Source organism: Lichenicoccus roseus, from assembly GCF_005844085.1.
GTDB lineage: Bacteria > Pseudomonadota > Alphaproteobacteria > Acetobacterales > Acetobacteraceae > Lichenicoccus > Lichenicoccus roseus.
On the sequence record NZ_VCDI01000005.1, the window covers coordinates 168755 to 226425 of the forward strand.

Here is a 57671-nt window from a genome sequence, read left to right on the forward strand (position 1 = left end):
CCACCAGCAGCTCCTGCGCGCTGTTCGCGGTCAGGTTGGCGTGGGTGAGCGACGCCCCCTTCGGCGTTCCGGTGGTTCCGCCGGTATATTGCAGCAGCGCCACGTCTTGCGGGTCGGACGTCACCGCCAGCGGCTGGCCAGCATTGGCGATCAGGCGCGCAAACGGCACGTGCAGGCTGTTCGAGCCGGCTCGCACCAGGTCGCGCCGCCTGGCGACGCGGAACAGCCGTCCCTTCAGCCACGGCATGGCGTCCGCCAGCGAGCACAGGATCACCCGGCGCAGGTCGGTGCGCGCCGCCACCGCGACCACCTTGTCGTGGATTGCGGCGACGTCCGGGACGACCATCATGACGGTGCCGGAGTCCAGCATCTGCCGGCACAGTTCCGGGTCGGAATAGAGCGGGTTGTAGTTCACCACGACGCCGCCCGCCTTCATCACCGCAAAATAGAAGATGACGAAGTAGGGCGAGTTCGGCAGGCACAGGCCGACCCGCTCGCCCGGCTTGAGGCCGAGTTCCTGCAGGCCGAGCGCCGCGCGGTCGACCAGCGCGGCCAACGTGCGGTACGTGATCCGGCGACCGAGGAACTCGACGGCGCTGCGCTGCGGATGCGCCCGGGCGGTTTCCTCGAGCATGTCCGGCACCAGCCGCACGGGCAGCGGCGCCCCGGGTGGTCGCGCCGCCAGTTCGTCCAGAAGCACCATGCCGTCCCGCCCGGAAATTTTTTTGATCGCAGTTCCGGGCGAGCCTAGCGGAGCAGGTTTCAGAAGAACATACGGGTGCCGAGACCGATGACCCAGGCGCTGGCGGTCAGTTCGCCCTGCAGATCGACCGGCGTCGCGACCGGTGTCCCCGCATAGGCGCCGGCGTCGCGGCTGATGCGGGAATTCTGGAAGTCGATATAGTTCACGCTCGCATCGATGGTGAGGCTGGAGGTCGCCTTCACCGAGGTTCCGAGTGCGAATACCCAGCGATTGCCGTCCGGCACGCGCGGATCGCGGTTGTCGCCCGAGGTCGGTGTCGGGTCGTACTGGATGCCGCCGCGCATGGTCCAGCGCGGCGTCACCGCGAAATCCGCCCCGAAGGCACCATTCAGCGTGTCGTGGTAGTTCTCGGCGGTCTGCGTGACGGTCGGGCTGGTGACATACACCGCATCGAACACGCTCCAACCCTGCCGTACCGCCTGAGCGTTCAGCGCCAGCCGGTCGGTCGCCTGCCAGCGCAGGCCGAAGGTGGCGGCCCAGGGCGTGGTGAAGTGGGCGCCGGCGTCGGACCGGCCGTTCTCCGCCGCCAGCGGTCCGCCAAGCCCCTCGATATCCAGCTTGCCGCTGAGGTTGTGCTGGATCTTGGAACGGTAGGCAGCACCGAAGGTCAGCCGGTCGGTGATGTGCAGCTGGACGCCGACATTGTACCCGACATCCCAGCTGTTGCCGTGCAGGGTCTGCTGGCCGTCCGGCGAGCCCGGAACCAGGTTCGGCAGCGCGTTGCTGAGTGCCGCGAGGGTGTATTCGACGTTCGGGCCGATGCCGATGCCGAGCCAGCGGAACGGCCGCCAGCCGATGGTCGGCTGCAGGTCGATGGTGGTGAGCCGCGACGTCTGCGCGGCGTAGCGGGTCCAGCTCTGGGTCGGATACTGGGTGACGAAGTTGAACGGTGCGGTGGAGTCGATGCCGAGCGACCACTGGTCGCTGAAGCGCCAGGCGAATGCGCCGCTCGGCAGCACGCCGTTCTGCACCGGGTTGCTCACATGGTTGTCGCCGCCGGCCGGCAGGGTGCCGGCGAACGGGTTGGTGAGGGTGGAGCCGTGGTTGTAGGCATCCGAGTTCACGATGATGCCGGCGACACCGGCATAGGATTGCGACTGCGCGATGCCGGCGATGCTGGCCGGGTTGTACCACATGGATTGCGCGCCCATGTCGGCGGCCTCGCCGGAGTAGGCGCGCCCGCCGCCGAGGATCGACTGGTCCTGCAGGTAGAAGCCGGCCGCCGTGGCGCTGCCGCCGGCGGTGAGGAGGCACGCCAGGCTGACGCCCCCGGCAAGGAGATACGGTTTCATCGACGCTGCCTCATTACGGGTCCAACATGAGAGAAAATGATGAAAACGATATTAAGATGCAAATACTTCCTGTTGTGACAGGGTGTCGGCGGCCTGACGCATAGGTCAGGCAGCTCCCTGTTGAGTGCGCCGCACAAATCGGGCCTATCCAGGTTCGAGGGTCGCCCGAAGGTTGCCTCGATCGGCACCCGGTGGTAGATCCAGGACTTATACTTGACGTATACGGAAGGCACCGCCGTGCGCGTGCCAGGCTCGGTCGCGGCAGGCCGGGACGCTCAGCCAGGAGAGGCAACCTTGATGCAGCCCATCGTCATTGCAGGCTATGCGCGTTCACCGTTCCACTTCGCCGGCAAGGGCGCCCTCGCCCGGGTACGGCCGGACGATCTCGCGGCCCAGGTGGTGCGCGGCCTGGTCGAGCGGACCGGGGTCAAGCCGGAAGATATCGAGGACCTGATCGTCGGTTGCGCCTTCCCGGAGGGTGAGCAGGGCATGAATGTCGCGCGCCTGATCGGGCTGCTCGCCGACCTGCCGCAGTCGGTCGGCGGCGTCACCGTCAACCGCTTCTGCGGCTCCTCGATGCAGTCGGTGCACATGGCGGCGGGCGCGATCGCCCTCGGCGCCGGCGAGGTGTTCATCGCAGCCGGCGTCGAGAGCATGAGCCGGGTGCCGATGCAGGGCTTCAACCCGCTGCCGAACCCGGAGCTCGCCGCCAAGGCGCCGGCCTATATCGGCATGGGCGACACCGCCGAGAACGTGGCCAGGCGCTACGAGATCAGCCGCGAGATGCAGGAGAAGTTCGCCCTCGCCTCGCAGCGCAAGGCCGCGGAGGCGCGCTCGAACGGCCGCCTTGCGGACGAGATCGTGCCGATCGTCAGCAAGGGGGGCACTGTCGATACCGATGGCTGCCTGCGTCCGGAGAGCACCGCCGAGGGACTGGCCGGTCTCAAGCCGTCATTCCAGGTCAACGGCACCGTCACCGCCGGCACCGCCTCGCCGCTGACCGACGGCGCCAGCGCCGTGCTGGTCTGCACCGAGCAGTATGCGGTGCGGAACAACCTGCGCATGATGGCGCGGCTGCGCAGCATCGCGATCTCCGGCTGTGCGCCGGAAGTCATGGGCCTCGGTCCGATCCTGGCAAGCCGCAAGGCTCTGGAGCGCGGCGGCGTAAAGGCATCCGAGCTGGACGTGGTCGAGCTGAACGAGGCCTTTGCCAGCCAGGCGATCGCCTGCGCCGGCGAGATCGGCGTGCGTGACGAGGCGCTCAACATCGATGGCGGCGCGATCGCGCTCGGCCACCCGCTGGGGGCGACCGGCGCGCGCATCGTCGGCAAGGCGGCGCAGCTGCTGGCACGCGACGGCGGCCGCTATGCACTGGCGACGCAGTGCATCGGCGGTGGCCAGGGGATCGCGACGCTGCTGGAGCGCGTGTGATGGCGAGTGCCACGATGAAGCGCGTCTGCGTCATCGGCGCCGGCGTCATGGGGGCCGCGATCGCGGCCCAGGTTGCGAATGCCGGCGTGCGCGTGCTGCTGCTCGATATCCTGCCGAAGGACGAGGGTGCGGACCGCAGCGGCGTCGCCCGCGCGGCAATCGCGCGCATGCTGAAGACCGACCCGGCGCCGTTCATGTCACCTGCTGCCGCGAAGCTGGTCGAGGCCGGCAACATCGAGGACGATCTCGGCCGCGTCGTTGAATGCGACTGGGTGATCGAGGCCATCGTCGAACGGCTCGATGCCAAGCAGGCGCTGTATCGCCGCCTCGACGCGGTGCGCCGGCCGGGCACCGCGATCAGCTCGAACACCTCGACGATCCCGTTGGCGCAGCTGATCGAGGGCCTGCCCGAAGCGCTGCGACGCGACTTCATGATCACGCATTTCTTCAACCCACCGCGCTACATGCGGCTGCTGGAGATCGTGGCCAGCCCGCACACCGATGCGGATCTCGTGGAGCGCATCGCGCAATTCTCCGACCACCGGCTCGGCAAGACGGTGGTGCGCGCCAAGGACACGCCGGGCTTCATCGCCAACCGCATCGGCACCTTCTGGCTGCAGCACGGCGTCAATGCGGCGGTCGATCTCGGCCTCACCGTCGAGGAGGCCGACGCGGTCATGGGCCGGCCATTCGGCATCCCCAAGACCGGGGTATTCGGGCTGCTCGACTTGGTCGGGCTCGACCTGATGCCGCACATCAATGCCAGCATGAAGGCGTCGCTGCCGGCGGACGATGCGTTCCTCGCCGCGCTGCGCGAATCTCCGCTGCTCAGCAGGATGATTGCCGACGGCTACACCGGCCGGAAGGGTCGCGGCGGCTTCTACCGGATCAACAAGACCGCCGGCCGGGTGAAGGAGTCGATCGGCCTGGTGACCGGCGACTACGGCGCCTCGTCCAAGGCGACCGTTCCCACCGAGCTGTCGCGCAGCCCGAAGGCGCTGATCGCTTCGACGGACAAGCTCGGCCGATATGCCTGGACGGTGATGGGCGCGACGCTTGCCTATGCCGCGAGCCTGGTGCCGGCAATCGCCGACGACATCGTGGCGGTGGATGCCGCCATGCGCCTCGGCTTCAACTGGAAGCAGGGTCCGTTCGAGCTGCTCGACGCGCTCGGGCCGAAGGCGGTCGCCGCCCGGCTGGAGCAGGACGGACAGAAAGTACCCGCCCTGCTGAGGCAGGCCGGCGAGGGCACCTTCTACAGGGTGGTGGACGGCGAGACGCAGTTCCTTGGCACGGACGGGGCATATCGCGCGGTGCCGCGCGAGCCCGGCGTGCTGCTGCTGGCCGACATCAAGCGTACCCGCGAACCGGAGCTGCGCAACGGCTCGGCGGCGCTGTGGGACATCGGTGACGGCATCGCGTGCTTCGAGTTCAGCTCGAAGATGAACGCGATCGACGAGCCGATCCTCAAGCTGCTCGAAAAGAGCCTGGACGTCGTGAAGCAGCGGTTCCGCGCGCTGGTGATCTACAGCGACGCCACCAACTTCTCCGCCGGCGCCAATCTCGGACTCGCGCTGTTCGCCTGCAACATCGCGGCCTGGGGCGAGATCGAGAAGCTGGTCAGCACCGGCCAGCGCACCCTGAAGGCGATGAAATACGCGCCCTTCCCGGTGGTCGCCGCGACCGCCGGCCTCGCACTCGGCGGCGGCTGCGAGGTCACGCTGCACGCCGACGCGGTGCAGGCGCATGCCGAAAGCTATATCGGCCTGGTCGAGTGCGGCGTCGGACTTGTGCCGGGATGGGGCGGTTGCGGCGAGATGCTGCAGCGCTGGCGCGATGCTCCGGGCGCGCCGCACGGGCCGATGCCGGCACCGGGCAAGGTGTTCGAGACCGTCAGCGTCGCCACCGTGTCGAAATCGGCGGCGGAAGCGAAATCGCTGCGGTTCCTGCGCGAGACCGACGGCATCACGATGAATCGAGACCGGCTGCTGTTCGACGCACGCACCCGTGCGCTCGCGCTGGCCGAGGACTACACCCCGCCGAAGCCGCCGGAGTTCAGGCTGCCCGGCGCCGGCGGACGGCTCGCCATGAGCCTCGCGGCCCAGGGGTACCATCGCCAGGGCATCGCCTCGGCGCACGACCTGGTGGTGGCGGATGGCCTCGCCGAGGTGCTGACCGGCGGCAATGCCGATTACGTGGATACGGTCACCGAGAAGGACCTGCTGGCGCTGGAGCGAAAAGCCTTCATGCGCCTGATCCGCACCGGCCCGACGCTGGACCGCATCCAGCACACGCTGGAAACCGGCAAGCCGCTGCGCAACTGAATATTTCTTCCGGTCAAACGGAGCGACCCGATGCAGACCTATCAAGCCCCGCTACGCGACATGCGCTTCAATCTCTACGAACTGCATGGCCTGGACGCCCTCACGGCGCTGCCTGCGTTTGCCGACCTCAATGCCGACACGATCGACAGCGTCCTCGAGGAAGCGGCGAAGATCGCCACCGAGGTCCTGCTGCCGCTGAACGCGTCCGGCGACATCGAGGGCTGTGTCGCCGAGAACGGCGTCGTGCGCACGCCCAGGGGATTTCGCGAGGCATACGCCACCTTCCGCGATGGCGGGTGGGCCTCGGTCGCCGGCGATCCCGACTACGGCGGCCAGGGGCTGCCGGAGAGCGTGAACACGCTGGTGCAGGAGATGATGTGCGCCGGCAACCTATCCTTCAGCCTGTATCCGGGCCTCACCTACGGGGCGGTCAAGGCGCTGGCCGCACACGGCTCGCCGGAGCTGCGCGATCTCTACCTGCCGAAGATGATCGAGGGCATCTGGTCCGGCACCATGTGCCTGACGGAGAGCCACTGCGGCACCGATCTCGGCCTGCTGCGCACCCGCGCCGTGCCGGAGGAGGATGGCAGCTACCGGCTGAACGGCGCCAAGATCTTCATCTCGGCCGGTGAGCACGACCTCACCGAGAACATCGTCCACCTGGTGCTGGCGCGGCTGCCGGATGCGCCGGCCGGCATCAAGGGCATCAGCCTGTTCCTGGTGCCGAAGTTCCTGCCACGCGAGGACGGCACGCCGGGCGAGCGCAACGGCGTCGCGTGCACCGGCATCGAGCACAAGATGGGCCTGAAGGCTTCGGCCACCTGCCAGATCGCCTTCGACGATGCGAAGGGTTGGCTGGTCGGCGCGCCCCACAAGGGCATGCAGGGCATGTTCACCATGATGAACGAGGAGCGGCTGGGCGTCGGCATCCAGGGACTGGGCATCGCCTCGGTCGCCTACCAGTCCGCGGCGGCGTATGCGAAGGACCGCCTGCAGGGCCGGTCGCTCGCGGGCGCCAGGCGTCCCGACCTCGCCGCCGACCCGATCATCGTGCATCCCGACGTGCGTCGCATGCTGATGACAATGCGCACCAGCGCCGAGGGCTGCCGCGCGGTCGGGCTGTGGGTGTCGCAGGCGGTCGACCTGTCGCGTCATGCCGAGACCGAGGCGGCGCGTACTGCGGCGGCGGATTTCGTGGCGCTGATGACGCCGGTGGTGAAGGCGCTGTTCACCGATCTCGGCTTCGAGGCGGCCAGCCTCGGCATCCAGGTCTATGGCGGCCATGGCTACATACGCGAGCATGGCGTCGAGCAGTTCGCCCGCGATGCCCGCATCGCCATGCTCTACGAGGGCACCAACGGCATCCAGGCGCTCGACCTGGTGGGCCGCAAGATGCCGGCGCACATGGGCCGCTCGCTGCGGTACTTCTTCCATCCGGTGTCGGAGTTCATCGAGGCCAATCGCAAGGACCCCGGCGTCGGCGGCATGGTCGAGCATCTGGAGCGGGCGTTCGGTGCGCTGCAGCTGGCTACCGGGCAGATCGCGCAGTCCGGGCTGAAGGATCCCGAGGAAGCCGGCGCCGCGGCCACCGACTACCTGCGCCTGCTCGGGCTGGTGGCGATGGGCTACATGTTCGTCCGCTCGGCCAAGGTCGCGCATGCGAAGGTCAGCGATGCTGGTCCCGATGCCGGCTTCTACAAGGCCAAGCTCGGTTCCGCGCAGTTCTTCATCGACCGCATCCTGCCGCAGGCGACTGCCTTGTTCCTGGCCATCAAGTCGGGCAAGCAGTCCACCATGGCGCTCGAGGACGCCGCTTTCTGAAGGAGCCAGCGCTTGCCCGATCTCGATGAACTGACTGCGCGGGTGCGCGCGACCGCGGAGAAGAGCGACGGACTGTCGCGGCCGGTGCTGCTCGACCTCGGGGATACCGGGCTGATCCATCTCGAGGGGACCACCGTCGGCAACGAGGAAGGTCCGTCGGACTGCCGGATCAGCCTGTCGGCGGACAATCTCGAGCGGCTGATGGAGGGCCGGCTGAACGCCACCATGGCCTACATGACCGGCCAGCTGAAGGTGCAGGGCGACATGACGCTCGCACTCCAGCTGGCTTCGGCGTTGCGCGCGGAATGAGCGACGGGTTCGAGATGGCGGATGTCCCGCCCGGCTTCGTGCCGCTGCCTCCGGTCGGCGAGGCGGGTTTCAACGACCAGTGGGGACCGCTGTGGGTGAAGCCCGATGGCGACACGCTGCTAGGCGGCTTCCGCGTCGAGCGCCGCCACCTGAACCCGAACAACACCTGCCACGGCGGCATGCTTGCGACCTTCGTCGACGTGCACCTCTGCATGGCCGCTTTGTTCGCGCGCCCGCTGCCTGCCCAGATCCTGCCGACCATCAGCCTGTCGCTGAACTACCTGGCGCCGGCCCTGCTCGGTACCTGGGTCGAGGCGCGGCCGGAGATCGACCGCGTCACCCGCGGCATGGTGTTCGCCTCCGCCCTGCTGCGCGCCGACGGCGAGCCGGTGGTGCGCGGCACCGGGGTGTTCAAGATCGTGAAGCCGCGTGACGGCGTGCCGCCGGGCGATACCGGGGACCGTCTGCGTCGCCACCTGACCGGGGCCGGACACCCTGGCTAGCGCATTGCACGACCTCGTCGCCGGCCTGCGCCTGCCGGTACTGGGGGCGCCGATGTATATCGTCTCGAACCCGGCGCTGGTGGCGGCGCAATGCCAGGCCGGGATCGTGGGCTCATTCCCGGCCATGAACGCACGCGGTCCGGATGCGCTCGACGAATGGCTCGACCGGATCGCCGACGAGAACGCGGCGCAGGCCGGCACGCATCCCGGTCACCCGACCGGCCCGGTCGGGGTCAACCTGATCGTGCACCGGACCAACGAGCGTCTCGATGCCGATCTCGCCACCGTCGTGCGCCGGCGGGTGCGGCTGGTGATCACCTCGCTCGGCGTGCAGCCTGAGGTGAACCATGCGGTACACGAGGCGGGCGGGCTGGTGCTGCACGACGTCACCAACCAGCGCCACGCCCACCGCGCGATCGAAGCCGGGGCGGATGGTCTGATCCTGGTCGCCGCCGGCGCCGGCGGCCATGCCGGCGTGCAGTCGCCCTTCGCCCTGCTCGCCGAGACGAGGCAATGGTTCGACGGGCCGATCGTGCTCGCCGGCGCCATCGCCAGCGGACGCGCCATCCTGGCCGCCCGCATCCTTGGCGCCGACATGGTGTCGATCGGCTCGCCCTTCATCGCCACCGACGAGGCCAACGCCGCCGACGGCTACAAGCGGATGGTGGTCGAGAGCAGCGCTGCGGATATCGTCTATTCCGACCTGTTCACCGGCGTGCACGGCAACTACCTGACCGGTTCGATACGCGGCGCCGGATACGATCCGGACAACCTGCCCCGCCCGTCCGGGGAAGGCCTGAAGGTGAGTGGCGCCGCCACCGCCTGGCGCGACATCTGGGGCTGCGGACAAGGCATCGGCGCGATCTCCGCCATCGGCCCGGCCGGCACCCTGGTGGACCGGCTGCTGCGGGAATACCGGGCCGCCGCCGCCGAGGCACGCGGGTTCGCGGATGCCTGACCAGGTCATCCGCAACGCCGCGGCGACACGGCTCTACACGGTCACCGAACTGGCCAGCGCGCTTGGCGTGACCGCGCGCGCGTTGCGGTTCTACGAGGACAAGGGCCTGATCAACCCGTCGCGCGCGGGCGGCGCACGCATCTACACCCATCGCGACCGCGCCCGGCTCCAGCTCATCCTGCGCGGCAAGCGGCTCGGCTTCACGCTCCGCGACATCAAGGAGTTCCTGGACCTGTATGATGTCGATCCGGGACACCATGAGCAGCAGCGCCGCCTGCTGACGGCGGTCCGCAAGCGGATCGTCCACCTGAGCGGCATGAAGGACGCCATCACCGAGACGCTGCGCGAGTTGGCGGAGATCGAGCGTCAGGTCGCAGCCTCCGTCAGAGGGTAGCCGTGTCGCTGCGGTCTCGAAACCTCATGGATGTTTCGAACCGACCTGTCGCCGTTCCAGGAAGTCCTTGAAAGCCTGCAACGCTTCCGCCGAGCGGACCGCGGTCGCGAATTCCATCTGCTCCTGCTGCATGCGGGCTTCGAGCAAGGTCCGGTCGCCGCGCATCAACCGACGTGCGGCAGCCAACGCACCGGGCGGTTTTGCCGCCAGCGTCCGGGCCTTCCCGCGCGCGTGGTCGTGCAGCATTTCGGCCGGCATGACTTGATTGACCAGGCCAGCTGCCACGGCCTGCTCCGCGGTCATCCGCTCGCCGAGCAGCAGCAGCGCCGCCGCACGCTGGTAGCCGATACGGGCAGGCAGCATGGCGCTCGACCCCGCTTCCGGCACGAGACCGAGATCCACGAACGGCATCAGGAGGCACGCCTGCGGGGCCGCATAGACGAGGTCGCAATGCAGCAGCATCGTGGCGCCGATGCCGACAGCGAGGCCCTGCACGGCGGCGATCATGGGTTTGTCGAAGCGGGCCAGGGCGTGGATGAAGCGGGTTGCCGGAGCCTGCGCGAAGTCGCCGGTCAGCGACGGGAAGTCTGCAAGATCATTACCGGCGCTGAAACTGTCGCCCTCGGCGGAGAACAGTACGACACGTGAAGAGGCCGACCTGTCCGCCTGGTCCAGGGCGTCGGTCATCGCGTCATACATGGCGCCGGTGACGGCATTCTTCTTGGCAGCGCGGTTCAGCCTGATCTCGACGATCCCGTCCTGCTCGCCGATCCGGACATCGCTCATGATGCTGTACTCCCCAACTGTCGCGGCGGTTCCGGGAAGCCGGGCGTTGCTCGGGGATCGTACTCGAGGGTCACTTCAGGACCTGGAAGATATCGATCTCCTGGTTGCAGTCCGTGCTGATCGACCACGGCCCACGCCAGTTCCCGTAGTTATAGAAGCGTGCTGCCCGGCCGGTGCAGAGTGGATCGGCCGGCGACAGACGGGACAGGATTTTCCGCACCGGCCGCAGCCTGAGATAGGTCGGCCACTCATGGGCAACTTGGAGCGGGACGATCAGGTATTCGCCCGGTCGAGGCTGCGATGCGTCGGGAAAGCGCGAGCGGAGACGCAGGCAGATGTCCGGCAGCCTGGTGGTTGTGTTGTTCAGCAGGCCGGCAACTTTATCCCGGGATATGCCCACTGCGGTCGCACAGCGCGCAACGGTTTCATTCTGCCCGGCGCCGAGATCGAGTTCCCGGATACCGTTCCTTGTAGCGTAATACTGCCAGCCCCAATGCCCGACCGTCCAGATCTCGGCGCCGGCGGGAAGCATGGCCCGGACGGTCGCGGCCTCGCTCCTGTAGAAGTCGGCCAGGCGAAAGTCCGACAGACATAGCCCGGCGGAGACGAGGACGGTGGCGGAGAGGCCGAACGATTTCGCATATCCCGGGATCGGCCCGGCGACGGCGACCAGCAGGGATATCGGCGGCAGGACGAGCAGCACGTGTCGCGCGGCGATGAAGGGCGACGTGAGAATATAGAACAGGCTTGTCAGGACGATCCACGCCTGGAGATAGATCATCGCGGGATCGCGTCGTGGCCGCAACACGCACGGCAGCACGAGAAGCCCGCTCAGCAGGAAACCGGCCGGCAGCAGGTCGTCCGAGCGCGCGGTGGGGAGATATCCGGTCTCGACCACCAGGACGAAGGCGAGCAGGCCACCGAGGCACAGGGCGTAGATCATGTTGGCGGCGCGGGGGCAGGCCTGCGCCAGCGCGAAGATACCGAAGCAGCTCAAGGCACCCACGCCGATGCTCCAGGATCGGGCGCCTTTTGCCAGCTTCCACAGGGCAGTCCGGAGCAGTTGGCCCGACGTGTCGTGCGGCCCGGCGGCGTCGTAGCTATCGACCGAAGCGTGCAGCGCCGTCTGCAGATGAATGCCGCCATAGTCGTGGAGGTTGAAAAGCGACCAGGCGCCGAGGACGGCCAGCGGCACCGCCAGGCACCAGGCCTGCCGGAGACGACGTTCCAGGACGAGCGACATCAGCAGGATCGGGATGAGCACGAGGCTGCTGTACTTGACGAGGATGGCCGCGGAGCAAGCCGATGCCGCGAGAAGGTAGCGGCGATGCTGGCGCTCGGCGGGCACGATCCGGATCAGGCAGGCGAAGAAGCCGAGCCAGCAGGAGAGCAGCGGAACGTCGACCATCAGGTTCTGGCTAACGATGAAGGCCGGATCGAGCGCCAGCATGGCGGTCAGCCAGACCGCGCACGAAGGTGCCAGTCGCCTTGCGATCCAGTGGAACAGGACGATGCAGCCGCCGGAAAACAACGATTGCATCCCATGCAGCGCGATCTCGCTGGCGCCGAACAACTTCTCCCAGAATGCAAGGATATAGAAATAGAGATGCGGCTGGTTGGTCGCGTGGATCGGCTCGACGGTTCCGTTCCAGTTGAGCGGGCCGCTCATCGGGTGGAGCGGATGGTGGAGGATCCAGTCCGCGATGATCAGGTGGGCGGTATCGTCGATCGTGTAGGGCTTGAAGAGGTTGCAGGCGGTCACGATCAGCCATAGGCCGGACAGGGCCGCAACATCCCGGCTCAGCAGCAGCCGCATTCGTCCCCAACGCTCGAGATCAAGACCCTGCAGGCTTCGGGAGGCTCTTGCCCAGCCACCGCGGGGTGGTTCTAGAAGATCTTGTTGATCAGCTCGTCGCCGATGCCGAAGCCGGCACCCATCTCGATGGCGCGGCCGAAGCCGGAATTGAGGAAGTTGCCGATCATGCCACCACCCGGCGCACCGCCTGCCGCGCCGCCCATGAAGCCGGCCGGCTGGCCACCGTAGGTCGGCTGCTGCTGCGAATAGCCCGGCTGCGGGGTGAAGTTCGGGCCCTGGCCCCAGTTGCCCTGCTGCGGCGGCGGGGATTGCTGCATCTGGCCCTGGTTGGCGACGAAGCCGTGCAGAGCCTGCAGCAGGTTGCTGACCTGGTCCTGCTCGGAGCGGAACGACAGCGCCAGTTCGCGCAGGTCGAGCAGCCACTCGCGCGCCTGCTGGTCGCCACCCTGGGCAGCCACCTGAAGCTTGTTGCCGAGCGTCTGCAGCGCCTGCACGGTCTGCTGCGACTGCGCCTGCAGCTGCTGGTAGGACTGGTCGATGGTCTGCACGTCCATGACGATCTCCTGCTCGCGGTGGCCGGACTATGTACTGCTGTCAGCCCGCAGGCCAGACGGCGCTCAAGGCCCGCCGTCGATGGTGAGGATGGTGCCGGTGGTGTAGCCGGAACGCGGCGAGGCCAGGAAGGCGACGGCGCTGGCGATCTCCTCCGGGGTGGCCGGACGGCCGAACGCCATCGACTTGTAGTAGTCCTGCCAGCGCCCCTCGTCGCCGAACTCGCGTTGCGCCCGCGCCCGCAGCAGCGTCTCGATGCGGCCGGTGCCGACCGGACCGGGATTGATGCCGACCACCCGCATGCCGTCCTTCGGCGCCGCCTTGCCGAGGCTGCGGGTGAATGCCATCAGCGCTGCATTGCCGGCACTGCCGGTGATGTAGTTCGGGTCGAAATACTCGCCCGCCGCGCCGATCACGTTGACCACCACGCCGCGCCGTTCCGCGAGGCGCGGGTACAGCGCCCGGGTCAGGCCGATATAGCCGAACACCTTGAGGTCCCAGGCCGCCCGCCAGGTCGCATCGTCGACCGACTGCAGGGTGCCGGCCGGGATCGCGCCGGCATTGTTGACCAGCAGGTCGAGGACGCCTGCCTCGGCGGCCACACGCTCCACCTCGGCATGGTGCGAGAGGTCGGCGGCGATGATTTCCACGCCCACCTGCCGGCGCGCCCGCACCGTGTCGGCGGCGGCGGCGAGCGTGCTGGCGTCCCGCGACACCAGCACCAGGTCGCAGCCCTCCTCGGCGAGCACAAGCGCGGTGGCGAGGCCGATGCCCTTCGATGCCCCGGTGATCAGGGCGCGCTTGCCGGTAAGTTGAAGGTCCATGGTTCAGGCCGCCCTGGCTGCTGGGGTGGTGCGCGCACCGGCCAGCGTGACGATCCGCTCGGTCACCCGGTAGGCGTCGCGGAACGCGCTGATCGGCAGGAATTCGTAGCGCGAGTGGAAGTTGAGCGCGCCGGTGAAGTAGTTCGGCGTCGGTATGCCGCGCGCGGACAACGCCGAGCCGTCGGTGCCGCCGCGCATGGCGATCACCTTCGGCGCGATGCCGATCTCCGCGAATGCGGCCTCGACCAGCTCGATGCAGCTGCGGTCGTCGCCGAGCGCTGCTGCGATGTTGCCGTACTGGTCCTCGATGAGGCACTCGATCCGGGCGCGCGGATGCAGCGCCCTGACCGTCTCCACTGCCGTCCCGACATGCCGCTTGCGCGCCGCGAACTTCTCGGTGTCGAAATCGCGGATCGAGATCTGCAGCCGCGCCTCGGCAGAACCGGCCTCGACCTGGTTGAACCACCAGTAGCCGTCACGCAGGTCGGTGTGTTCCGGGGTCTGCAGCGGGTCGAACTGCGCGATCAGGTCGGCCGCCACCCGCACCGGGTTCACCATCACCCCCTTGGCGGACATCGGATGCGCCGTCACCCCGGTGATGGCGATGGTGGCCTTTGCGGCATTGAAGGTTTCCCATACCAGCTCGCCACGCTCGCAGCTGTCGATGGTGAAGGCGTAGCGGGCCGGAAACCGCGCGAGCTCCATCACCTTGGCGCCGCGCAGGCCGATCTCCTCGTCCGGCACGAAGGCGACCGCGATGTCGCCGACCGGAAGCCCGGTGTCGCGCAGCCGGTCCAGCAGCGTCATCACCGTGGCGATCGCCGCCTTGTTGTCGGCGCCCAGCACGCTGGTGCCGTCGCCGAAGACGACCTCCTCGCCGACGTAGGGTGCCAGCTCGGGATGCTCGGCCGCGAGCAGCCAGATGTCCTGCGCCGCATTCAGGCAGAGGTCGCGTCCTTCCCAGCGCAGGCGCTGCGGATGGATATCCGGCGACAACCCGACATCGACGGTGTCGAGATGCGCCACGAAGCCGATGCAGGGGGCGTGCGGCACGCTGCCGCGCCGCAGCGCGGTCAGCACGCCGTTGGCGTCGATATGGATGTTGTCCAATCCCAGCCCGGCAAGCTCGGACGCCAGCAGGTCGGCAAGCACACGCTGGCCCGGCGTGCTCGGCAGGGTTTCCGCCCGGGCGTCGCTCTGGCTGGTGATGGCGAGATAGCGGAACAGGCGCTCCACAAGTTGCTCGTCGGGCTGCGACATGGGCTCTCCTTCGATATCTTGCCGCCTGCCGGATCAGCCGGCGACCGGCTGCGGGCGGCGCGGCGGCAACAGCCGGCGCGCGCTCAGCAGCGCTCCGGTAAGCCCGACCAACGCACCGAACGCCAGGCAGTGCCGCGCACTTTCGTACGGCAGCAGGCCGAACACCAGAGCCACCAGCATAGCGCCGATGGTCTGGCCGAGCAGGCGCGCCACCGGGATCATGCCGCTGGCGCCGCCGGAGCGGCGCATGGGGGCGGCCGTCAGCATGGCGCGGTTGTTCGGCGCCTGGAACAGTCCGAAGCCGCTGCCGGCGAGCGCGATACGCCAGGCGATGTCGAAATCGCTCGGGTTCGACGGCATCTGCCACAGCAGGGTGAAGCCGGTGGCGGTGATCAGCAGGCCGACGCTCGACAGGAGGCCCGCGGAATGGCGATCGGCCAGACGGCCCACCAGCGGCGAGATCGCGACGATGGCGAGCGGCCAGGGGGTGATCAGCAACCCGGTCTGCACGGCGGAGCGGTGCAGGCTGGCCTCGAAGAAGAACGGCATCGCGATGATGAAGAAGTTCGACGAGACGAAGCCGAGCACGCCGACGGTGAACGCGCTGCGGAACTCGCCCAGCCGCAGCAGGTCGACCGGCAGCAGCGGCTCGGCAATGCTGAGCTGGCGACGCACCAGCCAGGCCAGGCAGGCGGCGCCCAGGGCGACCAGCACCAGCGATAGCCCGATGGCGCCGTGATGCGCGAAGCGGTCGAGGCCGAGGAACAGCGGACCAAGCGCCAGCATGCTCAGCGCGGCGCTGGCGAGGTCGAATCGGCGGGCGCTGCGTGGCGTGCGCGGCAGGCTGGTGGAGGCGAACAGCAGCGCGGCGCCGCCAAGAGGCAGGTTGATCAGGAAGATCCAGCGCCAGCTCGCCACCGACAGCACGGCCGACGCGATGGTCGGGCCCAGCGCCACGCCGAGCGCCACCACCAGGCCGTTCAGCGCGATCCCCTTGCCGAGCAGCGACTGCGGGTAGATGGCGCGCACCAGGGAGGCGTTCACGCTCATGATGCAGGCGCCCCCCAGCCCCTGCAGCACCCGCGCGCCGGCCAGCTGCGGCAGGCTGTCGGACGCGGCGCACAGCGCGGAGGCGATGATGAACACCACCAGCCCGATACGGCAGATGCGGTCCTGGCCGCGGATCTCACCCAGCGAGGCGAGCGGCAGCAGGCCGATCAGGGTGGCGAGCTGGTAGCCGTTGATGACCCAGATCGAGTCTGCGGCGCTGCAATGGATGTCGTGGGCGATGGTCGGCAGGGCGACGTTGGCGACCGCGTAGTCGAGCGTCGAGAGCAGCACCGACAGCGCGATCGCCAGCATGGCGCGCTGCCGGGCGGCGCCGTGCAGACCGTCGGGCCGCACCGGAGCGGAGATATCCGGGGCCGGGGGACGCGGGTCTTCGCTGATCGCACTCGACATCGACCCATGCCGCTACAGGCTGGCAGGCGGGAAATCCAGCCCCCGGGGTCGCAACGGGATGCTGCCATGCATCAATCTCGCGGAGTTGCACTTTATCGGGTGCGCGCCCCCGGCGTAGAGCGGTAGGAGCGGCAGAAGGAGCAGCCATGAGCCAGAGCATCACCGACCGGCAGGTGCCGCTCCGCGCGCCCGCTCGCAGCCAGGGGGGCGCCGGCCTGGTGCTCGGCACCATCAGCCTGTGCCACATGCTCAACGACACCGTGCAGTCGCTGCTGACGGCGATCTATCCCCTGCTGAAGGGCGGCTTCCACCTGTCGTTCAGCCAGATCGGCCTGCTGACCCTGACCTACCAGATCACCGCCTCGTTGCTGCAGCCGCTGGTCGGGCAGTTCACCGACCGCAAGCCGTTGCCCTGGTCGCTGGCCGTCGGCATGAGCTTCTCGATGACCGGGCTGCTGATCCTGGCGCTGGCCGGCAGCTACGCGCACCTGCTCGGCGGTGCCGCCCTGCTCGGCGTCGGCTCGTCGATCTTCCATCCCGAGGCATCGCGGATCGCCCGGCTGGCGTCGGGTGGCCGGCACGGGTTCGCGCAATCGGTGTTCCAGGTCGGCGGCAATTTCGGCACCTCGCTCGGCCCGCTGCTGGCCGCCTTCATGGTGCTGCCGAACGGCCGCGCCAGCCTGGCCTGGTTCTGCCTGCTGGCCCTGCTGGGCGTGGCGCTGCTCGCGGCGATCGGGCGCTGGTACTCGCAGCAGACCCGCATCGCCCGCAAGACCACGGTCCCGCACGCCACCGGCCTGACCCGGCGCCAGACCGGCAGCGCCCTGGCAATGCTGATCGCGCTGGTGTTCTCGAAGTATTTCTACCTCGCCAGCATCGGCAGCTACTACATCTTCTACCTGATGCACCGTTTCGGGGTGTCGGCGCAGAGCGCTCAGATCGAGCTGTTCGTCTTCCTCGGTGCCACCGCCGCCGGCACCTTCGCAGGCGGCCCGATCGGCGACCGCATCGGCCGCAAGTACGTCATCTGGGGTTCGATCCTCGGCGTGCTGCCGTTCACGCTGGCGTTGCCGCATGTCGGCTTCGGCTGGACGATCGCGCTGAGCGTGGTCATCGGCCTGGTGCTGTCCTCGGCCTTCTCCGCCATCCTGGTCTATGCCACCGAACTGCTGCCGGGACGCGTCGGCATGGTGTCGGGCCTGTTCTTCGGCCTCGCCTTTGGCATGGGTGGCCTGGGTGCGGCCCTCCTCGGCGTGCTGGCGGACCGTGCCGGCATCGACACCGTCTACGAGGTCTGCGCCTTCCTGCCCGCCATCGGGGCGCTCGCCCTGTTCCTGCCGGACCTGGAGCGCCCCGCCCGCTGATCCCCGCGCCCACTCTGCTGTTCTCGGACACGCGCTTCGTCGTCCTGGACAAGCCGGCCGGGCTGAAGGTGCATCCCGGGCCCGGCGGCGGGCCTTCGGTCGAGGACTGGTTCGGGTTGCTGTCACGCCGGCGCGATGGTCCGTGGCTGGCGCACCGGCTCGACGCCGACACCAGCGGCTGCCTGCTGATCGCGCTCCGGCGTGCGGCGCTGCATGCCGCGCAGACATGCTTCGCCGAAGGACGCGCCGGCAAGACCTACTGGGCGGTTGTCTCGGGGGTGCCCGCCACACCAGCAGGAACGATCGACCTGCCGCTGCACAAGCAAAGCCGGGCGGGGTCCGGCTGGCGGATGATCGCGGCACCCGACGGCCTGCCGGCTCGCACCCGCTACACCGTGCTGGGCCGGACGGACACGACGAGCTGGCTCGAACTCGAGCTGTTGTCCGGACGCACCCACCAGGCCCGCGTGCATTGCGCCAGCCTCGGCTGCCCGATCCTTGGCGACACTCTCTATGGCAGCGCCGCGCCCGGTCCGATGCAGCTGCTGGCACGCCGCCTTACGCTTCCGCTCAACCCGCCGGTCGCCGCCGTCGCACCGCCGCCGCCGCACATGATCGCGGCGCTGGGCGCCTGTGGTTGGCAACCCGATCGATGAGCCGGCGCAATGGAACGCATTTCCACTCTCAATCGGCCTGGCGAACCCCTACATTGACGCGGTGATTCGCTCCAAGCCCGCCCCCGCGCCCAGACCTGTGCGCCCAAGACCGGCACGCTTCTGCTCCGGCTCCATTTTTCGCCATACCTGCGTCATGGCCGGCACCGGCTCGGTCGGCCTGCTCGCCGTCTTCTCCGTCGACCTGCTCAACCTTCTCTATATCTCCATGCTGCACGACCCCTCGCTGACTGCTGCGATCGGGTTCATCGGCGCGGTGTCCTACCTGCAGATGGCGGTCTCGATCGGTCTCTCGATCGGCCTCGGCGCCGCGGTATCGCGCAGGATCGGCGCCGGCGACGTCGGCGAGGCACGGCAGATCGCCTCGGCGGCGCTGACCGTCATGGTGGGAGTCATGCTCGGCATAGGTCTGGGCACGGTGCTGCTGTTGGGTCCGCTGCTGCATGCCCTGGGCGCGCGCGGCGAGGTGCTGGCGGCGGCGACACGCAATCTCTCCATCATCTCGCCGTTCCTTCCGCTGATCGCGCTCGGCATGGGCTGCTCGGCGCTGCTGCGCTCGGTCGGCGATGCGCGCCGCTCGATGACGGTCACGCTGTGGAGCGCCCTGCTGCTGGCCTGCCTGGACCCGGTGCTGATCTTCGGCCTGCATCTCGGCCTGGAGGGCGCGGCCATCAGCACGGTGGTGTCGCGCGCCACCACCGCGGGCCTCGGCCTGCTCGCCGTGCGGCACCACGATTTCCTGCAACGCCCGCGATGGCGGCAACTCGCGACACATGCATGGCCGGTGCTCAATATCGGCTTCCCGGCGGCGCTGACCAATCTCGCGACCCCGGTCGGCAGCGCCTACACCACCCATGTGATGGCGAAGTTCGGGCTCGGCGCGGTGTCCGGCCAGGCGACCATCGACCGCATCATCCCGGTCGCGTTCGCCTTCATCTTCGCCCTCACCGGCTCGGTCGGGCCGATCATGGCGCAGAACCTGGGCGCCCGGCAGTTCCCCCGCGTGCGCGATGCCCTGCGCTGCGCCCTGCTGCTGGTGCTCACCTGCGTGCTGGCGATGTGGGCGGCACTCGCCCTGCTGCAGAACGAGCTGGTCGCGCTGTTCTCGGCCACCGGCGACATGGCGATGCTGCTGCACCTGTTCTGCAGCTGGACGGTGGCGAGCTTCCTGTTCATCGGCGCGCTGTTCGTCGCCAACGCGGCGTTCAACAACCTCGGCTATCCGCTGTGCTCGACGCTGTTCAACTGGGGCCGCGCGACACTCGGCACCATCCCGTTCGTGCTGATCGGCATGCAGTACGGCCCACGCGGGGTGCTGTTCGGCCAGGCGGCCGGCGGCGTCGTGTTCGGCACCCTGGCGGTGATCACCGCCTTCCTGCTGACCCGCCGGCTGCACGCGGTGCCGGCACGCACGCAGCCCGAGGCGCCGCTGCCGGCGGTCAGCGCCAAGGCGGCGATGGTCGAGATGGCGGAGCTGACCCGGGAAGAGGCCGGTTGATCAGCCGCCTCTGAGAGGTTTGCCAGCCTGCTGCCCTGCCCTAGACAGGCCGCTCCGGGCGGCGGGGGTTGGCATGGCGGAAGTTCTGGATTTCTCGTCGAACCGGTCGGCACCTGCTGCAAGAGGTGGCGGGAGCGTATCGCCCCGCGGCACGTCGATGCTTCCGCTGCTGCTCGCAGCCCTGCTGGCCCGGCTGGTCTTTCTCTTCGTTGGTCCCTTCTACATTCGGCCGGACGAGGTGTTCCAGGCGCTGGAGCCGGCGCATCGCCTGCTGACAGGCCACGGCGTGATCACCTGGGAATGGCATGAGGGGATCCGGTCCTGGCTGCTGCCGGGGCTGATCGCGGCGATCATGCAGGCGAGCGCATGGGTCGGCCTCGGCCATTCCACCCTGGTGGTGCAAGGCGTGTTCGCGACACTGTCGCTCGCCGTCGTCGCGGTTGCCGTCCGGTGCGGGCAGGCCTTCGCGGGCCGCACCGGCGCGCTGTTCTGCGGGGTGCTGACCGCCTTCTGGCCCGATACCGTGCTGGACGGCTCGCACACGCTTTCGGAATCGCAGGCCGGGAACCTGCTGGCGATCGGCACCATGCTGGCCAGCGTCATGCTGCGGCGGGCCTGGGCAGGGGGCCGGCAGGCATCGTCATGGGAGCCTTGCGGCATCGGCCTGCTGCTCGGGTTCGCCACCATCCTGCGCTTCCAGCTGATCCCCGGCGTCGCCGTCGTGCTGGTGGCCGCCTGGCTGACGGACGGACGCCGGCGCGGCGCGGTCATGCTGCTGGGCGCAGCCCTGCCGCTGGCGGGACAGGCCGTGCTGGACACGATGACCCTCGGTGCGCCGCTGCAGTCGATCTGGAAGAACCTCGAGGTCAATCTTGTCGAACATCGTGCCGACCTGTTCGGGAGATCCTCGCCGGCGTTCTACCTGTTCGAGATGGTTCAGTACTGGGGAGCTGCCCTGCTGCCGCTTGCGGCGTGTTTCGTGGCAGGTGTCCGGAAAGCCAGGCTTGCCGGCCTCGTCGTGGCGGCGGTGATTTTCTCGCACAGCGTGATAGCGCACAAGGAGTTCAGCTTCATCGCCGGGACGGTGCCGCTCATCCTGGTGGTGGCGGGGATCGGCGGCGCGATGCTGCTCGCTCGCCCCGGGCCGCGCTCTGGCCCGAACCGGTCCCGCATCCCGCCGGCTTCGTGGGCTGCGCTCGCGATCGTGGCGATGTGCGTGACGACGCTCTTCAGCGGCTACAAGTCGCTCCGACGGGACCACGCGAGCCTGCCAAGCCTGATGCGACAGGCCCGTCAGGTCCCGGGGTTGTGCGGTCTGGCGCTGTACGTCGGCGAGCAGCAATGGTGGATCTGGACGGGCGGCTACAGTCTGCTGGACCGCGACGTTCCGCTGTACTTGCTGCGCGCTCCCGCCGACTTCGCGACGGCAGCGTCCGGCTTCGACGCCCTGCTCGTGGATGAAGGCGTGCTCGCCTACCTCCCGACCAGCTACAGGCTTGTCCGGTGCCTCCATGGAGCGTGCTTGCTGCACCGTGACGGATCATGCCTGCCGAACGGCTCGCATCTCATGCAGGACGAGGCGGGTCTGGGCCTGCCGATCCAGCCGGGCAGCATCCGGTGGTAGCGCCTCGCCCGCGCGGCGTCCTGCCCCTCATGCGGCGTCATCTCGTTCCGGGACTCGCGACCCTCGCGTTCCTGATGTTCGCCGTCCTGTTCGCCACCGACAGGCCGCTCTATGTCGCCATCCTGGACAGCGTCCATGTGCATCCGTTCCCGCAGCCATTCCTCGATACGCGCTTCGTGACGGCGCAGGTGGAATGCTGGCGGCAGGGCATCGACGTGTATGCACGCAACCCCTGCGACCCGCTCGGGCGGACGCTCGACTATTCGCCACTCTGGCTGCGGTTGCCCTTCCTGGCCTGGTCCGGCAGCGCAACTCCGGTGTTCGGTCTCGCCGTCGACGGCATGTTCCTCTTTGCCTTGTTCCGGATGCCGTGGGACGTGCGAGGGGCGTTCGGCGTGATCGTGGCCGTCGGCGCGGTGCTCTCCTGGGCGACGATGCTCGCGATGGAGCGCGGCAACACCGATCTGCTCATGTTCGCCGCCGCCGTGCTGTTCGCTTATCTGTCGATGCGAACGGCGACATTGCGGAGCATCGGCTACGCATTGATCCTCTGCGTAGGGTTGTTGAAGTTCTATCCGCTTACCCTGCTTGCACTGGTCGTCCGCGAAGACCGGCGGCGGGCCTGGGTTGCTGGCGGCCTGTGCGCCGTCGTGTTGCTGGCGTTCGTCGCCTTCTTCCACGCTGAGCTCTCCAGGATCGGCGCCAACATGGCGAGCTCGCCGTTCGGCGACATGTTCGGCGCGCGGAGCCTGCCGTTCGGGGTGCCGTTGTGGTTCGACCACCCGAGGATCCGGGATGCCGCCGGCGTGTACCTCACCCTGGGTGCCGTCGGTCCGGTGATGGCGAAGCTGGGCTTGACGATGCTTGCGATCATGTCCGCCGGCTGCGTGCTGGCCGCCATCCTGTTCGGCCGCAACCCGGTGCTGCGGGACATGCTCGACCGGGTCGACCCCGCTCCCCGGTCGCTGCTTCTGGTGGGGGCGGTGCTCTGTGCGGGCTGCTTCTTCGGGCACCAGAACATCGGCTACCGGGCGACGCTGCTGCTGCTGGTGCTGCCCGGGCTGCTGGCACTCGTCGGGGTGGCGGCCGGGAACAGGACGCGACTGGTGTTCCGGTCGACCGGCGTATTGGTCGTGCTGGTCCTGTGGGACGGCATCGTGAGCCGCTCGACCCCCGGATGGTTCATCATGCAGATGGCCTGGTGGTGGATCGTGTGTGTCCTCCTGGCGATCGTCGTCAGTCTGCTGGGTCCGGACCTTTTTCGGGTTCTCACGCCCTGGCGACGCCGCCGAGGCGATGCCGGCCGGCTGTGCTAATCAGCATGCATGGAGACCAAAGCCCCCACCCCGCTCGCCGTCCTCGTCGGCATACAGACCCCGGACGTCGATGACGTTGCGCACCAGGCCAGCCTCGAGGAACTCGGGCGCCTGGTGAAGACGCTTGGCTACGAGGTGGTCGGCACGCTGTCGCAGCACCGCGAGGGTACCGGCAGGGCCGCCCTGCTGGGGAGCGGCAAGCTGGCGGAACTGGCGGCACTGACCGGCGGCTCCGGTGTCGTCGGCTCGATGGCGCCCCCGCCAAAGTCCAAGGCCAGGCAACGCTTCGAAGGCGCGGCGGGCACCGTCACCGCGGACGAGCCCGAGGCGGAGGGCGCACGCAGGCCGGGCTATGTCATCGTCGACCACGAGCTGTCTCCGAGCCAGATACGCAACCTGGAGCGCGCGACCGGCGCCGAGGTGCTGGACCGCACCGGTGTCATCGTCGAGATCTTCCACCGCCATGCCAGGACCCGCGAGGCGAAGCTGCAGGTGGAGATGGCGCGGCTGAAATACGTGGCGCCTCGCCTGCGCGAGACCGGCGGCGGCGGCGGGCGGCAGCAGGGTCCGGGCGCCGGCGAGAGCACGCTGGCGCTGGACCGGCGCAAGATACGCGACCGGCTGTCGGAGCTGAAGGACCAACTCGAAGCCGTGCAGCGCGACGGCGACCAGCGCCGCTCGGCGCGTCGCGACCAGCTTCGGGTGGCGCTGGTCGGCTACACCAATGCCGGCAAGTCCTCGCTGATGCGGGCGCTGACCGGCAGCGAGGTGCTGGTCGAGGACAAGCTGTTCGCCACCCTCGACACCACCGTTCGCATCCTGCAGCCGGAAACCCGGCCGCGCGTGCTGGTGTCCGACACCGTCGGCTTCATCAAGCAGCTGCCGCACGACCTGGTGGCCTCGTTCCGCTCGACGCTGGCCGAGGCGCTGGAAGCGTCGCTGCTGCTGTTCGTGGTCGATGCGTCGGATCCGACCTACGAGGCCCAGCTCGAGGTCAGCCGCGGCGTGCTGCGCGAGATCGGGGCGGACAGCGTGCCGTCCCGCCTGGTGCTGAACAAGCTGGACCGGATCGACGAGGCTGGCCGCGAGGCGCTGCGGCTGCGGCATCCCGATGCGATCATGCTCTCGGCGCACGTGCCCGCCGATGTGAGTGCGCTGCGCGACACCATCATCGCCTACTTCGAGGCGGCGATGGTCGAGGACGTGCTGGTGCTGCCTTACGCCAGGCAGGGCCTGATCGGCGAGGTCTACGAGAGTGCCCGCGTGCTGTCGGAGGAATACGACGAGACCGGCCGCGTCCTGAAGGTGCGCGGGCTGCCTGCTGCGCTGGAACGGTTGCGACGCAGCCTGGCGGCCTGACGGTCCTGCGCTACCGGGGCCGCCTTGCCGGGAGCGAGGCGCCGGCCATCAGCCGGCGTGTCATCGACAGCGACGCGAACAGGGCGACCAGCAGCGCCAGCACCCAGTGCGGGCGGCGCAGATACAGGATCCAGGCGAAGTCGTAGCCGGCCAGCAGCAGGAACACGATCGAGACGACGACGGCCAGGCCGATCGCCGCCTGGCCACGCCGCAGCGCCACCACGCACAGGGCGAGGAACACGCAGAACAGCGCCACCGCGACGGCGCGCACCACCGCGATGGTCGGGCCGCCCAGGCGATCGAGGAACAGTTCGGTGCGGTCGATCGCCTCGCGCAGCGCCAGCTCCACCGGATTTGGCCCGGCAAAGATCAGCAGCAGGGCCAGCACCCCCCCGAGCACCCAGATCAGGGCGATACCATTTCTACTCATCCAGGCGCTTCCTTCTACCCAAGCAGGAACCATAGCCTGAACAGCATCGTCTCCGGCCACGTCCTGCGCACCAGGCGGCCCAGCCGCGCCAGGGCCAGGAGTCGGGCCGGCGTGCCGTGATCGAGGGCCGCGGCGATGCGCGCGAGGTCCGCCAGCGTCTGCCGCGGCAACGGCACCGGCTGGTCCAGCAAGGCCGCGACATGGTGGCGAAACAGGCGCATGAAGCTGTCCGGCCCGCGCCGCAGCGCCAGCCTGGCGCGTCGCAGCGTCGAACGCGGCGCACCCACGGCGTTCTGCGTGTGCTGGCGGTAGAGCACCACGGCAACCGGATCGGCCACCAGCCGTCCGCCGGCGGCTCCGACCATGAGGTAGGACCACCAGTCGTGCAGCGTGTCGTCCGGCGGACGGCTCGCCGCCACCAGCGCCGCCGCGGCCGGGTTGAGCAGAATGGTGCAGCCGGTGGCGAGGTTCTGCGCGAGGGCCGCCGGAAAGTGCGGCAGGTGCCGGACCGAGGGCGAGAAACCGATCGTCTGCAGCGCATCGTCGACCAGCAGCTGCCGGGCGCAATACAGCGCCGGGCGCCCGGACGATGCATCGCCGATGCCGGCCAGGCCGCGGGCGAGCTTGTCCGGCAACCAGACATCGTCCTGGTCGGCGAACGCCACCACATGCCCGGGCGGGACCGCGCGCAGCAGCACCATGAACGAGGCGGTGATGCCGACATGGCGGTCGCCCGGCACCGCCCGGCACCGCCCGGCGCCGACCTCCTGAGCGAACTCGGCGACGATTGACGCCGATCCGTCGCAAGAGCCGTCGTCTCGCCAGTAGAGCACCCAGTCGGCATGGGTCTGCGCCGCCAGGCTGGCGAGCTGCTCGCGCAGGAAGGCCGCGCCCTGGTAGGTCGAAAGCAGGATCGCGACCGGACGATGCGCCCGGACGGTGCTATCGTGCATCGGAGCCCGGAGGCGCTGTCACTCCCGCCAGCAGGCGCCGCACGGTGCCGGCGACACTGGGCTGCCAGTCCGGCAGCCTGATCCCGAACACATGCTCCAGGCGGTTGCAGTCGAGTCGCGAATCGGCCGGCCGCCGTGCCGGGGTAGGCCAGTCCTCGGTGCGAATGGCAATCACCTCCGGCATCGGCCTGCCGGTCGCCTCCAGGGCGGCGATGGCGAGGCCGTGCCAGGTAGCCTCGCCGGTGCCGGCGGCATGGAAGATGCCGCCGTAGCCGGGCCGCCAGCCGGTCTCGTCGAGACGTTCGGCAATGGCCAGGATGGCGGCCGCGAGGTCGTCGGCGCTGGTCGGACAGCCGCGCTGGTCGCCGACCACGCGCAGCACCGGGCGGGTCGCGCCGGCCTCGACCATGGTGCGCACGAAGTTGCGGCCGGTCGCCGAATAGACCCAGGACGTGCGCAGGACGATTGCCTGCGGGCAGGACGCCAGCACCGCCTGCTCGCCCGCCGCCTTGGTGCGCCCATAGGCGCCGGTGGGGCTGGTCGGATCGGTCTCGAGGTAGGGCGCGCCCTTGTCGCCGTCGAACACGTAGTCGGTGGAAACGTGGATCAGCGGAATGCCGGCTTCCGCGCACAGGCCGGCGAGCCGTGCCGGTCCGTCGGTGTTGGCCCGGGCGGCAGCGGCCTCGTCGGCTTCAGCCGCATCGACCGCGGTCCAGGCGGCAGCATTCACCACCATGCGAGGCTCGACCTGCCGGAGCGTGGCCGCCAGCGTCTCGGGACGATCGAAGTCGAACCCCGGGCGCCCGACCCGCTGCACCCGCCCGCCGCCGAGGTTCGCCAGCGCGACAGCGAGCTGGCCGCCGCCGCCGGTGACCAGGATCGGGCGCATCACAGCCGGAACCAGCCGGCGGCCTCGGCGAACCCGGGTGCCTGCCGGTCCTTGTCGGACAGTACCGCCTCGTGCTCCGCGATCGGCCACTCGATGCCGATCTCGGCGGAGTTCCACGACACCGCGCGCTCGCACTCGCGGTTCCAGACGTCGGTGCACTTATATTGCACCTCGGTATCCTCGGTCAGCGTGCAGAAGCCGTGCAGGAAGCCGGGCGGGATCCAGAGCTGCGACCAGTTCGCTTCCGACAGCTCGGCGCCCACCCATTTGCCATAGGTCGCCGACCCGGCACGGATATCGACGGCGACATCGAAGATCGCGCCGCGCGTGCAGCGCACCAGCTTGCCCTGCGGATACGGCGCCACCTGGCAGTGCAGGCCGCGCACCACGCCGCGCTGCCGCGACAGGCTGTGGTTGTCCTGCACGAACTCCGGCGTGATGCCGGCCTCGCGCATGCGCGCCAGGTTGTAGGTCTCGGAGAAGAAACCGCGCTCGTCGGAGAAACGCGCGGGCGTGACCAGGACGATTTCGCGAATGGCGAGCGGCTCGACCTGCATGATGCTTCTCCGTTGATCGCCCGACAGACCCTAGCTGTGCCCGCCATCGGCGAGCTCGAGCAGCAGTCGCCCGAGCTCGGTCTTGCTGAGGCCCTGCGCATGACGGCGGAGCGTGAGGCCGTCGATGAAACCCATCCGGAAGGCGACCTCCTCGGGGCAGCCGACCAGCATGCCCTGGCGGGACTGGATGGTCTGCACGAAGGTGCCGGCCTGCATCAGGCTGTCCGGCATGCCGGCATCGAGCCAGGCGCAGCCGCGTCCGAGTTTCTCCACATGCAGCGAACCCTCGTCGAGATAGATGCGGTTCAGATCGGTGATCTCGAGTTCGCCGCGCGCCGACGGGCGGATGCGGTGGGCATATTCGCTGACCCGGGCATCGTAGAAATACAGGCCGGTGATCGCCCAGTTCGATTGCGGATCGGTCGGCTTCTCGACCACCTCGAGCGCGCGGCCATCGGCATCGAAGCTGATGACGCCGTAGCGTTCCGGATCGCGCACCTGGTAGGCGAATACGGTCGCACCTTCCGGACGCGCGGCGGCGCCACGCAGCAGATCGCCGAGATGATCGGCGAAGATGAGGTTGTCGCCGAGCGCAAGCGCGCACGGCGCACCCAGCAGCCAGTCGTCGGCGATCAGGAATGCCTGCACGATGCCGTCCGGGCTCGGCTGCACGCGATAGGTGAAGCGCACGCCGAACCGGCTGCCATCACCGAGCAGGCGCTCGAATTGCGGCAGGTCGGCCGGCGTCGAGATGATCATGATGTCGCGTATGCCGGCCAGCATCAGGGTACTGAGCGGATAATAGATCATCGGCTTGTCGTACACCGGCAGCAGCTGCTTGCTCGCCGCGAGCGTCATCGGATGCAGACGCGTGCCCGAGCCGCCGGCCAGCAGGATACCCTTCATCGCCGGGCCGCCCGCCGGTTCCTGGGCGTGGGAAGAAGCGGCGTTCGCCGGAGCGCCGTTCATGCGGCGGTTCCGAGGCGCTGTCCGGTGTAGGTCCTGGCGCGGATCGCCTGCCACCACTCCTGGTGATCGAGATACCACTGCACCGTGCGGCGGATGCCCTGTTCGAAATCATGTCGTGCGCGCCAGCCGAGTTCGGTTTCCGCGTGCGAGGGGTCGATCTCGTAGCGGAAATCGTGACCCGGCCGGTCGGCGACGAAACGGATCAGCCGCTCGCGCGGGCCGGCGGGATCCGGACGCAGGTCGTCGAGCACTTGGCAGATGGTGCGCACCACTTCGAGGTTCGACCGTGGTTGCCGCGCCCCGATCGCGTACGTCTCGCCGGGGATCGCGTGCTCGAGCGCGCGCACCAGCGCCTCCGCATGATCCTCGACGAACAGCCAGTCGCGCTGGTTGGCGCCGTTGCCGTACACCGGCAGCTCGCGTCCCTCGATGGCATTGATGGTCACCAGCGGGATCAGCTTCTCCGGGAAATGCCACGGCCCGTAGTTGTTGGTGGTGTTGGTCACGAACGCCGGCAGGCCGTAGGTGTGATGCCAGGCGCGGACCAGATGGTCGGAAGCCGCCTTGCTCGCCGAATACGGGCTGCGCGGATCGTACGGCGTCGTTTCGGTGAATGGAGAGTCATCATCGCCGAGTGCTCCGAACACCTCGTCCGTCGAGACGTGGTGGAAGCGGAACCGCGCCTTCCCCGCCTCGTCGAGCGCCGACCAGTAATGCCGCGCGGCTTCCAGCAGCGTGAACGTGCCGACCACGTTGGTCTGGATGAACACCGCGGGTCCATCGATGGACCGGTCGACATGGCTCTCGGCGGCCAGGTGCATGACCGCGTCCGGACGATGCTCGGCGAACAGCCGCTGCATCGCGGCAAGGTCGGCGACATCCGCGCGCACCAGTACATGACGCGCGTTGCCGCGGGCCTCCTCCAGCGCCGCCTCGGACGCCGCGTAGGTCATCAGGTCGACGTTGACCACGCTGTGCGCCGTTGCACGGATCAGGTGCCGCACCACGGCGGAGCCGATAAAGCCGCATCCACCGGTCAGCAGAATTCGCATCGTGCGGTCCCATTCTTCGTTCCGGTCGCTGATGCCGGGGGGGCAACTTGGCAGCGTCGGTGACGGCAGGCAACATATTGTGAACCGCTGCTGTTACACTTCCGGCGGTTACACGACTTGCTCTTTGCGGCAGCTCTCGCAACGGGCATTAAGCGGCCATCCTGCAACCGGCGGACCCCTGGGATGTATGCGGAAAAGCTGAATACGCAGCTCCTGGCGGCGCTCGATCGTCCCGACCTCCGCGTTGTCGCGCTCGGTCGCCGGATTGCCTTCGATGCCTCCCTCGATACCGCATTCCGCGCCGATCCCGGCGGCGAGGTGGTGCTGGGTGCGAGTTGCCTCGGGCCGGCCAGGGTATGCGCGTTCCACATCCGGCATGCGCTCGAGCTGTCCATGCTGCTCGACGTCGCTGCCCGTGGCGGCACCGACCTGCTGCTGCCATGCAACCTGCCGGAGTGCGATCGCCCGATACTCGCGGGGCTGTGCGCCGCCCGCACCGCCTCGCTGTTCTGGCAACTCGACGGGCCGGCCGGCGAGGCGGCCACGCGCATCGCGCCGATGAGCTGGCTGGAGGCGATGGCCGCCCCCTCGATGCCGGAGCGCGCGGTGCTGGACCGGGTATGGGCGCAGGTACGCGGCCTGCAGGGCTCGTCCTATCGCCTGCTACGCTCCGCCTGCCTCGGCGTGGACGACAGCACGGTGCCCGACGCCATCGTGCTTCGGCTGGCGGCGATCTGGCATCTGCTCGGACCGGCGGAAGCGCTGATGGCGCAGGGCGGCGACCAGCGCCTCGCGGTCGATCCGGCCACCGGCCTGAACCACTACGGCTGCTCGCACCGGCCGCGCCCGTGGGCCATCACCTTCGCCTCCTCGACCGCCTCGTCGCTGTCCGAGCGCGGCTTCGGTGGCGCCGAGGTGGCGCGCCTGCGGCTGGCGGCAGCCACCTTCAGCGGCCACGCGGAGGCTGCGCTGACGGCCGAGGCGCAGGCGGTACGCGACGGCATCGCCGCGCATTTCGGCCTCGGCCGCGACACTCGGACCAACGGCAGCGAGGTGGTGCTGGCGGCCTCCGGCACCGACTGCGAGCTGCTCGCCCTGGCGCTCGCCGGGCCGGCGGAGGCGATCAGCAACATCCTGGTGGCGCCCGAGGAGACCGGGACCGGGGTACCGCTCGCCGCCGGCGGACGGCATTTCGCCGACGACACCTCCGGGCGGCAGCGCGTGCGCAAGGGCGACCGCATCGACGGCTTCACGGCGGACGTGCGGGTGCTGTCGGTGGCGATCCGCACCGCCGCCGGCGCCATGCGCGACAACGACGCCATCGCAGCCGACTGCGTGCGCCTTGCGCGTGACGAGCATGCAGCCGGTCGCCACGTGCTGCTGCATCTGCTGGACCTGTCCAAGACCGGGCTGCTGGCGCCGTCGCCGGCTTGCCTGGACGCGCTGCAGGCTTCGCTCGGCCAGACCGACCGCATCGACGTAGTGGTGGATGCCTGCCAGGCGCGCCTCGATCCGCGCCGCGTCCGCGACTATCTGGCGCGTGGCTGGATGGTGATGATCACCGGTTCGAAGTTCTTCACCGGACCGCCCTTCTGCGGCGCCCTGCTGCTGCCGCAGAAGGTGGCGCGGCGGCTACGGACGCACAGCCTGCCGCCGGGGCTTGCGGCCTATGGCAGCCAGGCCGACTGGCCGGCGCAGACGCAAGCTGCGCGCCACCTGTCCGGCGTCGTCAATCACGGCATGCTGCTGCGCTGGCAGGCGGCACTTGCGGAGATGCAGGCATTCCGGGCGGTCCCGGAGGACAAGCTGCTGCAGCGCCTGCAGCGCTTCCTGGGCAGCGTGCGGGCGGCGGTCATCGCACATCCCGACCTGGTGCTGATCGACGTGCCGCCGCCGCGGCGCGATGCCGGCGCCAGCTGGGACCGGCTGCAGACCATCCTCAGCTTCACCGTGCTGGCGCCGCCCCCAGGCCCGCCTGCCGGCGATGAAGCATCGACCCGTGGCCCGTTGCCGCTGGAGGATTCACGGCGGCTGTATCGCTGGCTGAACGCCGACGTCTCGCTGGCGCTGCCGGACGACGCCTCGCCGTCGGAGCGGGCGCTTGCGGGGCTTCTGTGCCATGTCGGCCAACCCGTCCCGGTTGCACACGTTGCCCTCGGCGGAGCATCGGCCGGGGCGCTCAGGATTTCCGCGGGCGCCCGCGTGGTGTCCGGCGAGCCCTCGCATGGGGGTCTTGGCAGCGACGACCGGATCGCCCGCGAGATCGCGGACATGCACCGGGTGCTGGACAAGATCGGCTTGCTGCTGCGTCACTGGCCGGCGCTTTTGCGTGCCGATCCGGTGCCGAGCTTTGCGCCGCTGGCGAAATTCGAAGAGGTGGACGTTCTTCCGCGATGACACAGCCGATGCAGAAGCCGAAACCGCCCCTGCCCCTCGCGATGCTGACCGCGCTCGGCATCGTCTATGGCGACCTCGGCACCAGCCCGCTCTACACCATGCAGACCATCCTGGAGACCACCGGCGGGCATGTCGATCCGGACACCGTGCTCGGCGTCCTGTCGCTGATCATCTGGGCACTGCTGCTCACCGTCTCCCTCAAATACTGCATCTTCGTGATGCGGGCCGACCATAACGGCGAGGGCGGCATCCTTGCCCTGACCTCGCTGGTGACCAGCAGCCGGGTCCGGGTCGGACGCGGCGTCACCACCGGCATCCTGCTGAGTTGCGGCCTGTTCGGCGGCGCGCTGCTCTACGGCGACGGCATCCTGACACCCGCGATCTCGGTGCTGAGCGCCATCGAGGGCGTCAAGGTGGCGACGCCGGCGCTCAACCACCTGATCATGCCGATCGCGGTCGGCATCCTGGTCGGGCTGTTCACCCTGCAGACCTTCGGCACCGCGCGGATCGGCTCGATCTTCGGCCCGGTCATGCTGCTGTGGTTCATCACCATCGGCACGCTTGGCGCGATCGCGCTCACCCGCCATCCGGAGGTGATGTTCGCCGTCGACCCCCGGCACGGCATCCATTTCCTGCAGCACCATGGCTGGGGCAGCTTCGCCGTGCTCGGTGGCGTGTTCCTGTCGCTGACCGGCGCCGAGGCGCTGTACGCCGACATGGGCCATATCGGACGGCGGCCGATCCGCCTCGCCTGGTACGTCGTCGTGCTGCCGGCGCTGCTGCTCTGCTACGCCGGCCAGTCGGCCTCGCTGATCGGCCAGAAGAAGCTGCCGGACAACCCGTTCTACGGCATCCTGCCGTCCGCGATCAGCGAATGGGCGATCTGGCCGATGGTGGTGCTGGCGACGGCGGCCACCATCATCGCCAGCCAGGCGATCATCACCGGGGTGTTCTCGATGACCCGGCAGGCGATCCAGCTCGGCTGGTTCCCCGGGCTGAACATCCGGCAGACCTCCGACAAGGAGTACGGCCAGATCTACGTGCCGGCGGTGAACTGGGTGATGATGCTGTTCACCGTCGGCGTGACCGCCGGGTTCGGCAGCTCCGCCAAGCTCGCCGGCGCGTACGGCACCGCGGTGTCCACCACCATGCTGCTGACCACCGTGCTGCTGTATTCCTACTTCCGGCGCTGCGCCGGCTGGTCGGTGGCGGCGGCGCTCCCGGTCGCCGGGCTGTTCCTGGTGGTCGATTTCGCCTTCTTCTCGGCCAACCTGATGAAGCTGCTCGAAGGCGGCTGGATTCCGCTGCTCGCCGGCCTGCTGATGTTCACCATCATGAGCACCTGGCGGCGTGGCCTCGCGGCACTGCGCGAGGTCTCGGGCGAGCATGTGCTGGCGCCCGAGAAATTCCTGCAGCAGCTCGCGGAGGGCGACATCCCCCGGGTGCCGGGCACCGTGGTGTTCCTCACCCGCATCCGCGAGCCGATCGCGCCGGTGATGCTGTCGCACGTCGCGCAGTTCGGCGCCCTGCAGCAGCACGTCGTGACACTCACCGTCGAGTTCGAGGAAACGCCACGGGTGCCGCCGGAAGAGCGGATCACGCTGAACAAGTTCGAAGGCGGCCTCTGGCACATGGTCGCGCGCTACGGCTTCGTGGAGATCCCGAGCCTCCCGGCAGCGCTGGCCCTGGCGCAGCGCAAGGGCTGCCCGGTGGTGCCGCAGGACGCGCTGTTCGTCGGCGGCCGGGACGAAGTGGTGCGTGACCAGACCCGGCCGCGCTCCCGCCTGCCCGGTTGGCGCCGCATGCTGTTCGGCTTCATGTACCGCAACGCGGTGCACTTCGTTGACCGCTTCGACCTGCCGCGCGACCATTTCGTGCAGACCGGCCGACAGGTCGGGCTGTAGGCAGTGGCGTCTTCACCGAAGGCGGCGCCGGAGGGCTGCCGGCTCTACCTGGTCACGCCGCCGGCCCTGGACCCGGCCGCCTTCCGGGACCGGCTCGCGGCAGCACTCGATGCAGGCGACGTCGCAGCCGTGCAGCTTCGCCTGAAGGACGTGCCGGACGCCGAGGTGATACGCGCCATCGAGCTGCTGCGCCCGGTGGTGCAGGAGCGCGGCGTTGCCTTCATCCTGAACGACCGGCCGGACCTCGCGGTGCGGCATGGCTGCGACGGCGCCCATGTCGGCGCCGAAGACATGCCCGCGGAGCAGGCGCGTGCCCTGCTGGGCGACCTGCAGCTCGGGATCTCCTGCTACGACAGCCGGGACGCCGCCATGCTTGCCGGCGAGAGCGGCGCCGACTACGTCGCGTTCGGGGCGTTCTTCCCCAGCGGCACCAAGGACACCGACGTCCGCGCCGATCCCGACCTGCTGGCCTGGTGGTCGGAGGTGATGGAGCTGCCGGTGGTGGCGATCGGCGGCATCACGCCGCAGAACTGCGCCGGCCTGGTCCGGGCCGGGGCCGACTTCCTGGCTGTGGTGGGCGCGGTCTGGGACCATCCGGACGGCCCGGCCGGCGGTGTCAAGGCGATGAACCGGGGCATCGCGGAGGCGAGCGTGATCGGCTAGCGGCGAGCGCCCACCCCGGTGCTGAAGTCTCCCGGCACGTAGGTGAGCTGGCCCGCGGCGGCAGGCGAAGCGCCGATGTCCGCCGCCAGCCGGACGCCCGGTGAGAGCAGCGACTGCGTCACGTAGAGCACGCCGTTGGACTGCGGCACATTCGAGAGCCAGATGCGGTTGGTGCGGCCCTGCGGATCCTGGAGCAGCAGCTGGCCGGTGCCGGGCTCGACGGAGAAGGTCAGCACGTCGCGTCCGTCCAGAGTGGTCAGCGCCACCGGGCCATGCTGGTGCGCGATCATCGTGCGCAGCCGCTGCTCGCTGTAGCTGCCGGGAACGATGGTGTAGGCGAGCAGCCGCTTCAGCAGGGGCGCGTTGGCCGGTGCCAGCAACTGGCCGTAGGCGTCATGCTGCTGCTGTTCCAGTGGCGCGTTGGGCGGTGCGAAAACGGTGAAGGGGCCGTTGCGCTGCAACGTCGACAGCAGGCCGGTCCGGTAGAGACCGACGGCATAGTCGGTCAGCTCCAGCGAGCCGACGATGCTCTCGTCCACGGTGCGGTCGGTGTAGACCGGCACGTCGGCAAAGACGATGTCGTTGGAGCTGCCGACGATCGGCAGCGGATCCTGCCGCGCGCCGCTTTCGCAAGCCGACAGGCCTGCCATCATGGCAGCCACCAGAACCACGCGACCCGCAACCGACTGCAAACGCCTCATGCCGACCCCCTCGACCCGGCCATGCGGCCGGAACATCCCCACCCGGTGTTCATAACGGTTAAGCGCGGGAGGTGCGACCGCTTCGGCGCAATGGGCCCTCAGCAACCATCGCCACGCAACGACCAGGAGGCGACGCGGTCGCCGGTGACCTCGAAGGTCGTGGTGCAGACGGAGTTGTAGTAGGTCGGCGGGAAGCCTCCGAAGCCGCCATAGCCGCCGCCGAAGCCGCCGCCGTATCCGCCGTAGCCGAAGCCGCCGCCACCCCAGCCATAGCCGCCCCAACCCCATCCCCAGCCGGGACCGACGCCGGGGCTGTAGCTGGACTCGTTGTCGACATACGCGAGGAAGGTATGGCCCTCGGCGCTGTAGGTCCGCGAGGGCACGCCGAAGCTGCGCACGAGGTCGACCTGGCTGCGGCCGATCATCGAATCGAGCAGGCGGCGCTGGGCCGGCGAGGGTGTCTGGCAGGCGGCCAGCAGGCAGAGCGGGACCGCCAGGGCGGCCAGGGGAACGAGACGGCGGACGGACATGGGCGGATACCCCTACTTCGAGCTTGACCCTACAGGTGGTGCGTAAACGTCCGGATCCACGGCCCGGATGGTCATGTGAGGTTCAGGTTACAAAAATTCAGGCGCCGTGCTGGTCGCCGCCCAGCCAGAGAATGTCGCCGATCCGTACCGCTCCGGTTGCCAGCATGACCAGCCGGTCGAAGCCGAGCGCGATGCCGGCACAGGCGGGCAGATGCCGCAGGGCATCCAGCAGCGCCTCGTCGAGTGGCCAATCCTCGCGCGGCTCTCCGTCCGGCCTCGGCAGGGCAGCACGGCGCGCCCTGTCATGCAGGAACCGCTGCCGCTGCTCCACGGGGTCGGTCAGTTCGTCGAAGGCATTGGCGATCTCGAGGCCGCCGGCATAGAGCTCGAAGCGCAGCGCGACGCGCGGATCGCCAGGGTCGCGGCGGGCCAGGGCAGCCTGCGCGGCCGGCCAGTGGGTCAGGAAGGTCGGCCGCGCGCGCCCGATCCGCGGTTCGACATGGGTCAGCAGCAGCCGGAAGAACAGGTCCTCCCAGTCCTCGCCCCAGCGGACCTGTACGCCTGCCTGCTGCGCCAGCGCCACCACGTCGCCCTGGGTCCCGAGCAGGTCGGCGCCGACATGGCGGGCGAAGGCATCCTGCAGCGTCAGCCGCTCGAACGGCAGGTCGATGCGGCAGGGGCTGCCGTCGCGCTCGACCACCGGCGGCAGCAGGGCGCGCAGCAACGCCTCGGTCTCGTCCATCAGCCCGTCCAGGCCGGCGCCGGGCCGATACCATTCCAGCATGGTGAACTCGGCGGCATGCGTCGGGCCGGCCTCGCCGTTGCGCCAGACCCGGGCCAGCTGGAACACAGGTTCGCCGATGGCGGCGACGATGCGCTTCATCGCGAATTCGGGGCTGGTGTGCAGGAACAGACGCTGCCTGCTGCCGTCGGGCGCCAGCCGCTCGGTGCCGAAGGCGAGCAGATGCACCTCCTCGCCGGGAGTCGGCACCGCGAACGGCGTCTCGACCTCGAGATAGCCGCGCGCCTCGAAGAAGCCGCGCACCCCGCGCACCAGCAAGGCCCGCCGTCGCAGCAGCGGCAGGCGGTCGGCAATAGAGGGCTGCGTCATGGGCCAGGCGGTTGCGGCTGCATGGGCCCGGCAGTACAGCCCCGCCATGAACCGCATCAAGTCCGCCATCAACGGCATCGAGGGGTTGATCGCATCGGGCCTCGCCGAGGGGGCCGACCGCGACGCGCTGGATGCGGTGGCCGCCCGCTATGCCACCCTGATCCCGCCTGCGTTCCGGGCGTTGATCGGGCGGCCAGACGACGCGATCGGGCGGCAGGTGATCCCGCATCCGGACGAGCTGTCGGTGGCGGCGCACGAGGTGGCGGATCCGATCGGCGACGACGCCTTCTCGCCGGTGCCGGGCATCGTGCACCGCTATGCCGACCGTGCCCTGCTCAAGCCGCTGCTGGTGTGTCCGCTCTATTGCAGGTTCTGCTTCCGTCGCGAGCATGTCGGACCCGGCGGCGGGGTGCTGGACGAGGCGGCGCTGCAACGGGCGCTGGACTGGCTGGCCGGGCGGGACACCATCAGCGAGGTGATCCTGACCGGGGGTGATCCGCTGATGCTGTCGCCGCGCCGCCTTGCCCGCATCGTGCAGGCGCTCGACGCCATGCCGCACATCACCACCATACGCATCCATAGCCGGGTGCCGGTGGCGGCTCCCGAGCGCCTGACGGAGGCGCTGGCGGACGCGATGCAGGCCGAGGGCGCGCTCTGGCTGGTGCTGCATGCCAACCATGCCAGCGAGTTCACCCCGGAGGCGGCGGTGGCGATCCGCCGGGTGCAGGCCAGGGCGATCCCGGTGCTCGGGCAGTCGGTGCTGCTGCGTGGCGTGAACGACGACGAGGCGACGCTGGAGGCGCTGCTGCGCGCGATGGTGCGGCTGCGCATCAAGCCGTACTATCTGCACCAGCTCGACGCGGCGCCGGGCACCAGCCGCTTCCATGTGCCGATCGAGGAAGGCAGGCGGCTGCTGGCGGGCCTGCGCGGACGCGTCACCGGCCTCGCCTGGCCGACCTACGTGCTCGACATCCCGGACGGGCACGGCAAGGTGCCGATCGGCCCCGAGTATGTCGATGCCGCCGCCGGCACGGTGCGCGACCCGGCGGGGCGGCTGCATCGGCTCGCCCCGGGCGGTGCCCGCCTTGCCGGAGCCCATGCAAGGGGATAGAAGCCCGCGGTTCAGTCGGCTTGATCAAGAGCGCGACCGCACGGCTCTTTCGCACAGCAGAGATCAGGACCATGAAGCAGCAGGCCAACCTCATCCGCGCCGGACAGGTCATCGAGCACGACGGCCGACGCTGGACCGTGCTGAAGCAGCAGATCATCAGCCCGGGCAAGGGCGGCGCCTTCATCCAGGTCGACATGCGCGACCTCAAGACCGGCAACAAGACCAACGAGCGCTGGCGCACCGCGGACACCGTCGAGCGGCTGATGACCGAGGAAAAGGAGTACACGTACTCCTACCAGGACGGCACCAACCTGGTGCTGATGGATCCCGAGACCTTCGAGCAGGCGCTGATCCCGGCCGACATCCTGGGCGAGCAGCTGCCGTTCCTGCAGGACAACATGACGGTCATCGTCGACCTGGTCGAAGGCGACCCGGTGGCGATGCACCTGCCGGCGATGGTGACGCTGCAGATCGTCGAGGCCGACCCGGTGACCAAGGGACAGACCGCGACGTCGTCGTACAAGCCGGCCAAGCTGTCCAACGGCGTCAAGACGATGGTGCCGCCGTTCATCGAGACCGGGGAGCGCATCGTGGTGCGTACCGACGACTCCACCTATGTCGAACGCGCCAAGGGCTAGTTCCGATGTCCCCCCGCCTGTCGCCGCAGATCACCGTGATGCAGAACGCGGCGCAGAAGGCGAGCAAGCGTCTGCTGCGCGACTTCAACGAGGTCGAGCAGCTGCAGGTCAGCATCAAGGGACCGTCGGATTTCGTGTCGCAGGCCGATCTGCGCGCGGAGGCGACGATCCGCGAGGAACTCGCGCGGGCGCGGCCGGGGTTCGCCTTCCTGATGGAGGAGAGCGGCTCCTCTGGCTCGGCGAACTGGGCGTGGCGTTGGGTGGTCGATCCGCTCGACGGCACCACCAACTTCCTGCACGGCATGCCGCACTGGGCGATCAGCATCGCGCTGCAGAAGCGGCTGCCGGATGGTGGCGCCGAGGTTGCGGCGGCGGTGGTCTATAATCCTGCCGCCAACGAAATGTTCTGGGCCGAGAAGGGTGCTGGCGCGTACCTCAACGAGCGCCGGCTGCGGGTGTCGGCGCGACGCGACATCTCCGAGGCGGTGTTCGCAACCGGCATTCCGTTCGCGGCAATCCCGGCGCAGCGCCGGCTGCCGTTCGCGCGCACGCTGGGCGCGCTGATGCCGCAGGTCGCCGGAATCCGGCGGTTCGGCGCGGCGGCGCTGGATCTCGCCTGGGTCGCCGCCGGACGCTTCGACGGCTACTGGGAGCTGGGCGTGAAGCCGTGGGATGTCGCGGCCGGGCTGCTGCTGGTGCGCGAGGCGGGCGGCTATGCCACCGACCCGTATGGCCAGGAGCAGAACGCCATGGACATGGAGTGCAACGTGGTGGCGGCGAACACCGCGCTGCACGAGAAGCTGCGTGAAGTGGTCGAATACGGCATGGGCGGGCAGACCGCAGCCGCAGGCGCCGAGCTGGCGACCTGACCTCACCTCAGTCCCGCAGTATCGACTGTCCGGCAAGAAGCGCCGAATACGCCTCGAGCCTGCGAAATACGGACTCGGTGAAGAGCCGCACACGCTTCGTCTTGCGCGTCTCCCCCTGCGTGAGGATCCAGAGCGCACCCTGCATGTGAAGCACGGTGCCCGGCACCCGCGCCAGCAGGAGGTCGGCATCTCCGACGAAGCAAGGCAGTGTCGTCATCCCCAGCCCGTTGCGCGCTGCAACGAGCTGCGCCTCCGCGTCCGTGGTCCGGAACGGAACCCCCGTCGCACGAACCTCACCCTCTCCAGCCCACTCCGGGATGCCGTGGATGCTGATGACGATCCACCGGACGGGATCGCGCGCTCCAGTGCGCCATGCGGCCAGTCGAGCACGGGACATGTAGACGCCGCTGAACAGCTCGGGACCCTTCATGCCGTGCAGATTGAGCGGCAGGGTGCTGCGGTCGTAGACGACGCGGATCGCGACATCGGCCTGCCGGTTGGTCAGGTTTGCCAGTTCGCCGGACGACAGGATTTCCATCTCGATGTCCGGATGCAGACGCGCGAAATCGGCGAGATCCGGCATGAGCAGGCGTGTTGCGAGGATGGGTGCCAACGTCACCCGCAGAAGCCCGCGCACGCCCTGGTCGCGACCAAGGACGCGCGCCTCTATCTGGTGCGACGACGCTTCCATCTGGTGCGCGAGTTCGAGGATCTCCCCGCCCGCTTCCGTCAGACGAAAGCCGGATGGCAGCTTTTCGAACATGTGCGCGCCGAGGCGTTCCTCGAGCTGCGCGATGCGTCGCAGTACGGTCGAATGGTTCACACCGAGGTGCCCGGCGGCGGCTCGAACCGAACCTCCACGTGCGACGGCGAGAAAGAAGCGAACGTCATCCCAATCGATCATGATGCGATCCGGCACCGTAGGGTGCGCCTTCCGAAATTCGCATCCGGCATTTCGAACAGCGTTGCGGGCCCCACCATAGAAGCTGGATCGTCCACGCACCACGGCTGTGCGCGCTTCCGCACTCAATGGCTCACTGCGGCGGACCCATGTCGAGGGTGCCGGGGAAATCCTCCGGGCACACAGGGACGGGATAGGTCATGGGAAAGCTTGAAGGCAAGGTCGCGGTCATCACCGGTGGATCGAGCGGCCTGGCGCTGGCGAGTGCCAGGCGCTTCGTCGAGGAAGGCGCCTATGTCTTCATCACCGGCCGGAAGCAGGAAACGCTCGATGAGGCCGTCGAGCTGATCGGCCGGAACGTGACCGGCATACGCGGCGATGCAGCCAATCTCGACGACCTCGACCGGCTGTTCGACACGGTGAAGCGGGTGAAGGGCAGGATCGACATCCTGTATGCGAGTGCCGGCATGGGCGAAGCGGTTCCACTGGGCGAGATCACCGAACAGCATTTCGATGCGACCTTCGGCCTGAATGCCCGTGGCACGCTGTTCACGGTTCAGAAGGCGTTGCCGCTGCTCAACGATGGCGGCTCGATCTTCATGACCGGGTCGGTTGCTTCGGTAAAAGGTTTTCCGGGTTTCAGCGTGTATGCGGCGAGCAAGGCGACGCTGCTCGCTTTCGCCCGCGGATGGCTCAATGAACTGAAGGGCCGGAAGATCCGGGTGAACGTGCTGAGTCCGGGACCGATCGCAACACCGATGCAGGACCAGGTTCTCACCGAGGAGGCCAAGCGGATGTTCGAGTCCCTGATCCCGCGCGGAACGATGGGTCGTCCCGAGGAAATCGCGGCAGCGGCGGTGTTTCTCGCGTCAGACGATTCGAGCTTCGTGAACGGGATGGAGCTGGCTGTCGACGGCGGCCTCTCGGCCATCTGAGGCTGGATCACTCGTGGAAACGTCGGGAGCAGTATCATGAGCCATGCGATCATCGGGTTCGGCAAGATTGGCCAGGCCCTTGCCCACGCCTTCGCCCGCAGGACCATCGAGGTGACCGTCGCGAGCCGCCGTCCACCCGAGGCGCTGGCGCCGCTGGCCCGGGCGATCGGGCCCACGGTCATCGCCAGGTCGTTGCAGGATGCGCTCAGGGCCGACACCATCATCCTGGCGATCCCGTTCGGGGAGCATACCGGGATTGCGGCCGCCCTGCCGGACTGGAACGGCAAGACCGTCATCGACGCGATGAACGCGCTGGTGCCGCTCGAGGAACTGGACGGCCTCCTGTCCTCCGCCTTCGTCGCGAAGGCCTTCGCAGGCGCCAGGCTTGTCAAAGGGTTCAACCACCTGGGGGCGGCCACCCTGGCGACCGATCCGGTCGTCGAGGGCGGCCACCGGGTCGTATTCCTGGCGAGCGACGACGAGGATGCGATCCCTCCGGTGGCAGCGCTGGCCAGGCAACTCGGGTTCGCACCCGTCAAGCTGGGAAAGCTCGGCGAGGGCGGAGCGCTGGTGCACGCACGCGGCCGCGTCTGGGGGCCGCTGATCTTCCAGGACCTGTTCAGGAAGGAGCAGTAGTATGGCTCACGGAATGCTGCTGCGCCGCGACCTCCCTTACTCCCACTCGATCGTCCCGGGTGGCTTTGAGGTGATGTCGTAGGTCACCCGGTTGATCCCGCGCACCTCGTTGACGATGCGTCCCGCCACCCGGTTGAGGAAGCCCATGTCGAACGGATAGACGTCCGCCGTCATGCCGTCGGTGCTGGTCACCGCACGCAATGCGCAAGCCTGGTCATAGGTGCGGCCGTCACCCATCACGCCCACGGTGCGAACCGGCAACAGCACCGCGAAGGCCTGCCAGATCGCATCGTACAGCCCGGCCGAACGGATCTCCTCGAGGAAGATGCTGTCCGCGCGGCGCAGCATGGCGAGACCGTCGCGGGTGATCCCGCCCGGCATGCGGATCGCGAGGCCCGGCCCGGGGAACGGATGACGGCCGACGATGCTCTCCGGAATGCCGAGCTCGCGGCCCAGCGCACGCACCTCGTCCTTGAACAGCTCGCGCAGCGGCTCGACCAGCTGCATGCGCATGCGCTCCGGCAGGCCACCTACGTTGTGGTGCGACTTGATGGTGACCGAGGGGCCGCCGGTGAAGCTCACGCTCTCGATCACATCCGGATACAGCGTGCCCTGGGCCAGGAAGTCGGCGCCACCGAGAGCCTTGGCTTCCTCCTCGAAGACCTCGATGAACAGGCGCCCGATGGTCTTGCGCTTGGTCTCCGGGTCGGCCACCCCCTCGAGCGCGTCGAGGAACAGCGCGCTGGCGTCGCGATGCACCAGCTTGATGTTGAAACGGCCACGGAAGGTGCGCACCACCTCCTCCGCCTCGCCGGCGCGCAGCAGCCCGTGATCGACGAAGATGCAGGTGAGCTGCTCGCCGATCGCCTCGTGGATCAGCACCGCGGCCACCGATGAATCCACCCCGCCGGACAGGCCGCAGATCACCTGCCCGGTGCCGACCTGGGCGCGGATGCGGGCGATCTCCATGTCGCGGAACCCGGCCATGGTCCACTTGCCCTGGCAGCCGGCGACGTCGTGGGTGAAGTTGCGCAGCAGCGCCGCACCGTGCGGCGTGTGCACCACCTCGGGATGGAACTGCACGCCGTAGAGCCGGCGCCCCTCGTCGGCGATGATGGCGTATGGCGCGCCCTCGCTCACCGCCACCGCGCGGAACCCGGGCGGCAGGCGGCTGACGCGGTCGCCGTGGCTCATCCACACCTGCTCGCGGCCGCCACGCTGCCAGGTGCCGCGCAGCAGGGCGCAGTCTTCCAGGATGTCGACATGGGCGCGACCGAACTCGCGGTGATCGGACGGCAGCACCTCGCCGCCGAGCTGCTGGCACATCGTCTGCTGGCCGTAGCAGATGCCGAGCACCGGCACGCCGAGGGCAAAGACCGCCTCCGGGGCGCGGGGCGATCCGGCCTCCGTCACGCTGGCGGGGCCGCCGGACAGGATGACGCCGCGGGGCCGGAATGTGCGGATGCGCTCGATGGTGGCGGTGTAGGGCCAGATCTCGCAGTAGACCCCGCTTTCCCGGACCCGGCGTGCAATCAGCTGCGTCACCTGGCTGCCGAAATCCAGGATCAGGACCCGGTCCTCGTGCAGGACGGCTTCCAGCGGAATGCTCATGGTGGACACCTTCGACATCGTACGGGGGGCGGCCCCTTACCATAGGGCTGAGCCTGTGGCTTGCAGCACGACATCCCGGACCGATGCAAGCCTGGCGGCCCTTGGCGATTCCCGGGCCGGCGCACTAGCCTCGGGCGATGCGCCCTGCCCTGCCGTTGCTCCTGACCGTCGTGATGCTGGCGACCGCTTCGTCACCTGGCGCCCTGGCCGCGCCCCTGCAGGGCACCTGGTCGGGCACGCTGCATGCCTTGCAGGGCAGTTGCCCGACCGAACGGCCGTCGAGCCTGGTTGTACATGGCGGACGGGTCAGCTTCGCGCCGGCCGACGGGGTCCTGGTGCTGCATGGCCGGGTGAAGCCGGACGGCGAGCATCTGCACGCCCAGCTCGAGCTGTCCGGCGTGGATCATAAGCCGGTGCCGATGGTATTCGAGGGACACCGGCAGGACGAAGCCGTGGTGGGGCAGTATGGCACGCCGAGCTGCCGGGCCGAGGTACTGCTGCTGCGGGCGCACGACCGGCCCCTGCAACGCGCCCTCGGGCGATAGGCCGGCCCGCAAGGCCGGCACGCCCTGGAGCGGGGGTTGCGATCCCTGACCTTCTGGGCTAAACCCCGCGCCCACGGCAGGCACCCGTAGCTCAATTGGATAGAGCACCAGACTACGAATCTGGGGGTTGGAAGTTCGAGTCTTTCCGGGTGCGCCACCGTTTGTTCGCCGGCTGGGATTTCAGAACCGCCGGCCGCGCATCCTGAGACTTTCCGTATTCAAATCGGGCAGGTTACCCGGGTCCCGCACGAGCGACTCCGCGACCGCCACCGCACGCGCGAGCTCCGCCTCGGTCAAATGCCGGATCGCCGGCCGTTGCACCACCTCGTCCCAGCGCCGCCCCATCGCCGTATCCAGGCATACCCGCATGAAGCAGTGGTCGAGGCGGATCGGCCACCGCTCGCGGGCGGCCATCTCCGGAAGGATCTGCCGGGTCAGTTCGAGCCAGCGTGACACCAGCAGGGCCCGGTCATGGCCCAGGTCTGCGAGTGGCAACTCGGTCGGACGGGTCGCGATGGCCGGGTCCTCCCATGATCCCGGGGGGAACGCCCTTCGGCCGCACCTTGTTCCAAATGGCCCCCCAGCGGCCTAGACAACGGCGCCTGGCGGAAGGTGGCTGACGCCAAGCAGTGTGATGGTGGTGCCGTCGCTCAGGCCCAGCATGGTATTTCCACCGGAGACGGTGATCGTAGTCGGGAGGGCGTACCCATACAGTGCAATGGTGTCGCTGCCGGTCTTGAAGCCGGTGATGACGTCATGCCCGCCGGCATTTCCATTGATCACATCATACAGGTCGGCACCGGTGCCACCGACGATCGCCGCAGCACCCGGCTGGAGGATGATCGTGTCGGCGCCGTTGCCGAGCGTTGCGTTCATCTCGCCGGTGCCGCTCCAGACGGTATCGTTGCCGGCTCCGCCGTAGACACTCGCCGCCCCGGCGCTTCCAATGAAGTCGGTGCTGCCCGAGCCACCCACCATCACCGAAGTCCCGGTGCCTGCGATCAAGGCATTGCCGCCGTCGCCCGCGAACATGGTGTCGTGACCGGAGCCTCCGAAGAACGCGTTGTGCCCGCCGTTGCCCACGATCTCATCGTTGCCGTCTCCGATCACGGTGTTGGAGCCGCCGGTGCTCCCGTAGATGGTGGACTGGCCACTGCCGGTGAACACGACGTCGGCACGCCCGGTGACGATGCTGCCGGTGCCCGAGCCCCCGACGATGGTGTCCTGTCCCGCGCTGCCGCCGACGATCGTCGTGTTCCCGGTGCCGCCGAACATGACGTTGCTGCCGCCGCTGCCGCCGTTGAGCGTGGTGTTGCCGCTACCGGCCACCAGCAGGTTGCTGCCGCGCGATCCGCCCGCAAACTGACCGCCACCACTGCCGCCGCTGATGGTGGCTGAACCGGAACCACCGCTGACCGTGCTGACGCCGACGCCCCCGTAGAAGGTGAGGTTGCCCGAACCTGCGGAAACCGAGGCGGCGCCACCGGCGGTGATCGTGTCGTCGCCGCGGCCGATCTGCACCGTATCGCTGCCGCCAAGCAGCAGTGCCTGGTTTCCCGACGACAGGCTGATGGTGTTCGGAGTTGCGTCAGTCACGGTGCTCGCGCCGCCGCTGCTCGCTGCCGTCAGGTAATTTGCCGGCGCGATGCCGGTCGCCGATCCGGCTTCGCTTACGGTGCCGATCAGCAATCCTGTCGTGTCGTAGATGTTGCGGACAGTCGAGGTCGGCGTGACGGTCTGGGTGACCCATCCGATCGAGTTCTTGGTTGTGGCCGCGATCAGTGCCCCGCTCGGAGTGAAGTTCTGCTCTATCACGCTGGCGTCGGGCTGGGTCGCCACCTGCGTCAGCAGCATGTCGGTGTTGCTGTAGGCCGACGCCGAGGGGAGGCCGTCGACGGTGGCGCTGACGGTGAAGCTGTGATCCGCCGCCACGATGACCGCAAGCGTGCCGGACGCGGCCGACACGTTGCCGACCGTGTCCGTCACTGTTGCCGTCAGCGTATAGGAGCCGGCTGCGAGGGTGGATGGCCGGAACCCCCAGTTGCCGCCGGCGTCGGTGTCGAGGGTGGCGAGCGTGGTGTCTCCCGAAGACAACGTGACCGTGCTGCCGACCAAGGCGGCGCCGACCAGTCCGGTCGCCGCGGTCTGGTTCAGGCTGGTGGCGGCTGGCGCGATGTTGTCGATCTCGAGCGTGAGCGCCGTCGAGGCCGGCGACTGGTTGCCGGTGGGATCGAGCTGCACCGTGGTGAGCGCATGGCTGCCGTCGGCAAGCGCGCTCGTCACGATCGACCAGCTTGCATCCCCGCCGACGATCGCGGTGCCGACGAGGGTGCCGCCGTCGAGAAGTTGCACGGTGTCGCCGACGACACCGGTGCCGGTGATGACCGGCGTGGTGACGTTGGTGATGTCGTCGCCGGCCACGCCGCTGTCGCTGGCGGGCGAGAGCACCGGGGTCGACGCGGCCACCGGGGTCACGGTGTCGATCATCAGCACAAGCGGTGCGGACGCGGCCGAGACATTGCCGGCGACGTCGGTCTCGGTGCCGGTCAGCGAATGCGGGCCGTCGGCCAGCAACAGACTGGTGATCGCCCAGGCGCCGTTGATGTCGACCGTCGCGCTGCCGATGGAGGAACCGCCATCCATCAGGGTCACGGTGTCGCCCGTCACGCCGGTCCCGGTGATGACCGGCGTGGTGGCATTGGTAGTGTTGTCGCCTGTCACGCCGCTGTCGCTGGCGGGCGACAGTACCGGGGTCGACGGGGCCGCCGGGTGTGCGGTGTCGATGATCAGCACGAGCGCCGTGGAGGCAACCGAAACGTTGCCGGCGATGTCGGTCTCGGTGCTGGTCAGCGAATGCGGGCCGGCAGCCAGGGGCGTGCTGGTGACGGACCAGTTGCCGTTGACGTCGACCGTTGCGCTGCCGATGGGATGGCTGCCATCCAGCAGGGTCACGATGTCGCCTGCCACGCCGGTGCCGGTGATGAGCGGCATCGTCATGCTGGTGATATCGTCGCCGGCAAGTCCGGTATCGCTCGAGGGATCCAGGACTGCTGTCGACGGGGTCTCCGGGATCGCGGTGTCGATGGTCAGCACGAGCGAGCCGAATGGAGCCGAGACATTCCCGGCGCTGTCGGTCTCGGTGGTTGTCAGCGTGTGCGAGCCGGCTGCCAGGGGCGAGCTGGTGACCGACCAGATGCCGGTGTTGTCCACCAGCGCCGTGCCGATGGAGATCGTCCCATCCAGCAGGTTCACGACATCGCCTGCCGTTCCGGTGCCGGTGATGACCGGCGTGGTGACGTTGGTCGTGTTGTCGAGGGTCGAGCCGCTGTTGCTGGCCAACGACAGTACCGGGGTCGACGATACCGCCGGGAGCACGGTGTCGATGGTCAGCAGGAATGCCGTGGATGCGGGCGAGATATTGCCGATGCTATCGGTCTCGATGCTGGTCAGCGAATGCACGCCATCGGCCAGGGACTTGCTGGTGATCGTCCATGCGCCGGTGTTGTCCACCGTCGCCGTGCCGATGGAGTTCGTCCCATCCAGCAGGGTCACGGTATCGCCTGCCGTTCCGGTGCCGGTGATGACCGGCGTGGTGACGTTGGTAATGTTGTCGAGTGTCGAGCCGCTGTTGCTGGCCAACGACAGCACCGGGATCGACGATGCCGCCGGGAGCACGGTGTCGATGGTCAGCAGAAGTGCCGTGGATGCGGGCGAGATATTGCCGATGCTATCGGTCTCGATGCTGGTCAGCGAATGCACGCCATCGGCCAGGGACTTGCTGGTGATCGTCCATGCGCCGGTGTTGTCCACCGTCGCCGTGCCGATGGAGATCGTCCCATCCAGCAGGTTCACGACATCGCCTGCCGTTCCGGTGCCGGTGATGACCGGCGTGGTGACGTTGGTCGTGTTGTCGAGGGTCGAGCCGCTGTTGCTGGCCAACGACAGCACCGGGATCGACGATGCCGCCGGGAGCACGGTGTCGATGGTCAGCAGGAGTGCCGCGGATGCGGGCGAGATATTGCCGACGCTATCGGTTTCGATGCTCCTCAGCGAATGCACGCCATCGGCCAGGGACTTGCTGGTGATCGTCCATGCGCCGGTATTGTCCACCAGCGCCGTGCCGATTGAGATCGTCCCATCCAGCAGGGTCACGGTATCGCCCGCCGTTCCGGTGCCGGTGATGACCGGCGTGGCGACGTTGGTGGTGCTGTCGAGTGTCGAGCCGCTATTGCTGGCCAACGATAGCACCGGAGTCGAAGCGGGCCCCGGGAGCACGCTGTCGATGGTCAGCAGGAGTGCCGTGGATGCGGGCGAGATATTGCCGATGCTATCGGTTTCGATGCTGGTCAGCGAATGCACGCCATCGGCCAGGAATGAGCTGGTGATCGTCCATGCGCCGGTGTTGTCCACCGTCGCCGTGCCGATGGAGTTCGTCCCATCCAGCAGGTTCACGACATCGCCCGCCGCTCCGGTGCCGGTGATGACCGGCGTGGCGACGTTGGTGGTGTTGTCGAGTGTAGAGCCGCTGTTGCTGGCCAACGACAGCACCGGAGTCGAAGCGGGCCCCGGGAGCACGCTGTCGATGGTCAGCAGAAGTGCCGTGGATGCGGGCGAGACGTTGCCGACGTTATCGGTTTCGATGCTGGTCAGCGAATGCACGCCATCGGCCAGGGACTTGCTGGTGATCGTCCATGCGCCGGTATTGTCCACCAGCGCCGTGCCGATGGAGAGACCGTTATCCAGCAGGTTCACGACATCGCCCGCCGTTCCGGTGCCGGTGATGACCGGCGTGGCGACGTTGGTGGTGTTGTCGAGTGTAGAGCCGCTGTTGCTGGCCAACGACAGCACCGGGGTCGAAGCAGCCCCCGGGAGCAGGGTGTCGATGGTCACCACGAGCGGTGTCGAGGACCGCAGCGAGACATTGCCGGCAGCGTCGGTCTCGGTGCTGCTCAGGTTGTTCTTGCCGGCTGTCAGGGCGGTGGCCTTGATCGTCCAGGCGCCGTCCGTCACCGTCGCGGAACCGACGACGTGGCTGATCCCGTCATACAGCGTGACCACGTCACCATCGACACCGCTACCGGTGATCACCGGTGTGGTGACGTTGGTGATGCCGTCGCCAGCCGTGCCGCTGTCGCTCCCGGGATCCAGCGCCAGTCCGGACGGCGTCGCCGGGGTCGCGGTGTCGATGGTCAGCGAGAGCGACCCGGATGCGGGTGAAGAATTACCGGCGATATCGGTTTCCGTGCTGGTCAGCGAGTGCACGCCATCGGACAGGAACGAGCTGGTGACCGACCAGGCGCCGGTGTTGTCCACCAGTGCCGTGCCGATGGACAGGTTGCCATCCAGCAGGGTCACGGTGTCGCCTGCCGTGCCGGTCCCGGTGACGACTGGCGTGGTGAGGTTGGTGGTGTTGTCACCCTTGGCGCCGCTGTCGCTCGCATCTGCCAGCATCGGCACGGAGGGTGCTGCCGGTAGCGTGGTGTCGATGACCAGGGCGAGCGGTCGGGATGCGGCCGAGATATTGCCGGCGACGTCGGTCTCGGTGGTTGTCAGGCTGTGCGAACCGGCGGCCAGCGGCACGCTGCCGGTGACAGACCAGGTGCCGTCGATTGCCACGGTCGCCGTGCCGATCGAGATGCCGCCATCCAGCAGGGTCACGGTGTCGCCCGCCACCCCGGTGCCGGTGATGACCGGCGTGTTGATGTTGGTGATGCCGTCGCCCTTGGTTCCGCTGTCGCTATCGGGCGACAGCGTTGGCGCGGATGTGGGCGGCTGGACGGTGGTGTCGATGCTCAGCGCGAGCGGATCGGACGCGCCCGAGATGTTGTTGGCAAGATCGGTTGCGGTGGCTGTCAGGCTGTGCGGGCCGGCGGCCAGGGTCGTGCTCTCGATCGCCCAGATGCCGTCGGCCACGGTGGTGCTGCCGACGCTGGCGCTGCCGTCGTGGAGCGTGACCACGTCGCCGTTCACCCCGGTTCCGGTGATGACCGGCGACGTGACGTTGGTGATACCGTCGCCGGTCACGCCGCTGTCGCTCGTGATCGACAGGGCCAGGCCGGAAGGTGCCATCGCCGAGGTCTCGATGGTCAGCAGGAGCGATCCGGACGCGGTCGAGCCATTCCCGGCAGCGTCGGTCTGGGTGCTGGTCAGGGTGTGCGGGCCGGCTGCCAGGAGGGTGCTCGTGATTGTCCAGGCGCCGTCGCCATCGACCAATGCGCTGCCGAGGACGCCAGTGCCGCCGTCATACAGCGTGACCACGTCGCCGCTGACACCGGTGCCGGTGATGACCGGCGTGGTGTTGTTGGTGAAGTCGCGTCCGACTGCGCCGCTGTCGCTTCCCGGGTCCAGCACGGGTGTCGAGGGAATTGCCGGGCTGCTGGTGTCGATGGTCAGCGAGAGCGATCCGGACGCGGCCGAGACATTGCCGGCGACGTCGGTCTGGGTGCTGGTCAGCGTATGACCGCCCTCCGCAAGGGTGCCGCTGGTGATCGACCACACGCCGCCCGCCACCGTGGCGCTGCCGACAGTGGCGCTGCCGTCGAACAGCGTGACCACGTCGCCGCTGGTACCGGTGCCGGTGATGATCGGCGTGGTGACGCGGGTGATGTGATCGCCCCGGGTGCCACTGTCGCTCGCGGCTGCCAGCGCCAGGTTGTCCGGTGGCAGGGCCGTGGTCTCGATGGTCACCACGAGCGACCCGGACACCCCCGAGGCATTGCCGGCGGCGTCGGTCTCGATGCTGGTCAGCGTGTGCTGGCCGGCCGCGAGGGGTGAGCTTGTGATCGACCAGGTGCCGTCTTCGGCGACCGTGACAGGGCTGCCGATGCTGGTGCCGCCCTCGAACAGCGTGACCACGTCGCCGAATGTGCCGATGCCGCTGATGACCGGCGTGGTGTCGCTGGTGGTGTTGTCGCCGGTCACGCCGCTATCGCTCGCGACAGACAGCATCAGGCCGGTCGGCGCCGGGGTCGAAATCTGGATGGTCACGCCGAGCGGCGCGGATGCGGCCGAGGGGTTGCCGGCCACGTCGGTCTCGGTGGCGGTCAGGCTGTGCGGACCGACGGCCAGGTTGGCGCTGGTGATCGCCCAGCTGCCGTCGCCGGCGACCGTGCCGGTGCCGATGCTGGTGCCGCCGTCGTAAAGCGTGACCACGTCGCCGCTGGTGCCGGTTCCGTCGATGACCGGCGTGGTGATCTTGGTGATGTCGTCGCCGGTCACGCCGCTGTCGCTCGAGAGTGCCAGGGTCAGGCCGGCCGGTGCCGGGGTAGAGGTCTCGATGGTCAGCCCGAGCGACGCGGACACCGCCGACACGTTGCCGGCAACGTCGGTCTCCGTGCTGGTCAGGGTGTGCAGGCCGCCTGCCAGCGCCACGATACCCGTGGCCGACCAGGTGCCGTCGTCCGCCACGGTCGCCGTGCCGATGGAGACGCCACCATCCAGCAGGGTGACGATGTCGCCCGCCACGCCGGTGCCGTCGATGAATGGCGTGGTGTCGCTGGTGATGCCGTCTCCCTGGGTGCCGCTGTCGCTCGCGGCTGCCAGCGCCAGGCCGGCGGGAGGCGCCTGCACGGTGGTGTCGATGGTCAGCACGAGCGGTCCGGACGTTCCCGAGACAGTGCCGGCGATGTTGGTCTCTATGGTGGTCAGGCTGTGCGCCCCGGCTGCCAGGACGGTGCTCGTGATCGCCCAGGTGCCGTCGCCGGCGACGGTGGCGGTGCCGACGCTGGCGGTTCCGTCATACAGGGTGACCAGGTCGCCGGTGGTGCCGGTGCCGGTGAACATCGGCGTGGTCACCTTGGTGATGTCGTCGCCCTTGGTGCCGCTGTCGCTGCCCGGGTCGAGGACCGGGGCCAGGATATTCACCGGGGCGGTACTGTCGATGGTCAGCGCCAGCGCCCCGGACACCAGCGAGACGGTGCCGGCAAGATCGGTCTCGGTGCTGGTCAGCGTGTGCAGGCCGTTTGCAAGCGGTGTGCTGCCGGTGATCTCCCAGTTGCCGCCGATGACCGTGGCGGTGCCGACGACGGTGCTGTCTCCGTCATACAGCGTGACCACGTCGCCGCTGACACCGGTGCCGGTAATCAGCGGGCTGGTGAAGTTGGTGATGTTGTCCCCCACCGTGCCGCTGTCGCTGCCAACGGCCAGGACCGGGGCCGACGGGGTTGCCGGCGTCGTGTTGTCGATGGTCAGCAAGAGCGGCGTGGGGGACGCGCCCGAGATATTGCCGGCGGCGTCGGTTTCGGTGGCGGTCAGGGCATGCACGCCATTGGTGAGCGTTGTGCTGGTGATCGCCCAGGCGCCGCCGACGACGGTGGTGGTGCCGACGCTGGTGGTTCCGTCGTACAGCGTGACCACGTCGCCGCTGGTGCCGGTGCCGTCGATGACCGGAATGGCGACGTTGGTGACATTGCCGTCGGGCAGGCCGCTGTCGCTGCCCGGGTCCAGCGTCAGGCCGGCCGGCGCCGCGGCGAAGCTGTCGATGGTCACCTGCAGCGATGCGGACGCGGGCGAGATATTGCCGGCGAGGTCGGTCTCGGTGCTGGTGAGCGTGTGCACGCCATCGGCGAGCAGCGTGCTCGTGATCGACCAGGCTCCTCCGGTGACCGTGGCGGTGCCGACAGGGGTGATGCCGTCGAGGAGCGTGACGACATCGCCGCTGGTGCCGGTGCCGGTGATGACGGGCGTGCTGGTCCTGGTGATGTTGTCGAGTTTCGTGCCGCTGTCGCTGTCGGGGCTCAGCGTCACGCCGGCTGGTGCCGTGGCGACGGTTTCGATGGTCAGCACGAGCGGGGTGGACGCAGCCGAGACATTGCCGACGGTGTCGGTCTGGGTGGTTGTCAGCGTGTGCGGGCCGACCGCGAGCGCCGCGGTGCCGCTGATCGACCAGCTCCCGTCCAGGCCCACCATCGCCGTGCCGATGGAAATGCCGGCATCCAGCAGCGTCACGGTGTCGCCTGCCACTCCGGTGCCGGTGATCGCCGGCCGGGTTGCGTTGGTGATGTCGTCTCCGGCTGCGCCGCTGTCGCTCGCGGACGCCAGTGTCAGGGCGGACGTGGCTGACGGGAGCGTGGTGTCGATGGCGAGTGCAAGCGCTCCGGACGCCGGCGAGACGTTGCCGGCATAGTCGGTTTGGGTGCTGGTCAGGCTGTGCAGGCCGGCGGACAGGGTGGTGGTCGTGATTGCCCAGGTGCCGTCCACCACTGCGGTGCTGCCGACATCGGTGCTGCCGTCATACAGCGTGACCACATCGCCGCTGACACCGGTTCCGGTGATGACCGGCGTGGCGACGTTGGTGAGGTTGTCGCCCTGCAGCCCGCTGTCGCTGCCGGACTGCAGCGCCGGGACGGACGACAGTGCCGGGGTGGTGTTGTCGATGGTCAGCAGCAGTGGTCCGGCCGCTGCCGAGACATTGCCGGCGATGTCGGTCTGCGTGGTCGTCAGTGTGTGCTGGCCGGCAGCGAGCGCCGCGGTGCCGCTGACCGACCAGTTGCCGTTGACGGCCACGAGCGCCGTGCCGATGGCGATGCCGCCATCCAGCAGGGTCACGGTGTCGCCCGCCACGCCGGTGCCGGTGATCGACGGCATGCTGTTGTTGGTGATGTCGTCGAGCAGCACGCCGGTGTCGCTCGCGGGCGCCAGCGTCGGCGCGGATGTCGGCGCCGGGGCGAGGTTGTCGATGTTCAGCACGAGCGATCCGGACGCGGTCGACACGTTGCCGGCGACGTCGGTCTCGGTGCCGGTCAGGGTGTGCGGGCCGGCCGCCAGGGCGCTGGTCGTGATCGACCAGACACCGCCCACAACCGTGGCGCTGCCGACAGCGGTGCTGCCGTCATGGAGCGTGACCACGTCGTTGTTTTCGCCGGTTCCGGTGATGGTCGGCGTGGTGACGTTGGTGATGCGGTCTCCGGCCACGCCGCTGTCGCTCGCGGGCAGCAGCGTCAGGACGCCCGGCGCCGGGGTCGAGGTCTTGATGGTGACCACGAGCGATCCGGAGGCGAGCGAGACATTGCCGGCGAGGTCGGTCTCGGTGCTGGTCAGCAGGTGCGCGCCATTCGCCAGGGCGCTGGTCGTGATCGTCCAGACGCCACCCGCCACCGTGGCGCTGCCGACGCTGGTGCTGCCGTCATGCAGCGTGACCACATCGCCATTGGCGCCGGTGCCGCTGATGGCCGGCGTTCCGACGCCGGTGATGCTGTCGCCCTTGATGCCGGTGTCGCTCGCAAACGCCAGGGCCAGGCCGTCCGGCGGTGCGGCCAGGGTTTCGATGGTCAGCACGAGCGGCGACGACACATCCGAGACGTTGCCGGCGGCGTCGGCTTCGGTACCGGTCAGCGTGTGCGTTCCGACGGCCAGTGTGGTGCTGGTGATCGACCACAGGCCGCCGTTGACGATGGCGCTGCCGAGGGTGGTGCCGCCGTCATGCAGCGTCACCACGTCGCCGCTGGCGCCGGTGCCGTTGACGATCGGCGTGGCGACGCTGGTGATGCCGTCGCTGTGCGAGTTCCCGGTGTCGCTTGCGATCGCCAGCGTCAGCCCTGCCGGTGCCGGGGCGGTGGTCTCGATGACCAGCGTGAATGGCAGGGACGCGCTCGAGACGTTGCCGGCGATATCGGTCTGGGTGGTTGTCAGCGTGTGCGGGCCGGCCACGAGCGTTGCGGTGCTGCGGACCGACCATTGGCCGTTGTCGCCCACGAGCGCCGTGCCGATGGCGACGCCGCCATCCAGCAGTGTCACGGTGTCGCCCGCCACGCCGGTTCCGGTGATGACCGGCGTGGTGGCGTTGGTGACCTGGTCTCCAGGCACGCCGCTGTCGCTCAGCGCCGATAGCGCCAGGCCAGAGGGTGCCGCCGGACGGGCGGTGTCGATGGTGATGACGAGCGGTGCCGACGCGACCGAGGTATTGCCCGCGATGTCGGTCTCGGTGGTTGTCAGCGTGTGCGAGCCGGCTGCCAGCGCCGTGCTGCCGGCGACCGACCAGGCGCCGCCGGGTGCCACGGTCGCGGTGCCGATGGCTGCGCCGCCGTCCAGCAGTGTCACGGTGTCACCCTCCACGCCGGTTCCGGTGATGGATGGCGTGGTGACGTTGGTGATGAAGTCGCCCGGGGCGCCGCTGTCGCTCGCGGGTGCCAGCGTCAGGCCGGATGTGGGCGGTTGGATAGTGGTGTCGATGCTGATGACGAGCGGTGCCGACGCGACCGAGACATTGCCGGCGATGTCGGTCTGGGTGGTTGTCAGCGTGTGCTGACCTGCGGCCAACGCCGCGCTGCCGGTGATCAAGAAGGCGCCGCCGAGGCCCGCGATCGCGGTGCCGATGGAGAGGCCGCCATCCAGCAGGGTCACGGTGTCGCCCGACACGCCAATACCGGTGAAGACCGGCGTGGTGTCGTTGGTGATGAAGTCGCCATGAGCCCCGCTGTCGCTCGCGGGTGCCAGCGTCAGGTCGGATGTGGGCGGTTGGATGGTGGTGTCGATGCTGATGACGAGCGGTGCGGACGCGACCGAGACGTTGCCCACGTAGTCGGTCTGGGTGCTGGTCAGCGAGTGCGAGCCGGCCGCCAGTGAGGTGGTGGTGATTGCCCAGATACCGTTGGCCACCGTGGCGCTACCGACAGCGGTGCTGCCGTCAGACAGCGTGACGAGGTCGCCATTGTCGCCGCTGCCGGTGATGACCGGCGTGCGGACGTTGGTGGTGCCGTCGCCGGTCACGCCGGTGTCGCTCGCCAGCGACAAGGCCAGGCCGGAGGGAGCTGCCGGGAGCGTGGTGTCGATGGACAGCGAGAGCTGGTCGGACACGTCCGAGACATTGCCGGCGGCATCGGTCTCGGTGGCGGTCAGGACATTCGCGCCGCTCGACAGTGTGCTGGTCGTGATCGTCCAGCCGCTACCGGTGACCACGGCGCTGCCGACAACGGCGGTGTTGTCACGGAGCGTGACCACGTCGCCGCTGGTGCCGGTGCCGGTGATCGTCGGCGTGGTGTCGCTGGTGGTGTTGTCGCCCTTCACGCCGGTGTCGCTCGCAGACGCCAGCGTCAGGCCGGCTGGTTTCGGGGTCGAGGTCTCGATGATCAGCGAGAGTGCGGCGGACGTGGGTGACACATTGCCGGCGACCTCGGTCTGGAAGGATGTCAGCGTGTGGGTGCCGGCTGCCAGCGGCGCGTTGGCCGTGACCGCCCAGGCGCCGCCGACTGCAACTACAGCCGACCCGATCGAGATACCGGCATCCAGCACGGTCACGATATCGCCCGCCACGCCGGTGCCGTCGAACCTCGGCGTGGTGTGGCTGGTAATGTTGTCGCCAGAGGTGCCGCTGTCGCTGCCGGCATTCAGCACCGGGGTCGACGGAATTGCCGGGATGGTGCGGTCGATGGTCAGCCCGAGTGGCGTCGACGCCAGCGAGACATTGCCGGCGGCGTCGGTTTCGGTGGCTGTCAGCGGATAGACGCCGGCTGCCAGGGTGGCGCTCTGGATGGTCCAGCCGCCGTTGGCGACAATGGCGCTGCCGACATCGGTGCTGCCGTCATACAGCGTGACGACATCGCCAGTGTCGCCGGTGCCGGTGATGATCGGCGCAGTCGCATTGGTGATGCCGTCGCCCTGCGGGCCGCTGTCGGTCGCGGGTGATAGCGTCAGGCCGGATGGCGTTGCCGGGATCGTGGTGTCGATGGCCAGCGTGAGCGATCCGGAGGCGAGCGAGGCACTGCCGGTGAAGTCGGTCTCGGTGCTGGTCAGAGTGTGCGGACCGGGCGCCAGGGTGGCGCTGATGATCGACCAGGCGCCGTTGACGACCGTGGCGGTGCCGACGTTGGTGCTGCCGTCGAGCAGCGTGACATGGTCGCCGCTGACGCCGCTGCCGGTAATGACCGGATTGGTGTTGCTGGTGATGAAGTCGCCCTTGGTGCCGCTGTCGCTTGCGGGCAACAGGGTCAGGCCGGAGGGTGCCGCCGGGAGGGTGCTGTCGATGGTCAGCGCGAGCAATCCGGACGAGAGCGAGACATTGCCGGCGATGTCGGTCTCGGTGCCGGTCAGGATGTGCGGGGCGGCCGCCAGGGTACCGGTCATGATCGTCCAGGCGCCGGCGACGACCGTGGCGCTGCCGACGCTGGTGCTGCCGTCGTAGAGCGTGACCACGTCGCCGGTGACGCCGCTTCCGGTGATGACCGGCGTGGTGTCGTTGGTGATGAAGTCGCCCTTGGTGCCGCTGTCGCTCGCGTAGGACAGGGTCAGGCCGGCCGGTGCCGACGGGATGGCGGTGTCGATGGTAAGCCCGAGCGATGCGGAGGGCAGCGAGACATTGCCGGCGATCTCGGTCTCGGTGCTGGTCAGCGTGCGCTGTCCGGCTGCCAGGCTGGTCGTCGTTATCGTCCAGGTGTTGTCGACCACGGTGGCGGTGCCGACACTGGTGCTGCCGTCATACAGCGTGACCAGGTCGCCGCTGATACCGGTGCCGGTGATGGTCGGCGTGGTGAAGTTGGTGATGCGGTCGCCGTTCGAGGAGCCGCTGTCGCTCGCGGGCAACAGCGTCAGGCCGGTTGGAGCCACCGGGATCGTGGTGTCGATGGTCAGGGAGAGCGCGGGCGCAACCGTGGAGACGTTGCTGGCGACGTCCACCTCGGTCGCGGTCAGGGTGTGAGGGCCGGCCGCCAGGGGGGTGGTGATCGCGGACCAGACGCCGTTGCCGCCCACCAGGGCGAGCCCGACCGCAGACCCGTTGTCGCGGATCGTCACGGTGTCGCCTGCGCTGCCGGTGCCGGTGACGATCGGCGTGGTGACGTTGGTGATGCCGTCGCTGTTCGAGAAGCCGCTGTCGCTGCCGGCGCTCAAGGTCAGCGTCGGAGCCGGCGTCGAGGTCACGATGTTGAGGGTGAGCAGGGCGGAAGCCGGCGAGACATTGCCGGCAAGGTCGGTCTCGGTCGCGGTCAGCGTGTTCAGGCCAGCCGCGA

General features: G+C 68.8%; 43 protein-coding genes and 1 tRNA gene (2 of these 44 running past the window's edge). 23 read left to right on the forward strand and 21 right to left on the reverse strand.

The window, feature by feature from the left end; genetic code table 11:
• Together FE263_RS14955 and FE263_RS14960 are read right to left on the reverse strand one after the other, a co-directional pair.
• Positions 1–703 carry the beginning of a long-chain-fatty-acid--CoA ligase gene (locus FE263_RS14955; protein ID WP_138326833.1) on the reverse strand. The gene continues 1001 nt to the left of window position 1, outside the view, so the window shows 703 of its 1704 coding nt (coding positions 1–703); the start codon lies at positions 701–703; the stop codon falls past the left edge of the window.
• A gap of 59 nt (positions 704–762) precedes the next feature.
• Complete coding sequence (locus FE263_RS14960; protein WP_138326834.1) at positions 763–2055, reverse strand: OmpP1/FadL family transporter; 1293 nt, start codon at positions 2053–2055, stop codon at positions 763–765.
• A 297-nt stretch (positions 2056–2352) separates the two neighbouring features.
• Between FE263_RS14960 and FE263_RS14965 the strand changes: the two genes are divergently transcribed.
• The 7 genes from FE263_RS14965 to FE263_RS14995 are packed head-to-tail and all read left to right on the forward strand — an operon-like array spanning position 2353 to position 9795.
• A complete protein-coding gene (locus FE263_RS14965; RefSeq protein ID WP_138326835.1) occupies positions 2353–3486 on the forward strand; it encodes a thiolase family protein in 1134 nt (377 codons plus the stop codon).
• Positions 3486–5810 (forward strand): 3-hydroxyacyl-CoA dehydrogenase/enoyl-CoA hydratase family protein, encoded by a 2325-nt coding sequence (locus FE263_RS14970; RefSeq protein WP_138326836.1) that lies wholly within the window; start codon positions 3486–3488, stop codon positions 5808–5810. The genes FE263_RS14965 and FE263_RS14970 overlap by 1 nt, the downstream gene beginning before the upstream one ends.
• A 30-nt stretch (positions 5811–5840) precedes the next feature.
• Positions 5841–7631 carry an acyl-CoA dehydrogenase C-terminal domain-containing protein gene (locus tag FE263_RS14975; protein WP_138326837.1) on the forward strand — a complete coding sequence of 597 codons (1791 nt, stop codon included), beginning with the start codon at positions 5841–5843 and terminating at the stop codon, positions 7629–7631.
• Positions 7632–7643: 12 nt separating this feature from the next.
• Positions 7644–7940: an SCP2 sterol-binding domain-containing protein gene (locus tag FE263_RS14980; protein WP_138326838.1), complete on the forward strand. Its 297-nt coding sequence runs from the start codon at positions 7644–7646 to the stop codon at positions 7938–7940.
• A complete protein-coding gene (locus tag FE263_RS14985; RefSeq protein ID WP_138326839.1) occupies positions 7937–8443 on the forward strand; it encodes a PaaI family thioesterase in 507 nt (168 codons plus the stop codon). Before FE263_RS14980 ends, FE263_RS14985 begins: the two co-directional genes overlap by 4 nt.
• 4 nt (positions 8444–8447) lie before the next feature.
• Positions 8448–9401: an NAD(P)H-dependent flavin oxidoreductase gene (locus FE263_RS14990; RefSeq protein ID WP_138326840.1), complete on the forward strand. Its 954-nt coding sequence runs from the start codon at positions 8448–8450 to the stop codon at positions 9399–9401.
• The gene (locus tag FE263_RS14995) at positions 9394–9795 is read left to right on the forward strand and encodes a MerR family transcriptional regulator (protein ID WP_138326841.1); all 402 of its coding nucleotides are present in this window, start codon (positions 9394–9396) and stop codon (positions 9793–9795) included. Before FE263_RS14990 ends, FE263_RS14995 begins: the two co-directional genes overlap by 8 nt.
• Positions 9796–9819: 24 nt before the next feature.
• On the opposite strand, the gene FE263_RS15000 is transcribed toward FE263_RS14995, so the two are convergent.
• The 6 genes from FE263_RS15000 to FE263_RS15025 all read right to left on the reverse strand — a co-directional run bounded on the left by FE263_RS15000 (position 9820) and on the right by FE263_RS15025 (position 16494).
• Positions 9820–10581: an enoyl-CoA hydratase-related protein gene (locus tag FE263_RS15000; RefSeq protein WP_138326842.1), complete on the reverse strand. Its 762-nt coding sequence runs from the start codon at positions 10579–10581 to the stop codon at positions 9820–9822.
• A 70-nt stretch (positions 10582–10651) separates the two neighbouring features.
• On the reverse strand, positions 10652–12397 hold the full coding sequence (locus FE263_RS15005) for an ArnT family glycosyltransferase (protein ID WP_138326843.1): 1746 nt from the start codon (positions 12395–12397) through the stop codon (positions 10652–10654).
• A gap of 71 nt (positions 12398–12468) precedes the next feature.
• Positions 12469–12951 carry a hypothetical protein gene (locus FE263_RS15010; RefSeq protein WP_138326844.1) on the reverse strand — a complete coding sequence of 161 codons (483 nt, stop codon included), beginning with the start codon at positions 12949–12951 and terminating at the stop codon, positions 12469–12471.
• Between the two features lie 63 nt (positions 12952–13014).
• A complete protein-coding gene (locus FE263_RS15015; RefSeq protein ID WP_138326845.1) occupies positions 13015–13773 on the reverse strand; it encodes an SDR family oxidoreductase in 759 nt (252 codons plus the stop codon).
• Positions 13774–13776: 3 nt separating this feature from the next.
• Positions 13777–15033, reverse strand: a complete 1257-nt coding sequence (gene pepT, locus FE263_RS15020) for a peptidase T (RefSeq protein ID WP_138326846.1) — start codon at positions 15031–15033, stop codon at positions 13777–13779.
• A gap of 33 nt (positions 15034–15066) precedes the next feature.
• A complete protein-coding gene (locus tag FE263_RS15025; protein WP_138326847.1) occupies positions 15067–16494 on the reverse strand; it encodes an MFS transporter in 1428 nt (475 codons plus the stop codon).
• 146 nt (positions 16495–16640) lie between these two features.
• Between FE263_RS15025 and FE263_RS15030 the strand changes: the two genes are divergently transcribed.
• From FE263_RS15030 to hflX, 6 genes are all read left to right on the forward strand, one after another.
• A complete protein-coding gene (locus tag FE263_RS15030; protein ID WP_138326848.1) occupies positions 16641–17858 on the forward strand; it encodes an MFS transporter in 1218 nt (405 codons plus the stop codon).
• Positions 17855–18514 (forward strand): RluA family pseudouridine synthase, encoded by a 660-nt coding sequence (locus FE263_RS15035; RefSeq protein WP_408886201.1) that lies wholly within the window; start codon positions 17855–17857, stop codon positions 18512–18514. The genes FE263_RS15030 and FE263_RS15035 overlap by 4 nt, the downstream gene beginning before the upstream one ends.
• A gap of 154 nt (positions 18515–18668) precedes the next feature.
• The gene (locus FE263_RS15040) at positions 18669–20030 is read left to right on the forward strand and encodes an MATE family efflux transporter (RefSeq protein WP_138326849.1); all 1362 of its coding nucleotides are present in this window, start codon (positions 18669–18671) and stop codon (positions 20028–20030) included.
• Between the two features lie 157 nt (positions 20031–20187).
• Positions 20188–21654, forward strand: coding sequence for a glycosyltransferase family protein (locus FE263_RS15045; RefSeq protein ID WP_171034124.1), 1467 nt, complete (start codon positions 20188–20190; stop codon positions 21652–21654).
• On the forward strand, positions 21648–22970 hold the full coding sequence (locus tag FE263_RS15050) for a hypothetical protein (protein ID WP_138326851.1): 1323 nt from the start codon (positions 21648–21650) through the stop codon (positions 22968–22970). Before FE263_RS15045 ends, FE263_RS15050 begins: the two co-directional genes overlap by 7 nt.
• Before the next feature lie 9 nt (positions 22971–22979).
• Complete coding sequence (hflX, locus tag FE263_RS15055) at positions 22980–24329, forward strand: GTPase HflX (protein ID WP_138326852.1); 1350 nt, start codon at positions 22980–22982, stop codon at positions 24327–24329.
• A 10-nt stretch (positions 24330–24339) separates the two neighbouring features.
• On the opposite strand, the gene FE263_RS15060 is transcribed toward hflX, so the two are convergent.
• Genes FE263_RS15060 through rfbB form a run of 6 tightly spaced genes read right to left on the reverse strand, consistent with a single transcriptional unit; the run spans position 24340 to position 29179 of the window.
• Entirely contained in the window at positions 24340–24759 is a 420-nt protein-coding gene (locus FE263_RS15060; protein WP_138326853.1) for a hypothetical protein, read from the reverse strand.
• Between the two features lie 14 nt (positions 24760–24773).
• Positions 24774–25712, reverse strand: a complete 939-nt coding sequence (locus FE263_RS15065) for a glycosyltransferase (RefSeq protein ID WP_138326854.1) — start codon at positions 25710–25712, stop codon at positions 24774–24776.
• Positions 25702–26601 (reverse strand): dTDP-4-dehydrorhamnose reductase, encoded by a 900-nt coding sequence (gene rfbD / locus FE263_RS15070; RefSeq protein WP_138326855.1) that lies wholly within the window; start codon positions 26599–26601, stop codon positions 25702–25704. The genes FE263_RS15065 and rfbD overlap by 11 nt, the downstream gene beginning before the upstream one ends.
• The gene (rfbC, locus tag FE263_RS15075; protein ID WP_138326856.1) at positions 26601–27158 is read right to left on the reverse strand and encodes a dTDP-4-dehydrorhamnose 3,5-epimerase; all 558 of its coding nucleotides are present in this window, start codon (positions 27156–27158) and stop codon (positions 26601–26603) included. Before rfbC ends, rfbD begins: the two co-directional genes overlap by 1 nt.
• A gap of 30 nt (positions 27159–27188) precedes the next feature.
• Positions 27189–28064, reverse strand: coding sequence for a glucose-1-phosphate thymidylyltransferase RfbA (gene rfbA / locus FE263_RS15080; RefSeq protein ID WP_138326997.1), 876 nt, complete (start codon positions 28062–28064; stop codon positions 27189–27191).
• 59 nt (positions 28065–28123) lie between these two features.
• Positions 28124–29179, reverse strand: coding sequence for a dTDP-glucose 4,6-dehydratase (rfbB, locus tag FE263_RS15085; RefSeq protein ID WP_138326857.1), 1056 nt, complete (start codon positions 29177–29179; stop codon positions 28124–28126).
• A gap of 183 nt (positions 29180–29362) precedes the next feature.
• Here rfbB and FE263_RS15090 point away from each other — a divergent pair, with 183 nt between their 5' ends.
• From FE263_RS15090 to thiE, 3 genes are read left to right on the forward strand one after another with little or no spacing between them, the layout of a single operon-like run.
• Positions 29363–31576, forward strand: coding sequence for a hypothetical protein (locus FE263_RS15090; protein ID WP_138326858.1), 2214 nt, complete (start codon positions 29363–29365; stop codon positions 31574–31576).
• Positions 31577–31584: 8 nt separating this feature from the next.
• Entirely contained in the window at positions 31585–33480 is a 1896-nt protein-coding gene (locus FE263_RS15095) for a potassium transporter Kup (protein ID WP_240759658.1), read from the forward strand.
• Between the two features lie 3 nt (positions 33481–33483).
• Positions 33484–34143, forward strand: coding sequence for a thiamine phosphate synthase (gene thiE, locus FE263_RS15100; protein WP_138326860.1), 660 nt, complete (start codon positions 33484–33486; stop codon positions 34141–34143).
• Here the strand turns inward: thiE and FE263_RS15105 are convergent.
• The 3 genes from FE263_RS15105 to epmA all read right to left on the reverse strand — a co-directional run bounded on the left by FE263_RS15105 (position 34140) and on the right by epmA (position 36485).
• Positions 34140–34844 (reverse strand): fasciclin domain-containing protein, encoded by a 705-nt coding sequence (locus FE263_RS15105; protein WP_171034125.1) that lies wholly within the window; start codon positions 34842–34844, stop codon positions 34140–34142. The two genes, thiE and FE263_RS15105, sit on opposite strands and share 4 nt — an antisense overlap.
• 98 nt (positions 34845–34942) lie before the next feature.
• Entirely contained in the window at positions 34943–35374 is a 432-nt protein-coding gene (locus FE263_RS15110; RefSeq protein WP_138326862.1) for a hypothetical protein, read from the reverse strand.
• A gap of 97 nt (positions 35375–35471) precedes the next feature.
• A complete protein-coding gene (epmA, locus tag FE263_RS15115; protein ID WP_240759670.1) occupies positions 35472–36485 on the reverse strand; it encodes an EF-P lysine aminoacylase EpmA in 1014 nt (337 codons plus the stop codon).
• Between the two features lie 46 nt (positions 36486–36531).
• Between epmA and FE263_RS15120 the strand changes: the two genes are divergently transcribed.
• From FE263_RS15120 to FE263_RS15130, 3 genes are all read left to right on the forward strand, one after another.
• Entirely contained in the window at positions 36532–37596 is a 1065-nt protein-coding gene (locus tag FE263_RS15120; protein ID WP_138326864.1) for a lysine-2,3-aminomutase-like protein, read from the forward strand.
• A gap of 71 nt (positions 37597–37667) precedes the next feature.
• Complete coding sequence (gene efp, locus FE263_RS15125) at positions 37668–38234, forward strand: elongation factor P (RefSeq protein WP_138326865.1); 567 nt, start codon at positions 37668–37670, stop codon at positions 38232–38234.
• A gap of 5 nt (positions 38235–38239) precedes the next feature.
• The gene (locus tag FE263_RS15130) at positions 38240–39103 is read left to right on the forward strand and encodes an inositol monophosphatase family protein (RefSeq protein ID WP_138326866.1); all 864 of its coding nucleotides are present in this window, start codon (positions 38240–38242) and stop codon (positions 39101–39103) included.
• A gap of 7 nt (positions 39104–39110) precedes the next feature.
• Here the strand turns inward: FE263_RS15130 and FE263_RS15135 are convergent, their stop codons facing one another.
• Complete coding sequence (locus FE263_RS15135; RefSeq protein WP_138326867.1) at positions 39111–40007, reverse strand: LysR family transcriptional regulator; 897 nt, start codon at positions 40005–40007, stop codon at positions 39111–39113.
• A gap of 197 nt (positions 40008–40204) precedes the next feature.
• Between FE263_RS15135 and FE263_RS15140 the strand changes: the two genes are divergently transcribed.
• Both FE263_RS15140 and FE263_RS15145 read left to right on the forward strand, forming a co-directional pair.
• Positions 40205–40939: an SDR family NAD(P)-dependent oxidoreductase gene (locus FE263_RS15140; protein WP_138326868.1), complete on the forward strand. Its 735-nt coding sequence runs from the start codon at positions 40205–40207 to the stop codon at positions 40937–40939.
• 36 nt (positions 40940–40975) lie between these two features.
• Positions 40976–41575 carry an NADPH-dependent F420 reductase gene (locus tag FE263_RS15145; RefSeq protein WP_171034127.1) on the forward strand — a complete coding sequence of 200 codons (600 nt, stop codon included), beginning with the start codon at positions 40976–40978 and terminating at the stop codon, positions 41573–41575.
• 36 nt (positions 41576–41611) lie between these two features.
• On the opposite strand, the gene guaA is transcribed toward FE263_RS15145, so the two are convergent.
• Positions 41612–43186, reverse strand: coding sequence for a glutamine-hydrolyzing GMP synthase (gene guaA / locus FE263_RS15150; protein ID WP_240759684.1), 1575 nt, complete (start codon positions 43184–43186; stop codon positions 41612–41614).
• Positions 43187–43323: 137 nt separating this feature from the next.
• On the opposite strand from guaA, the gene FE263_RS15155 reads away from it, so the two are divergent.
• Together FE263_RS15155 and FE263_RS15160 are read left to right on the forward strand one after the other, a co-directional pair.
• Positions 43324–43731: a hypothetical protein gene (locus tag FE263_RS15155; protein WP_138326871.1), complete on the forward strand. Its 408-nt coding sequence runs from the start codon at positions 43324–43326 to the stop codon at positions 43729–43731.
• 80 nt (positions 43732–43811) lie between these two features.
• A tRNA-Arg gene (locus tag FE263_RS15160) sits at positions 43812–43888 on the forward strand.
• 23 nt (positions 43889–43911) lie between these two features.
• On the opposite strand, the gene FE263_RS15165 is transcribed toward FE263_RS15160, so the two are convergent.
• Positions 43912–44187 (reverse strand): hypothetical protein, encoded by a 276-nt coding sequence (locus FE263_RS15165; RefSeq protein WP_205880396.1) that lies wholly within the window; start codon positions 44185–44187, stop codon positions 43912–43914.
• 132 nt (positions 44188–44319) lie between these two features.
• Positions 44320–57671: the 3' portion of an Ig-like domain-containing protein gene (locus tag FE263_RS15170; RefSeq protein WP_138326873.1), read on the reverse strand. 11704 nt of this gene lie beyond the right edge of the window; 13352 of the gene's 25056 nt are visible here — the last part of the coding sequence; its start codon lies beyond the right edge, outside the window; its stop codon occupies positions 44320–44322.

Excerpts from the sequence above, each read along its gene's own strand:
- FE263_RS15040 (WP_138326849.1), top strand. The coding sequence starts at position 18,669 with ATGGCCGGCACCGGCTCGGTCGGCCTGCTCGCCGTCTTCTCCGTCGAC.
- pepT (WP_138326846.1), bottom strand. The coding sequence starts at position 15,033 with ATGTCGCAGCCCGACGAGCAACTTGTGGAGCGCCTGTTCCGCTATCTC.
- FE263_RS15030 (WP_138326848.1), top strand. The coding sequence starts at position 16,641 with ATGAGCCAGAGCATCACCGACCGGCAGGTGCCGCTCCGCGCGCCCGCT.
- FE263_RS15000 (WP_138326842.1), bottom strand. The coding sequence starts at position 10,581 with ATGAGCGATGTCCGGATCGGCGAGCAGGACGGGATCGTCGAGATCAGG.
- hflX (WP_138326852.1), top strand. The coding sequence starts at position 22,980 with ATGGAGACCAAAGCCCCCACCCCGCTCGCCGTCCTCGTCGGCATACAG.
- FE263_RS15005 (WP_138326843.1), bottom strand. The coding sequence starts at position 12,397 with ATGCGGCTGCTGCTGAGCCGGGATGTTGCGGCCCTGTCCGGCCTATGG.
- FE263_RS15015 (WP_138326845.1), bottom strand. The coding sequence starts at position 13,773 with ATGGACCTTCAACTTACCGGCAAGCGCGCCCTGATCACCGGGGCATCG.
- FE263_RS14960 (WP_138326834.1), bottom strand. The coding sequence starts at position 2,055 with ATGAAACCGTATCTCCTTGCCGGGGGCGTCAGCCTGGCGTGCCTCCTC.
- rfbC (WP_138326856.1), bottom strand. The coding sequence starts at position 27,158 with ATGCAGGTCGAGCCGCTCGCCATTCGCGAAATCGTCCTGGTCACGCCC.
- FE263_RS14975 (WP_138326837.1), top strand. The coding sequence starts at position 5,841 with ATGCAGACCTATCAAGCCCCGCTACGCGACATGCGCTTCAATCTCTAC.
- FE263_RS15110 (WP_138326862.1), bottom strand. The coding sequence starts at position 35,374 with ATGTCCGTCCGCCGTCTCGTTCCCCTGGCCGCCCTGGCGGTCCCGCTC.
- FE263_RS14970 (WP_138326836.1), top strand. The coding sequence starts at position 3,486 with ATGGCGAGTGCCACGATGAAGCGCGTCTGCGTCATCGGCGCCGGCGTC.
- FE263_RS15025 (WP_138326847.1), bottom strand. The coding sequence starts at position 16,494 with ATGTCGAGTGCGATCAGCGAAGACCCGCGTCCCCCGGCCCCGGATATC.
- FE263_RS15130 (WP_138326866.1), top strand. The coding sequence starts at position 38,240 with ATGTCCCCCCGCCTGTCGCCGCAGATCACCGTGATGCAGAACGCGGCG.
- FE263_RS14985 (WP_138326839.1), top strand. The coding sequence starts at position 7,937 with ATGAGCGACGGGTTCGAGATGGCGGATGTCCCGCCCGGCTTCGTGCCG.
- FE263_RS15065 (WP_138326854.1), bottom strand. The coding sequence starts at position 25,712 with ATGCACGATAGCACCGTCCGGGCGCATCGTCCGGTCGCGATCCTGCTT.
- FE263_RS15045 (WP_171034124.1), top strand. The coding sequence starts at position 20,188 with ATGCTTCCGCTGCTGCTCGCAGCCCTGCTGGCCCGGCTGGTCTTTCTC.
- FE263_RS15105 (WP_171034125.1), bottom strand. The coding sequence starts at position 34,844 with ATGAGGCGTTTGCAGTCGGTTGCGGGTCGCGTGGTTCTGGTGGCTGCC.
- FE263_RS15135 (WP_138326867.1), bottom strand. The coding sequence starts at position 40,007 with ATGATCGATTGGGATGACGTTCGCTTCTTTCTCGCCGTCGCACGTGGA.
- rfbA (WP_138326997.1), bottom strand. The coding sequence starts at position 28,064 with ATGAAGGGTATCCTGCTGGCCGGCGGCTCGGGCACGCGTCTGCATCCG.
- FE263_RS15060 (WP_138326853.1), bottom strand. The coding sequence starts at position 24,759 with ATGAGTAGAAATGGTATCGCCCTGATCTGGGTGCTCGGGGGGGTGCTG.
- FE263_RS15090 (WP_138326858.1), top strand. The coding sequence starts at position 29,363 with ATGTATGCGGAAAAGCTGAATACGCAGCTCCTGGCGGCGCTCGATCGT.
- rfbD (WP_138326855.1), bottom strand. The coding sequence starts at position 26,601 with ATGCGCCCGATCCTGGTCACCGGCGGCGGCGGCCAGCTCGCTGTCGCG.
- FE263_RS15155 (WP_138326871.1), top strand. The coding sequence starts at position 43,324 with ATGCGCCCTGCCCTGCCGTTGCTCCTGACCGTCGTGATGCTGGCGACC.
- FE263_RS15120 (WP_138326864.1), top strand. The coding sequence starts at position 36,532 with ATGAACCGCATCAAGTCCGCCATCAACGGCATCGAGGGGTTGATCGCA.
- FE263_RS15145 (WP_171034127.1), top strand. The coding sequence starts at position 40,976 with ATGAGCCATGCGATCATCGGGTTCGGCAAGATTGGCCAGGCCCTTGCC.
- FE263_RS15140 (WP_138326868.1), top strand. The coding sequence starts at position 40,205 with ATGGGAAAGCTTGAAGGCAAGGTCGCGGTCATCACCGGTGGATCGAGC.
- rfbB (WP_138326857.1), bottom strand. The coding sequence starts at position 29,179 with ATGCGAATTCTGCTGACCGGTGGATGCGGCTTTATCGGCTCCGCCGTG.
- epmA (WP_240759670.1), bottom strand. The coding sequence starts at position 36,485 with ATGACGCAGCCCTCTATTGCCGACCGCCTGCCGCTGCTGCGACGGCGG.
- FE263_RS14965 (WP_138326835.1), top strand. The coding sequence starts at position 2,353 with ATGCAGCCCATCGTCATTGCAGGCTATGCGCGTTCACCGTTCCACTTC.
- FE263_RS15095 (WP_240759658.1), top strand. The coding sequence starts at position 31,585 with ATGCAGAAGCCGAAACCGCCCCTGCCCCTCGCGATGCTGACCGCGCTC.
- FE263_RS15010 (WP_138326844.1), bottom strand. The coding sequence starts at position 12,951 with ATGGACGTGCAGACCATCGACCAGTCCTACCAGCAGCTGCAGGCGCAG.
- guaA (WP_240759684.1), bottom strand. The coding sequence starts at position 43,186 with ATGAGCATTCCGCTGGAAGCCGTCCTGCACGAGGACCGGGTCCTGATC.
- FE263_RS14995 (WP_138326841.1), top strand. The coding sequence starts at position 9,394 with ATGCCTGACCAGGTCATCCGCAACGCCGCGGCGACACGGCTCTACACG.
- efp (WP_138326865.1), top strand. The coding sequence starts at position 37,668 with ATGAAGCAGCAGGCCAACCTCATCCGCGCCGGACAGGTCATCGAGCAC.